Raw genomic sequence first — 57,671 nt, 5'->3', positions numbered from 1 at the left:
ATATGTTTGATAGACTTTACCTGACGCAATTGGATGATCTTACTTTCACTGAAGTAGTATCTGGTCTCTTTTTAGATATCAACCCGATTACATCTATCATGCTACTTCCTACATTTATTTTCATTTTAGGAGGTCAAAAAATAAAACATCATTACCGGCCCTTAGCGACTTCAATTTTATTTTCTGTTCTATTTTTAGCGTATTCTAAAGGCAAAGCCTATTACTTTTTCCCGATTGTTCTAACATTATTGCCATTTGTGGGTGTTTTTTTTGAGCGTATCATTATGCCTCGAAGAAGGTGGTTGTTATATCCATTAGGTTTTATTTTATTATTAGGAACTATGTTGATTCCTTTTGGTCTACCCATTTATTCTTATGCCCACTATATAGATACTATTCACAAATACCTTCCTAAAAACGTGAAAAATGGTAAGGAGGTTCTTCCTATGCAAGAATACATTACAAAGCAAAAGTGGGAAAGTACTATGCAGGAGTTACGATCCGTTTATGACAGTTTGCCTGCAAATGAACAGTCGAACTGTCTCATTTGGGGTAAACATTATTCTCAGGCTGGCGCTATCGAGCTGATGAAGAGTACATACAGGCTTCCGAATGCCTTTTGCTACCACGGTAGTTTCTACAGTTGGGCACCATTTGGACAAATGCCAAAAACTGTAATAGCCATTTGTTACAACGATACCAGCGAAGAGTTTTTTTATCCTTTTTTTGAAGAAATCATTCCTGTGAAAAAGTTATATAGTCCATATGCCAGTAACGAAGGATGGGTGCTACAGACGATTTATATCTGCAAAAAACCTAAACAAAACTTTGACAAATTGAAAGATCTTTTTACAACGAGAATATTTGAATAAGCAAACCTATAGATAGGGATGTTATATTTTTTCCAACAATCATTTGTTAATAAATTTAAATCCTCTTTAGTCTTCAAAACCGTATTGTCACAATCTCAAATAGCGATGGCCATTCTGCTATTTCTGATTATGATCACGTCACTGTTATTTTCTTATCCCAAAATAACACTAGAAAAAATTTTTTTTATTTAAATTTAGCTGAATCCAGGTAAGACAACTAATAATCTCGGGCAATGCATACTTCGTATCTACACCTTTTAACATCTAAAAAGAATATTAAGTGTTATTTTTTTATAGCTATTTTTCTTTTATGTACTAATTTGAATCAGCTTTTTGCGCAGAAAACAACTGCTCTATTAAAAGAGAAAATTGAACGAATAATTTCAACGAAGGATATGAGGGTAGGAGTTTCAATTTTAGCAAATGATGGTCAGGATAGCATTTCAATAAACGCTGAAGAGCATTATCCTTTACAAAGTGTTTTTAAACTGCATATTGCTCTCGCAGTGCTCTCAGAAGTAGACAAAGGTAAGTTGTCATTAAACAAAAAGATAAAAGTTACTGAAAGGGAACTTCTCCCTGACTTTTGGAGCCCGCTTAGAGACGAACATCCAAAAGGGGGTGATTTTACGATTAAAAAACTAATCCAATATTCTGTTTCTCAAAGTGATAATGTGGCTTGTGATGTGCTAATTCGCTTGTTAGGCAAACCGAAGACAGTGGAGGACTATTTCAAGAAAAACCATATTATTGATAATTTTGAAATTAACTATACCGAAGAGGATATGCAGTCTAAATGGGAAAATATGTTTCAAAATTGGACAACAGCTAACGCTGCAAGTGAGCTTTTGATGAAATTCTATGCCAATGGAAATAATCTACTATCCCAGCATAGTTATGATTTTGTTTGGAAAACTCTGAGAGAAACAAATACTGGTGAAGACAGGCTAAAGGGAGCTTTACCAAAAGGAACGGTAGTAGCACACAAGACAGGATATTCTGGCAAAAACAGCGAAGGAATTACGGCCGCTTTTAATGATATCGGTATAGTGTTTCTCCCTAATGGTAAGTATTTTATTATCAGTGTTTTTGTGGCGGATTCTAAAGAGAGCAATGAAGTTAATGCACAAATGATTTCAGCTATATCAAAGGCGACTTGGGATTTCTATTTGGAGAAATAAATTGGAGTGTACGAAATTAATGTTAGATTAAACCTGCTTTTAGGAGAATGATTAGGAGATAGATGGATGTTATTCTTGTGCAAAGAAATGAAAAAATCAGCTGTAAACCAATATGTTATCGATAAATTTTCTCATTTTAATTTGAATGAGGAGGAACTTTTTGAACTTAACAAGATTTTAATCTTTAAAAGATTTCGTCGAAAAGAAATTATTTTTTCATATGGCGAACGCGTCACTACAATCGCTTTAATTATTGAGGGCGCTGTATATTCAAGTATCCTACAGCCGGATGGTACCACCCGTATTACCAGTTTGCATTATCCTTCATCTCTGGGAGAAATAATTTTTAATTTTGAAGATTACCTTCAAGACCGACCATCTAAGAAAGATTATCGGGTACAGGATGACTGTTTGCTATTGATGCTGGATATTCCAGCAGTTAAACGTCTGTATGAGCAATTTCCAAGATTTTATCAATTGGAACTAATGATTATTCAACCAAATTTCGTCACGGCACTGAAAAATATCGAGATTCTACAATCAAAAAATGCAGCAGATAAAATAAAACTATTAAAATTTCATGCGCCCGAAGTATTTAAATTATTTCCTTATGGTCATATCGCATCATATCTTGGAATACATCGGAATACGTTCAACAATGTTATATCAATTTTATAACTATTATACGATAAAATGCACAATTTTGTGCATTTTTTTAACGCTATTGTGATGTTAATTTGCTTCATGATTTGTAAAATGACTGAAAACAGTATTGGTATCGCAGTGGCAGATGATTCGCCAATTCATAGAAAGCTCATTTCTATTATTTTAAAAAGGGATCCACGTTTCCATCTTCATGCCGTTTTTAACAATGGGAGCGATTTAATTTTGGCAATCGATCAAATGGATCTCAAGCCTAGTGTATATTTTCTTGATATTTTGATGCCTATTAAGAACGGACCTCAAACTACTATTTTGCTGAAAGAGCTGAATCCGAACGCTTTAATTTTTGGATACACTAGCCTGTTTTGCAGTCCAATGGTGGACCAGATGTATTATAATGGTGCGAAGAAGATATACCAAAAAGGGGAAAAATCTCTTCAGTTAATTTTCGATGAAATATACGAATGCTGTATCTTAGAGTGGGCAGAATGATACCTTCCTTACGGCAGTATCAATATATAAAAAAATACGATCATTATAATTAGATTAGAAAGAAGTATTCGCCGATTGGTTGTGTCCTACCAGATTATGTAACCGTCGAAGACGGGGAGGCTGAAATTAAATTTTGCAAAAAATGAATGTTGTTAAATATGTAAAGGTTTATATGAATTTAATGGATCCAAAAGCGTATATTCTTAACTTGACGAATGGGGCAGACCAAAATAATAGGGGTGGTTTCAATAAAAGCTTTTATCGTTTCATTGCATTTATTTTGATGTTAGTACCGTTAAATTTATTTTCTCAAAATATTGTTAGCAGAAAAAAATACACTTATCAGATTAGAGAAGAGATTGGGGATTTAAATAATGACGGTAAAATGGATAAAATTACCGTTAATATGGATACAACTGATGATTCACAACCGTTGAGATTACAAATATTTCTATCTGGAAATCAGGGGAAGTTAACCTTAGCATTAACTTCAGATCAAGCTATTGAACCGCAATATCCAGTCGAAAACCAAAGAAAGTACAATGGTTTTCAAGTGCCCGATTTTATTATTGAAAAAGGAATTTTAAAAATGTGGCAAGAAATTAAAGGTGGAAATATAACCTATCACTTCAAGTACAATAGAGGTAATTTCGAATTGATTTATGTTGAAAAACTTACTAGTGATATCGCCAAAAGCTATTTTGACGAAAACACGATCTTTACTGAAACTAAATTTGATCTCATACGCGGAATAAGAACCGAAACAGATGAGCACTTTGGATCAGGCAAAGTACTTAGTATACGAAAGAAGACAGTTTTGATAAGGCCTTTGCCAAGATTACAGGATTTCAAATTTTCCGATAAGAATCGATATTGAGGATTGCTCGTTATTTCCCAAATAATTCGACATGTGGAGTGGTTTTTCTTTTGTTTTAGCCGTGATCAGGTAGTTGCATGTTATTTTAAGATATACTGTAAATAATCGAAACTTTTGTGTGAAGGCCAGCGTTACATTAAGTAGCATTGAAATATTGATCATTGAAATATTACATATTCGAATAATCCAAGCGATTATTACAATGTCAATGTTACAAATTTAAAAGCAAAGCAAAATTAATTTTAGAAATTCAAAAAAATTGGAAAATAAAGATCCTTTACCACAGATAAACCATCGATTTGTGTCAAGAGTATGGATAGCCGCAGGCATCATATCGTTTATAGTCGTCGCCCTCCTGCTATCTTGGAAAGCCAATCAGGTGTTCTTGTATACTTTAGCTGGTGCCATCATTGCAATATACTTTCATGGATTTGCAGGTTTAATCGCCCGAAAAACAAAGATATCCCCAAAATGGTCACTTCCACTTTCTATCATTTTGTCGATCAGCTTTTTATTTGGAACTTTTTTTCTAATTGGAGCCCGCGTTACAGGTGAGGTGGTTCAGTTTACCAAAGAAGTTCCTAGCCTAGTAGAAGATGCTAAAAACTTCATCGAAGGCAATAGTAACATAAAACTGATTTATGAAAAAATAGCTTCTTCTAAAATAGTCGAGAAAGCTTCACTATTATTGGGTGGATTTTTTAATAGTACAGTCGGCGTTTTTGGAGATATCTATATCGTACTATTTATTGGAATTTTTTTCACGGCGGCTCCCGACCAATATAAGACTGGCATTGTAAAGCTTCTTCCAGCCGATATGCGTTTACAAGGTAATAATTTGATAGAAAAAATTGTAAAAAATCTCAGGTCTTGGTTAAAGGGAATGCTATTCTCAATGTTCGTTGTGTTTGTACTTACGAGCATTGGACTTGCTATTCTGGGTATAGATTTGTGGCTAGTATTAGCTCTTATTGCAGGGCTATTAAGTTTCATTCCCAACTTTGGTCCGATTATATCGATTATTCCAGCAGCTCTTGTTGCCCTTTCAAAATCCCCATCTACTGCTTTGTGGGTGATTGTGCTTTATTGTTTTGTTCAGCTGGTAGAGAGCAATTTTATTACACCCTTGGTGCAACAGGAATTGATCAAAACGCCCCCCGCGTTAATTATCATTTCGCAAGTATTTGTAGGGATCTGGCTTGGAGCCTGGGGGGTTATACTTGCTACACCAATTTTGGTCATTGTTATGGTGTTGGTACAAGAACTTTATATTAAAAAGCAGGATCAAAAGCAGTCACTTTCTAAATAATATTAAGTCCGTCTCTGCATACTTACAGCAGTACTATCGCTATCGACTAACTTCGGTATTCAGCAAGGTACGGGAGCAAAAAAAATCGCTCGTTAAGCTGAGGCGACGAGCGATTTGAGATTAAGATTGGAGAGTTTTAATCCAATAGACCATATACACGGACATAGTCTATTTCGAACGTTGCGGGGAATATTGTATCATCTACACCCTCTTTGCCGCCCCAGTTTCCGCCGACAGCGAGGTTAAGTAACCAATGGAACTTTTGGTCAAAAGGCCATTCTTTGAAGCTCCTATTTTGATTGACAAAGTGAAAGATCTCTTGTCCGTCAATGAAACCTTTTATATATGTCGGTGTCCAGTCTACACGATAGCTGTGAAATTCTTCAGAAACACCAGACACCTTTTTTTTACTCGTTTTCTGTGTGTTTATGCTATGATTATAAGCTTGGGTATGCACCGATATATGCACCATATCCTGATCGTATCCGACATGTTCAAGTATATCTATTTCGCCCGATTTAGGCCAATTACCATATTTCATATCAGTAGGAAGCATCCAGATCGCTGGCCAGGTACCAATCCCTCTTGGCAATTTTGCACGCGCCTCAAATCTGCCATACTTGAAGTCTCCTTTATTCTTGCTGGTCAGCCGTGCAGAGGTATAGGGTTTGTCCTTTTTATTTCCTTTTCTCGCCATAATCTTAAGGACACCGTTTTCCACGATGGAATTTGATGCTGAAGCCTCCATATAATACTGCTGTTCATTGTTGCCCCAGCCGTTGTACAAAGAACCGACATCATAAGACCATTTGGTTTTATCTGGCAATCCTGAGTAATTAAATTCATCAGCCCATATTGGTGTTGGCGAAAAATGATAGGTTATCTCATTTGCTTTACCTGAATTTGACTTGACAAAAAAGGGGATGTTGGCGGTCGCTACCTTGTTATTTCCATCGTTTGCATAGACGAAGAGCCGATAGGCGCCTTCTAGAGGAGGAGCCGTCAAGAGTGTCCTGTCAACTGCATTATTTTGTATAAAGCCACTTAATCCCTGCGGACGCTCTTCACGGTCGCCACCTTCTTTAAGGTCTGTGCTTTCTTTGAGAAGCTCCCAACGTATCTGTAATTTATCGCCGTCGGGATCATGTACAAAGGCTTCTATAGGGTAGGATTTACCGGATTCAAGGTAGATAAAATCTTTTGCATGCCTATGATTCAATAATAGAGAGTCTAACTGCGGGGCCCGATTACGGGGCCATTGGGCCGACCAAAGGTACTGCATAACATCGACAACCTCATTTTCCTCACCTTGCTCTGTGAATAATCCATACCATGTTGGTGTACGTTCCTGTTTTTGTCCCCACAAAAAAACATAAGATCCCAGACAGTTTTTATCTTGTCCGATAGTGGCTTCGTATCGGCTTTTGTAAACTTTCGCTTTTTCGTGGCTGGTCTCTTCAATCGGAGCTCCCCAAGGTGTTTGCAGGCCTTCCCAATGGCCAGTAGGTCCCCATTCTGTCACGATATAGGGTTTATTCCATCCCGTCTTTTTTAATTGCTCAGGAACAGCGGCAAGGCCACCATATACTTGTACAGCAATCAGGTCCAGTGCTGGGCACCTGGTTTCGATATAATCAATTTCCTTTTGATTCACACCGGCCAGCATGGTTGTGACTAAATGATTGGAATCTAGTCCATGGATCATCTCAGCGATCGAATTGACAGCATCCCATACTTTTGGGTTACTGTAATGTAGGTTAAGCTCATTGCCGATTCCCCAAGCAAGCAGTGCCGGATGGTCCTTATATTTAAGTACGATTGTGCGAATATATTCTTTTTGTTTGGCAACAGCTGCCGGATTATTGTAATCGAAGCCATGGCGTTCTGTTTTCACATCGAGCCCTAAGGTTACCGTGAGACCTAAAGTTTGTGCTTTATTTAGGATTTCATCAGCTTGCTGGGGGCTCCATGTGCGTATGGAGTTGCCTCCATACGCTTTTAATTTTTCCAGATTGCTTGTTCCGCCTGCTCCTTTAATGAAGTAAGGCTGTCCATTACGCATTATTGTAAAACTATTTTCAACTTTAACGATTGTCGATTTAACAGGTTTGCCTTGCTTGCCCCATCCGTAGGAAAGGAAAAGTATGTTTAGCAATAGGGATATTAGTAGTTTTGCTGCTGTCATCATCTATCTAAAGTTAGGGTTTGCATCTATCTGAGTTTGCGGTATAGGAATGTACTCGCTGACACCAGGGGTGAATTTTGCGCCGAAGATTTCTTGGGCGCGTTCTGTACGGACCAGGTCATTAAAACGCTCGCCCCACCATTCGCAGGCAAATTCCGCTCGGCGCTCATCCAAAATTTGATTTAAATTTACATTTGTAATCGGTGCTAGTTTTGCGCGTTCGCGAATCAGACGAAAAGGCTCATCTCCATTTTGTCCCTTTCTGACCTTCGCTTCGGCATTTAATAAAAGAACATCCGCGTAACGCAATATACGTACATTATTGTTTGCTCCATATTCCATTCGGCCTGCTGTCATCTGCGATTTTGGGAGATAGGCTTTACCATTGAAATATTTTACGCCAAAAGGATTGCCATAAACGACATCGCCACTTGGAGTTAACGATGTAGTCGCCGGATTGCCATCTACGCCACAATATAAAATTGTTGTTTTTAAGCGTTCCGTTTCACCTCTATTGGTTAAGAAATCAACGATGTTTTGCGAAGGTGGTACCCAGCCTGCTCCGGAGATTGGGCTTCCTTTTTGATCCCCAGAAGGGCCCTGCCATTTAAAAAAGGTACCCCAATCAACGCCCGGACGAACAATATCACCAGTTCCTAAGCCGAAATCAGAATATTGCAGCTCAAAGATAGACTCGTTCGACAATTTTCCCGGTATTTTAAAGAGCTCGTAGTAATTTGGGTATAGCGAAAAGCGACCGCTCGCAATAATTTTGTTTGTTGCATCCAGAACATCATTCCAGTGAGCACTACCGTTATCATTCCCGGCCAAATCAGCAGCTGCCTTCGCTTTCAAAAGAAGTGCAGAATATTTAGTTACCGCCCCAATGTGCTTCGATTGATTTGGACGAGCATCTTCAAGATCTTCCGAGCAGGCATTCATTTCATCAATGATAAACTGACGTACTTCTGCTACCGTACTTTTTTGGATCGTAGCCAAACGGCCAATGTTATCGCTGTCAATAAGGATAGGTACATTGCCAAACAGGCGTGAAACCATCAGGTGAGCATATGCTCTTAAAAACCTGACTTCGGCTTTGTACTGTCTATTCAGTTTTATATCCGCCGCATTGGAAACTGGAATTTTTTCAGCAAAATTATCCAATTCGATCAAAGCATTGTTTGCGGCAATGACGAGACTGTAATAACTGATCCAGGATTGATTTATTCCCCAGTAAGATTGAATAGTAACATCATTTTGAAAGTTTTTGATGCCCATTAATTCGGGATTATCATTTGGATTCGGTGCGGCCTGCTGGTAGTCGTCATCGCGCATACAGCGAATGGAAAGATCAATCCAATGGACTAGGTTATCGTCGGAAGCCGAACGATATACACCAGATACGGGGCCGTACATTAAGGCGGTGTTGCTATAGTCGATCTCTTCCGATCGCTGCTGGTTTTCTAAGGGTTTGTCCAAAAATTTATTACAGCTAGATAGGCTAGAAGAAAGACCTAAACAGCTTGCAATCAGGATATATTGAAAAGTTTTCATGCAGTTTGAATTAAAAGGTTAATAATTAGAACGATACTTTGACACCCAAACTATAAGAAGAAGCGATCGGATACACATTGGCGTCAAATCCCATTCCAGCTATTTCGGGTGTAAAACCATTATATTTTGTAAATATAAAAGGGCGGTCGGCAGTTGCGAACACACGCGCGGGTATTTTATTGAGTTCAAAATTATAACCCAATTGTATATTTTGTATCCGTAGGTATGCTCCACTTTCCACAAAAAATGAACTTGCCTGAAGATTCCAAGGGGCAACGGATCCTTTGGCAGATGGGTGCGTATTACTGCTTCCTTCTGCAGTCCAGAGGTTTTCGACGAATGCGGCATCAACATTCATCTGATTGTATTTTCGGCGCATTGCACGGTTTAGATTATGGATCTTGTTGCCGGCTACACCTTGAAAGGCAATACTTAGATCAAATTTTTTATAATCAAATGCCAGGTTAAATCCGTAGGCTATCGTAGGAAGATAATTGCCGAGGTTTACCCGATCCTTTTCATCAAGCTCACCATTATTGTTCTGATCCTTATATTGAAGATATCCAGGTAAAATTGGTGTGTTTGGATTCTGTTGGTTGTATCTTTTTGCTATGGGATCTGCATCAATTTGGGCTTGATTTTGATAGACACCGGCTACTTCATAGCCGTAGAAAAAGTTTATGGGTTGATTCAATTCTATACGTGCTGGGAATTCAGCAGACCATTCTGGATAACCATTCATTATGTTTTCTAGTCCACCGAGATTTGTAACTCTGTTTTTTAGGGTAGTCAGGTTTCCGCCGATCGCATAGCTCAATTCACCAATTTTGTCTTTCCATTGCAGACCAATTTCCCAACCACTGTTTGTCACACTTCCCCAATTGCCATATACACGATCCCACGAAAAGGGGATAGGTCGGCTAAAAGCAAGGTCATGTGTAGTGCGGTGATAATAATCTACCGCGCCAGTCAAACGATTATTCAGCAAGGCAAAGTCAATTCCGCCATCCCATTCTTCAACAACTTCCCAGCGTACTTGAGTGAAAAAACGGCCGACACGATATCCAGGTACGCGCGTTCCGTTGGTAGTCCCTTCGCTTCCAAATATACCAGAGTAGTTATTGCCTGAGTAAACTGTGGCATAGCCCGCATTAGGCTGAATACCATCGTTTCCCAATTTACCCCAGCTTCCGCGCAATTTCAGCTGGTTGAAAAGCTTTTGATTTTCCATAAACTTTTCCTTGGTCAATACCCAGCCTAGGCCCACCGATGGAAAATAGCCCCATTTTGTTTGGTATTTTGAGCTGCCGTCTGCGCGGAATGTTGCTGTTAGCAAATATTTGTTGTCATAATCGTAGGTACCTCTGGTAAAATAGGATATTCCGGCATTTCGGAATCCCTTTTCTCCATATCCTGTGGCCGAACCCGTACCTTGCGCATCTACGCCTACATACCAAAACTCCTCCGATTCTGGCACGTCATTGGCTTGTACCCAAGTTTCCCGCCAGCGTTCCTCACGTGATGATTGCCCGAGCAACAATGACCAGTGATGTTTACCCGCCTGATCTTTATACGTTAGGAGATTGTCCAAAATATAATTGGTGTTGCGTGCTTGTGCTGAACGTAAAAAGGAGCGGTCATTGCGCTGATCATTGTCAATGTAGTAAACAGGATTATAGTTTATAGTATGTGTGGATTGATACCTCTGGCTCAGCTGCGAACGAAAAGTGATCTTGTCCTTCCATAATGTTGCTTCGAGATAAATCGTCGGAAGAATCTGGAAGCCCTTTGTTTGATTCGTATTATAAAAAGCTGTCGCTACCGGATTGTTATACCAAAATCCGGATTGCATTCCGATGGCGGTACTTGATCCAAATTTTTCTGGTTTGGCCAATTCCAATGAGGGGTCATAAACAGGGTAGAGTGGCGATGCGAAATAGGCTTGTCTAAAAGCTGCATTATTAGGCGAGTAGGTCTTGAAGTTATTGATGTGTGCGCTAAAACCCGCTTTCAGCCAATCTGTTACTTTGGCATCTGCCTGCAAGCGGAGATTGTATTTTTGATTCATATTGCTGGCATCCATGATGCCCTCTTGTTTGACATAATTGAGTCCCATGGAATAGGTGATTTTATCAGACCCACCCATAATGTCCAGGTTATGATTGGTGATCAGCGCCTTAGAGCGCAGGAGCTCTTTGAACCAATCCGTATCCATCGCCGGGTTGGTCGCTGTCCCGCCATATTTTTCCACCGAACTTTTTACGAAGGCCTCATTGCCAATGGCTGTTGCATATTCCGCATATTGCTTTGCATTAGCCATTTTCAAAACATGTGTCGGTGCTTGCAAACCAGCGAAGCCATTATATGTAACTTTTCCTTTCATATTTAAGCTTCCTTTTTTTGTGGTCACCAAAATGACACCATTTGCGGCACGGACTCCATAGATTGCTGCACCAGAAGCATCTTTTAAAACCGAAATGTCGGCAATATCATTTGGATTGAGGAAATCAATATTGTCCATGAACATGCCATCCACAACATATAAAGGACTTTCATTATTAAAAGAGCCAACGCCACGTACACGAACAGAGGGAGAAGATCCGGGCGCGCCCGAACTTACGATTTGCACGCCAGCAACAGCGCCTTGTAGTGCATCCATTGGGTTGGAAACAGTACGTTTGGCCATTTCTTCCATATTTACCGTTCCTATGGGCGCTGTTAGGTCGCCCTTTCGTTGGGTACCGTAGCCTACAACTACAACTTCATCCAGGTTAAAGTCGCTGTTGTTTTGCATGAGCTGAATCGTTAAGATATCTCCATTTATGGGTACTGTCTTCGCCTCATATCCTAATGATGAGATAATGAGGTATTTGACGTTTGTAGGAATAGCGAGTGAAAATTCCCCATTTTCATTGCTGCTTGTCCCGATCGTTGCATTTCCTTGCACAGTAATGCTGGCCGAGATAGGAGAACCTTTTTCGTTTGTAATCCGTCCAGTCACTGTTTTAGTCTGTGCACTTACTATATTGGATAGGCAAGAGAACAGTACAGTACTGGCAATAATACTGATATTATTTTTCATGTGTAATGAATTGAAATTTAGGAATTGTTTATAATTATCAAGAATCAAAATTAGGCTTAAGCAGCTTATTGCCGAATTTTAGAGGTACAACAACACTACTTCATGTTGGTTTTTTCGGCTGCAATTCAATATATTTGGGGTACGTCAAGTTTACGTCAGCCAATTGAAGGGAATTATTATGAGGTGTTTTGCCATTCTGTTTTTTATACTATTTTCTATTTTTTCAAACACGCTATCTGCACAGGAGTTACTTGGCTTACCTTTGGTTTATAATTATGGTAAATCGGTCTATCAGGGGGGAAGTCGCACCTGGGATATAAAACAAGATAGCCATGGCATCATGTACTTTGGTAACAGTGAAGGGCTACTGACCTTTGATGGACGATATTGGAAAACATTTTCCCTCCCCAATCATACCAATATCCGTTCTGTCTGGATTGATGATGAGGATCGAATTTATGTTGGCGGACAGGGTGATTTTGGCTATTTTGAGCGTTCGCCGCAATTTGGACTCGTTTATCATTCCTTACACGATCTCGTTCCAGAAGGATATCGGAATTTTGCAGATATCTGGAATACGGTTGGCGTAGGGCAATCTGTTTTTTTTCGCGGTACCAATGCGATATTTGAACTGAAGGGACAAAAGATTCAAGTACATCCGGCGGCGGCTGAGTGGTATTATATGGGGCAGTCGGACGGCATACTTTATGCGCAGGATAAAAGCAATGGTTTGCTGGAGTTTCGCGATAATAAATGGAATCCCTACATAAAAGACTTACCCTTTAAAGATGTGAAGATCGCATCCATGCTCTCCCTTGGCAAGGGGCGTTTGTTGCTGTCTACTTTAAATAACGAAACCTACAGCTTACAGAACCGGAAGCTGACAATACTGCGTACCCAGGGGGGCGACGGCAGCTATACACCGTCCATAGGGAAAATAGATGACTCAACCTTCGTCGTCGGTAATGCCAAAGAAGGTTGCCAGATCCGTAGCCTCAATGGCAAAACAATGCAAAAGATTGGTGTCAGGGAAGGATTGCAAAATAAAAATGTCACTTCCGTATTTGTGGACAGACAGAAGAATATCTGGGTGGGTACAGACAATGTCATCTCTGTGATTAGCTATGGAAGTGCCATTCGCTATCTCCGGCCCAATATGGAGAATGATGTGACGGGATATTCTACACTTCTCTTCAATAATAGACTTTACCTTTCCTCCTCGAATGGTGTTTATTATGCTGGAATAAAAGAAGGATTGACCGATCAAAGCCGTTCACCAGCTTTTTTTTCCCTTCTTCCGGGCAGCGATGGTGGCGAAGCATGGCGCCTTGAACAACTTAATGGTCAATTATTACTTGGACACAACAAAGGTTTATTCCAGATTACGGATCATTCCCTAAAGCCAGTTCGGCAGGGGATAGGAACTTGGAAGTTGCTTCCGCTTAGTATGGTTTATCCGGTAAAAGAAAGTTTAATAGGAACCTATAATGGCCTCGAGTTGCTTGATTTTAATCAAGGCTTATTCTTGATAAAAGGCCCGCTGGATGGACCTTCTGACTCTTTCCGATTTCTCGAACAAGATGAAAAAGGGACCATATGGGCATCTCATCCCTATCGGGGTATTTACCGGATTACGCTTTCGGACGATAAGAAATCGTATCAGGCCAAACTCTGCAATCATAAAGACGGGCTACCTGCCGATTATCAGAATTACGTATTTAAAATAAAAAATCAGGTTGTATTTGCGACGGAGAAAGGGCTTTATCGCTACGATTATAAGATAAATCGCTTTTTGCCTGCAGAACAGTTCGTAGCGTTTAAAGACTTGACCATACGTTATCTAAAAGATGACCAGGAAGGAAATGTCTGGTTTTGTACAAGGAAAATGGTTGGGGTAGGGCGATTTGATTCCAAGCTTCGAACCTATCATCTTATTAATTTTCCTGAGATAGAAGGGATGAACACCACAGGATTTGAACATATTTATGCTATTGATCAACACAATATATATATAGGAGCAGAGAAAGGGGCAATTCATATCAATTATGATAAGTATTTGAAACATAGTGTAAGACCTGTAGCGATGTTATCTCAAACTATTGCAACAGGAAAAAGGGATAGTCTTATTTATGCAGGTTTTTTTTCAAATACCTTTGAGTCAAAGGAGCAGCCAGTCAATGCTAAAAAAGGCAACGTCCTAAGGTTACCTTCCATTTTTGACTCTTTCCGATTCAGCTTTTCCTCACCAAGTTATGGGATAAATCAGCATCTTGAATTCAGTTATAAATTATTGGGTTATGATGACGAATGGTCTTCATGGAGCCCGCAGTCTGAAAAGGCCTATACCAATCTGTCGGATGGACAGTATACATTCCTTGTGAAAGTAAGGAATAATTTAAACCAGCAATCCGATGTGGCCGAATACCGATTTATCGTTTTACCCCCATGGTATAAGACCCTATTGGCCAAAATGGTATATTTTCTATCGGCTATACTCGCTGTGTTCGGCTTGATTCATCTGCGTAAGATAGAGAGACACAAACAGCAGCTGAAACATGAGCAACAGTTAGCGCAACTCCGTTATATCCATCAGCTGGAAATTGAGAAAAATGAGAAAGAAATCGTGAAGTTGAATAACGAGAAATTAGCACATGAAGTGATGTCCAAAACGAAAGAACTAGCGAGTACTAGCATGCAGTTGCTTGAAAATTCGGGTGCATTAATCAAAGTTAAGGATGAAATCGCAAAGCTTGATACTGGCGATCACGGAGACTCTAATTTGAAACGTATTCACATGTTATTGAAGGATATTGAAAAGAATAGCGCAAACTGGAACCAATTTGCGAGTCATTTTGATGAGCTCAATGATGGATTTTTAAACAATTTGAAAGCAAAGCATCCAGCATTATCTCGAAATGATCTCAAAGTATGCGCGTATTTAAAATTACATTTTACATCCAAACAGATTGCTCAGCTGCAGAATATTACCGTTAGGGGAGTAGAAATTCACCGTTATAGACTGCGCAAAAAATTGCAGATCGAAACAGAATTATCTTTAAATGAGTATTTAAATACAATTTAATTTGAGACATTATATATTCCAAAGCGCGATTATATCTTATTAATCAATACGTATCTGTCTTGTTGTCTTTATCAACTTCATGTGTGGTGGCAAAATTAGGAAGGAAAGTTACGGTATCAACTGAATGTAACAATGAAAAATGAATTACAACATCAAGTAGTAAAACCTAACAGCCCATTAACGGAATTTGTTGAAAGTTTTTACTTTTGGAAATGAACAATCCATCATTGTAAGTGCAAAGGGAGAGGGCAGTTTAACATTTTATACCGGTTGCAAAGTGTCAGAAAATTTAGTGCAGGACAGCGGTATTGAATTTAATGACAAAAACCAGGTTTTTGTGTGGTTTAAGGTTGCTTTCGCATCGTAGCGTGAGCAATGGCAAGAACTTTTTTCAGGTAATACCATTTGGTGTATCCCGTGTCCACAATTTCATTTTCCATTGCACCAGACTTGGCCGACATTACTTCACTTGACAATGCTTGGCGATGCAGCACATCGCATGCCACCATATGCCGGTGAGTGAGTAAACCAGGCAATGCAGGACGCTTTTGAGTTAGCACAAGCGATAACTTTCCGGACATTCAAACTGCCATCGCACATTATGAAAAAAAATGCAGGCAAGAGCTTCATTGGTAACTTGCGATACTTTGAAAAATACTGAAATATTACACAGCGAAAATGGGCTTATTAAATTGCTTGGAATGTTTAAATAGTTTCTATTCCGTTAGACTGGCCACAATTTCTTGTTTTGATGGTTCACGAAGAATGATAATCTGATTATTTTTAAAAATTATAAGGCCGCTTTCGTTAAATTTATTTAGCCACCCCATCATGGGCCAGACTCCCCACTTTTGAAAAAATTGAGTAGCGTTGGTGACAATGGATTTGAAGTGGTTTAAAGGTGGATTATAACTTGGGTGATATTGGTGATACGCCAATGCATCAATTGTGAAGTGAGCTATACTGTTTTTCCTTGCGCTGAAGCCAAAATCCGTATCTTCAGCGCCATATCCAATATAGTTTTGATCGAATCCACCAATTTTATTGAAAGTCTCTTTGCTACACCCAAAATTGAGTGACCAGAAGAGTTCGTAACTAAATTGATCTAACTCGTTCCTGACAGGATCGGGCCTACTGTTTTCCATTAATTGCGACATCCAGTCAGGTTTATCTGCAAACCCTTTTTTTAAATACCTAACCCGGCCACTTAATAAAGCATTCTTTTTATTCGAGTAGGGCAGATACTGCTCGATTAAATTTTGTGCAGGAATGCAGTCTACGTCTAAGAAGATATTAAATGAAGAACTGGAATTTTTTATAGCCATATTTCTTGCTTCGCCCAAATTTAAATGCCCTTCTGTTTCCATTTCTACAGTATTTACTCTAAAGGGATATTCATCATCTTCAAACGGGTAAGCACGTTCATTAATAAACACGATCACTATTTCTACCGGTAAGATAGAATTTTTAGCGAGCCCGTTAACCAGGTTTATTAGTGCATGATGGCGTTTATGTACAATTGTCAATACGGAGACCGGAGCAGTAGAGTACATATTTCTAATTTGATAATGTTTTAAATAGTTGTGAGTGCAGTTTCTTAAGCTGCGTTGCAATTTCAAAAGTCGCTTTTGGGTTCATCAATTTTTCCCAGGCTTCAATCTTCAACTTTTTTGTGTTTTCAATGATATGTAACCAGTTTGCCTGAAGTAAATCTTTCTCTTCTACTACCTTGGCTACTCCTGCATTTTCCAAAAGTTTGACCTTTATTTTTTGTTCTTCAAAAGGCCTTTCTGCAGGTATACAAATAATTTTTTTTCTTAAATCACCCAATTCCATTATGCAGTTATGGCCCGCATTGCTTATTACGATCCCGCAATTTTTAAGTATATGGTATGCATCCTTTGAATTCCCATAATAACTGACTCCATCAATAGCTTTATAATTTTGTATGGTACCCAGTATATGTAAATTGGATGTTTGAGGTAGATCCCTCCTAATTTGAGCAATGAGCGGCCAATCAAAACATGTGCCACCCTGGCCAAAGAAAATAGCGATCTGATTTTCCGAGCTCGAATTCTCTTCAATTGACATTCCGCTATATTTAGAGAACCCACCTGAATAAAATGTCTTTGGCATAAACTCCTTTTCGATATCCTGCGCCATTGATTTTGCGTAGGGTGCCAGCAAAAGAGATGCGCTTTCATAAGCCAGGGAGTGCGGAGTGTCAGAACGGTCACCGTGTTGTCTCACCACTACGGTTGGTATCCCACAGAGACGTGCAAGTAATGCGATCTCGACAGATACATCAACGATAAGTAAGCAAAGGCTATTTTTTGCGAAAAAATTTATTATAAGATAGTTTCTATCCACTATGCCCTTCACATTAAGAGGAGCATAATGTAAAAAATTTAGCTCACTACTTGTCCAATCCCAATCGCTATCAATAGGCGTATCAAATGGCAATTCGATTGTTAAGATATCTTCCGGTATTAGATCTTTATGAGTTGCTAATGAACTACCGAAAAAGACCACTTCGTTATGGGGAAGTTGCGCTGCTATGGCTAAGGCTCTAGTCAAATGACCTGCCCCGTGATGGTGGATATAAAAGGCGTACTTATAAGGCATATTTACTTTCGCAATTTTCGATGACTTCTGCAAATATGTTTTCATAGGAAGATACCATCTCATTAATATCCAATGCTGATTCAGCATGCGCTCGACATGCTTTTCGACTAAGCTGCGCCGCATCGTTTATGCATTTTGCCAATTCAATCACCGAACAAGACGCGGTAAGACATCCAGTTTCGTTATTTACAATCTTTGGTAGCGCTCCTCTAGCGAAACCCGCAACTGGCGTTCCGCATGCTAAACTTTCAGCGACAACCAAACCGAAAGGTTCTTCCCAACAAGGCGTAATAACACTTACTGCTGCATTTCCGATGAGTTTATTAAGTTCTTCGTGTGTACAGTGCTCTACCCATTCCGCGCCTTCATCTAGAAGCGGCTTAACAAAAGTTTCAAAATAATGTTTGTCAGCAACCGAACCTGCTATCTTAATACGCCTTCCGGCCAATTTTGCTGCTGCAATTGCAAAATGGGTTCCTTTATCCGGATGGATTCTACCAAACCATAATACATAATTCCCGGCATTTTTAGCTGTAAATATCCATTTATCCAGATTAATACCATTCTGTATGACCTTGCATTCGGCTATATAGGGCTTCCACGAAGACGCATTCGTTTCTGACACAGATATATACGTTAGTTTTTTGTAGCGGTTTGCTGCTAAAATAGCCCTTTTCATCTCAAAAATGGGAGGAGTATGCAATACGGTTACCATCGGCGTTTGTGTAAGAGTAGCCATTGTAATGGGTACATAATTTAAGCTATTATTAAACACCACATCAAAATCATATTGGTCTATCTCTTGCATCAGTTCCAAATAAGCGTGATGCGTAGAGATAAAATCCTCACTTAATTCGTGAGAGCGAAATCTGCTTAATGTTTCCATATCGTAATCTACATCGCTAAGAATAGAATGTACATTTAGATTAGGATCCGAATGCTCACTAGCAAACAAGGTAACCTCATGTCCCCTTTGCAATAAAAGTTTAGTTACTTCGTATGTAAAGGCTTCCAGCCCGCCCATAAATGGTTTGCGGATGGGATGTTTTAAATGAGCAAGCACTGCTATTTTCATAATATATTGAATGTATATATGCTGGCAACGTAACCATGCTGATTAGAACACAGCCAAGTGAAATTCGTTCACCACTATCTACAATTATTTTTCTGGACTATTCGGGGCCAGCTGCTTATATAGTCAATACTGCGATGCGATATAGATTTGTCCAAAATATAGTTTAGTCGAGTTGTCAGGTCACTATTTTTTATTTCGAAAAGTAAAAACGAAAACTGTTAGCCGTTGTTATATCCTTAAGTTTTTAAAGTAGCTTAAACATTTAACAATTAAGCCTTGAGTCCCCATCTCGAGGCTTTTTTTACTCTTAAGGTATTTTACATTAATTTTATAACATGTGAGATTGTCATATCTATTGCCGTTAATAAATATCGCCTTTAGACTTCTTGTAGACATTTATTTTTAAATTTGTGTTTAACAATAGTTTAAAATCTATGCGCAAACGGACAGTATCTTTATTTACACGGCTATTGGTTAGAAGATAAAAGGGATTATAGCATTAGCACTTTAGCATTGCTTTCGGTATGATCCTTATTTACATATTGAGAGCAGATTCCAATTTTCTATGCAACAAAAATGTAATTCCGAATATGGAAGGATTGTTTGGCAGCATAGCACCATTTAACCCCAAGAAAAGGATACCGATATAGTGAAGATGTTATAAAATTAGCTTACAATTTAGGGGCAATGCAAAAGTATAGTTGTTATGAAACTTTTATAAACTCACCATTTTCACTTACTACTTCGTTACCCCATTTTGTAATGGCTTCCAAAACTGGAAGAAGGCTTTTTCCTAAATCGGATAGGCTGTAAATTGTCATTAAAGGAGGCTTTTCTCCATATATCCTCTTTGTGACTAAACCATCTTTTTCCAATTTCTTTAATTGCAGACTCAATGTCATTTCCGTAATTGTAGGCATTTCTTTCCGAAGCTCATTATACCTTTTTGGCATATCTTTTAAATGATACAGGATAACGGCTTTCCATTTTCCACCCATCAAATCCATTGTTAGACTGACTGTACAAGGGTAACTTTTCCCTTTAAGTGTCACGTAATCGCTGGTACATTCTGTTTTCATGCTACATTTATTTCGACCTATCTATCTTGATAGTTATTGCAAATGCAATTTACTTAAAATAGTTTTGCTACTAAAATAATTATAGTATGTCATTAGTGATTTTAGCACACCCCAATTATGATAAATCTTTTGCTAACAAAACGATTATCGACGAGCTAAAGAGCAATAACATGAATATTGAAATCAGGAATATCTATGAGTTATATCCTGATTATGATATTGATGTAAAAGAAGAACAGAAAGCTCTTTTACGCCATAGGAACATTATTTTTCAATATCCTTTTTATTGGTACAATATGCCGGCCATTTTAAAGCACTGGTTTGATAGGGTATTTGAGTATCAATTTGCTTATGGTTCAAAAGGAGATAAACTAAAGGACAAAAATTTTATCCCGAGTTTTACAGTAGGTTCATCACAAAGAAGCTACACCGCTTTGGGCTTTCAGCATTTTCGTGTGTATGAATTTTGTAAAAACCTTGAGCAGACAGCTTACCATACCCAAATGAATTACATTGAGCCGATTTATTTTCATGGTACTTCGCTAGCTGCGGGCTACACTGAGGAAGAAATAAGAGCCAATGCAAGACTGCACGCAAAAAAATTGATTCAAACGTTGGCAGAGTTGGAACGATAGTGATGCGTTATTGACTCTTTTACGCGGGCAGTTTTTTTAACCATCTGGATTCTTTATCAAGAGTTGACCATTTTTCGATCTTAGATGGTGTATATTATGGTAATAATGTTGTAAATTTCTGACCTTGTAAATAAACACTAAAAGTAATCGAATGGGGAAATTATCGGATTTAAGAGAACAGTTAAATCTCACACGGGAAGAACTTTCGTAAAAATCAGGCATTTCCATAAGAACCATACAACGCATTTAATCGGGACAGAAACCAAAAGGCTTTACACTGAAAGCTCTTGCTACTACATTGGGCGTAGAGAGAAGTTTTTTTGATGAAAGCAATGCAGCGGAATCCCTAGATCCAGATGAGCTCAAATGGAATAAAATAGTGAATATGTTGGCATTGCCCGGCAGTTTTTTGCCTCCGCTCAATGTGCTGTTACCCTGGGCCATTATGTATCTTAAAAAGCAAAATAATCGTGTCAATAAGAAACTGGTTTCGATCCAAATTTGCTGGACTTTAGTCGCGCTGTTTCTATTTGTTATTGTCCTGATTTTAAACGACTGGTTGGACGTAAAAAGCCAATTCACTATGTTGATTCCTATCCTATGGTTAATGCTAAATACCGTTGTTATTACCCGTAACGCAATGATCAAGATTTTACCTCTTTAGATGGGCGTTGGGATCGATTACAACCCCTGACTATTATCAATGGGCGAAAGATCATCCGTCTGAATGCAGTCATAGCTGAAACGGAATTTCGCGACATACTGACTAATGCCGCGGACCCTTCAAAGCCCGATGGAAGATCTAGCCTGTTTGGGAACCAAATTTTAAACCACTTCAACTGTATCCTGGATAACCGAAATGGAATGTTGTATTTACAGCCCAATGGTAAGATAGCCGAGCCTTTTTTCAATTTTAAAAGCTATCAGGAAGAAATGATAAAGAAGAATAAAAAGTGGTCTGCTGCCAAAAAAGAAATAAAATAGCAAAATCAACAATCCTCTTATAATCAAACGCAGGCTTGGGGCTAAACTCACTTCATAGCAAATAATCTGGAGGGACTATAAAATTTTATTTAGTTTACCAATGATTTTGATTTAGTAAATTTATCACTATATTGAGTTCTTCGTTCGTACCAATTATAAGAATTTGCCAAATGAAATCTCCTAAAGAACATGCTGCACTGGAAAAACTTAAAAATGGAGACCTAAATTCGTTTAATGAAATCTATTTCCATTATTCGCCAAAGATCTATATTAGATTGATCAAATTGGTGAAAAATCAAACTATTGCAGAAGAAATCTTACAGGAAGTATTTACTAAAATATGGCTCCAACGTGAAAAGATTGACCCTAATAAGGGGTTTGTCTCATTTCTCAATCATATTTCGGATAATTTGGCCATGGATTTTTTTCGAAAAGTGCAAAGAGACAAGGCGCTTCAATTGGAAATATGGGCTTCGGCAATAGAACTCTATTATCATACCGAGGAAAAACTGTTTTTCAAAGATAAACAGCAAATGTTGACCAATGCAATCGACTCTCTGAGCCCCAAACGAAAGGAGATTCTGTTGCTCAATAAATTTGAAGACAAAAGTTATAAGGAAATTGCCGATTTATTGGGGATTTCAGTCTCTACAGTGAGTAATCAACTCGTGAGCGCACTCAAAGATATCAAAGAATATATTCAAAAAAATTACCGAGATGAGTATATAATCAGTCTTTTTGCCGCCTTTTTATTTAAGCTATAAAAAAAAATCAAAATGCAATAGTGTGATTCTCTTTGCCAAACGTATAGAGTAACAAATACAGCAATGTATTGAACTAATTATAGAAAATTTTGAAAGAGCAATCCTTTAAAGATCAATTGTTGGCGTATATCCACAACCGTTTGGATGCGCAGTATTATGAGTCATTTTTTGACGAAATGGCGGAGATAGATACTGCAATACTGGAATTGTGGATCACTGAGATACTGGATCAGGATGAAGAACAAGTATTGCAACATATTCCCTTACCAGATCTAAGCCTAGTTCATCGGAAAGTGCTCGATCATATCTATGCCGTAGATCCACCCAAGCCTAAGCTAATCCTGAGAGTAAGCCCGTGGTCCTGGGCTTCATGTGCAGCCGTGTTAATCTGTGTACTGTCGGTTCTCTTTTTGAAAAATTTTTCAACCTCAACAAAAGAACAGGTCATCTGGTATGAAAATAAAAATGCTTACACGATCAATGTTCAGCTTCCTGATAGCACTACTGTTATACTCTATCCACATTCAAAAATCGGATTTGAATATAATGGACAAGGCCACCGGGATGTAAGGCAAGTGCAAGGGCGAGTTATTTATAACGTACACAAAAACAAAAATGCGCCTTTTCAAGTCAATTACAGCGGATATTTGACCACCGCCTTAGGGACAATATTTAGCGTAGACCCCAAGGATGCCGATCATGTACTGATAAAACTAATGGAGGGCAAAATCTCTGTCGGATCAGTTACAGCGGATAGCCGCAATCTAATATACCTCAAACCAAAAGAGGAAGTATTAGTTAACTTAAAACTGCAGCAGATGATTAAGTATTCGGAGCCTGAATTGACAAAATCTCAGCCTGCTCGTGTAGATAAGGAGTTAAGAAAACTCATTCGACATTTAACCGCCAATGTCGAATGGACCAATCAGTCTGTCAAATTTAACCAAACCAAAAACGTTCAACTCTTAAGAGTAATCGAAAGCCTTTATGATGTTTCGATTGTATGCGATAATCCTGATTTGCTCAATAGTTCATTTACAGGAAGTTTAAATAGCAAAGAATCGCTAGCCAATTTTTTGACCAGCTTCTGTCAATTGAACGGTTGTACATTCCAAGTGAACAATGGTATTGTCAACATCAGTAATTCGGGAAGAAAGGAGGACGTACAGTAGGAGAGAGTCAACCCAACGCGGAAAAATAAACCAATATATAAATCAGAATAACCAACTGTAAACAATTATGAAGCATATTCTAATCAAATTAATGCTCGTGGGATTGCTATTTCCATACTTTTCTGTAGGATTTGCGCAATCAAACCTGAAAGTAAATGGTAAAGTAGTAGACAACGAAGGTAATACATTACCCGGTGCAACTATTGATCTTGTCCACGAGAGGAGCAGTAAAAAGCTCCATTTTGTGGCCGATAACAATGGATTGTTTGTTTTAACGCCACTTGTAGCTGGCGAAAATTATACGATCTATGCACACCATCTCGGCTACGATACCGATTCTGTTAAGCATTTTGTCGCAACGGCAACCAGCAAAAACACCGTGCTTATCCGTCTGAAATCACGCACCGGAATAATAGACGAAGTTGTTGTCGTCGGTTATGGCGTTCAGAAAAAGGTCAATTTGACGGGCGCTGTTTCCGCCGTATCGGGTGAAGATCTGAATAATAGACCCGCTGGGCAAACCTCGTCGGCCCTTCAGGGCATGGCCTCGGGAGTAACCGTGACGCAGCGTTCTGGTAAGCCAGGGTCGGACGGTGCGGATATCCGTATTCGCGGTATCGGTACACTTGGCAACGCCGCGCCTTTAGTACTTATTGATGGGATTGAAGGCTCCATCAATAATATCGACCCCAATTTAATTGAGAATATCTCCATATTAAAAGATGCCGCATCTGCATCGATTTATGGCTCGAGAGCTGCCAATGGTGTCATCTTGGTCACGACAAAAAGGGGAAGTTCTGATAAGGTCGCTATTGCCTACAATAATTATTTCGGCTGGCAGTCTGCAACCAATATGCCCAAAATCGTCAATGCCCTCGATCATATGCTGCTGACTAATGAAGCTTATACCAATGTTGGTGCGAGCCCATTATATCCAGAGGATATCATTGCCGCTTATCGTAGTCAGGGCAATGGCAGTTCGGACGAGTATCCCAATACTGATTGGCAAAAGGAATCCTTGCAGGGGAATGGATTTCAGCAAAGCCATTTTCTGACAGTCAATGCTGGCACAAACAAAGTAAAAATGCTGACTTCGGTCGGTTATTTCGACCAGAAAGGTTTGACACTAAATAGTTCGTTTAAGCGCTATACCATCCGCAACAATGTAGATGTTAAATTCTCAGATCAGCTCGCTGTTAAATTTGACTTTCAATACGTCAATCCGATCGTCACCTCACCGGCAGCGAGCATCGAGGAACTTTTTCAGTGGATGAGCAGTATTCCTGCCAATCAATCCTTCAGAAATTCCAATGGTACCTGGGGACTGGGCTGGAATGGTAACAATCCCGTCTCGGCCGCGGCTGATGGTGGTGTTGCTACCAACAAAAGTCCATTTGGCAGTATCAACGCATCATTGATCTACAGACCTAAAGAATGGTTGACCGCCGAGGTCAATTATGCACCTAAATATGCGACGCAGGTAAATAAGAATTTCCGAAAAGCAGTACAGTCCTATTTTCCAGATGGTACGCCGAGTTTCTCGGTCCCTGTGCGGACAGCACTTACGCAATACAATAGCCAAGAACTTTTTAATAATATGCGTGCGACCCTTACGCTAAACAAAGATTTTGGTCTACATCAGTTGAAAGCATTGATTGGTGGTTCGCGGGAAGACTACAAGATCGATTACTCCCAGGGTTTTAGAGACACCTATGTTCTCCCTGACTATGAAGTGCTCAATGCAGGGTCGGCACTGAATCAATCAGCTACAGGCAGTGCCTCCGAGTGGGCGTTACAATCTTTATTTTCTCGGATCAATTACGTTTTCAAAGATCGTTATCTTTTGGAACTCAATGCACGCTACGATGGTTCGTCTAGGTTTGCCAAAGGTAATCGCTATGGCTTTTTTCCGTCGGCGTCTGCAGGATGGCGTTTTTCTGAGGAGCAGTTTCTAACAGCATCCAAGGGCTGGCTTACGGAGGGAAAAATCAGGGCATCATGGGGTAAACTAGGAAATCAGAATATCGGTACCTATCCAGCCGTGGCATCTCTAAACCTGGGTTCTTATACATTGGGCAATGGAATCGTCAATACGGCAGCGCTAAATGATATGTCCAATCCTAATATTACATGGGAGTCTACCGAGGAGAAAAATATAGGAATTGATCTTACCTTATTTAAGCGATGGACTATTACCGCAGATCTATACAACAGAAAAACCAGTGATATATTATTACAGCTGGACATCCCGCTCATCATCGGTTTGAATAAGCCTTATCAAAATGCAGGCGTCGTCGAGAATAAAGGGTGGGAGCTTTCCATGGGCTATCGAAGCGATCCAGCCAAGGACTTTAAATATAATTTTACATTCAACCTCTCTGATGTCAAAAACAAAGTGCTGGATATGCGGGGAATCAATCAGACTGGTCTAACGGTCAATAGGGAAGGCTATCCTATTAATTCGATCTTTGGCTATGTTTCGGAAGGCTTTTTCCAGACTGCCGACGAAGTGAAAGCACATGCCACACAGTTTGGTACCTTGGCACCGGGTGATCTCAAATACCGTGATCAAAATGACGACGGCGTGATTAATGAGTCCGATAAGGTCATCATTGGTAGTACCATTCCACGATATACCTATTCGCTCAACTCCAATTTTAGTTTCAAGGGATTCGATCTCAGTTTTCTGTTGCAGGGTGTGGGGAAAGCCGATGGCTACCTCTACGGGGCCGGTATACAGCCTTTTACAACAACGGGAGCAATTGGCGGAACAATCCGTGAGGACAATAAAGACCGATGGACGCCTGACCATACTACGGCTAAATATCCGCGGCTCGCTTTTGGACAGAATAACAACCAGCAGTCCTCCCAATTCTGGATGAAAAATGCCGCCTATCTTCGCCTGAAAAATTTACAGTTCGGTTATACCTTTCAGGCTGAGCTGCTAAAGTCCATCGGACTGAATAAACTTCGGGTATTTGTTAATGGTTCAAACTTATTCAGCGTAGATAAATTTTGGGACGGTTATGACGTCGAAGCACCAGTAGGTTATGGTAACTTTTACCCACAGGTAAAGGTCTATTCTTTTGGATTGGATATTACATTATAAACTTGGCTTGTATGAAAACTCTAAATAAACTCGCGTTATATATGCTGTCGGTTGCAGTTCTCCTATTGATGGGAGCATGCGAAAAATACCTGGACAGATCTCCCTTGGATGGCCCTTCGGACGAAAATTATTTCAAAAATCAGGATGAGCTGACATTGGTTGTCAATGGTTTGTACAGCGCCCTGGCATTTCACCCTACGGACGATATGCCCATCAACCTCACACTTGATGATGCCACTGATATTGGGTGGGACCGTAATACTTCTGATTTACAGGCTGTGGGAAGAGGAGACCACGATAGCAACAATGGCTACATCCGGAATATCTGGACCAATTCTTATAAGGTCATTGGCAAATGTAATTTTATCCTGGATAATATCCAGAAGTTGGATGGAAAGATGGATACCAATCTCCAAAAGCGTTATAAAGCCGAGACACAGTTTATCCGGGCTTATGTCTACCAATATCTGATCGATTACTTTGGCGGAGTGCCCCTGGTAACGAGCGGATTAAGCCTTGCTGATGCGAATGTTCCGAAAACATCTCAGGCTGAAATTGCTAGCTTCATACTCAAAGAACTTGATGAAGCTGCAGCTATTTTACCGGTTAGCTATGGTTCGGCAGACGTTGGACGTGCGACCAAAGGGGCGGCATTGGCCATAAGGGCGCGGGCAGCACTTAATAATGGACTTTGGGAAGAAGCAGCACGTTCGGCCAAAGAAGTCATGGACCTGAAAGTATATGCCCTACACAATGATTTCGGCCAATTATTTACTTACGACGGGCAGGCTTCCAAGGAGATTATCTTTGCTTTTCAATATCTACGATTACAAAAAACAAAGACCCACAGTGCTACGCGCGGATTTCTATCGCGCAACGCACAAGGGACTTCCAACAAAATTCCATCGCAATCCATTGTTGATAGCTACCTCTGTACGGACGGATTGGCCATTGACAAATCTTCCAGATTTGATCCTAAAAAACCATTCGTGAATCGCGATCCGCGTTTGGGATACACCATTGCGCTCCCGGGTACCACATTTTTTGGTTTTCAGTTTGAGACGCATAAGGATAGCATAACCTGCTGGAACTACACATACAATACGTCAACGGCAGTACGTATCCAAAATCAGGATGCGATCAATGCTTATGCGACCTTTTCTGGTTATTGCTGGAAAAAATATGTCGATATGAAGGACAAGGACTTTACTATGGAGTCGGAGTTAAATATTATTCAGAGCCGATATGCCGAAGTGTTGTTGATTTACGCCGAGGCGATGATCGAAAACAATAAGATCGACCAAACTGTCTATGACGCAATCAACAACATCAGGCAGCGCCCTAGCGTCGATATGCCCGCAATCGCAGGTAATAAAACACAAGCAGAACTGCGCGAGATCATACGGAAAGAAAGACTTTACGAATTAGCCAATGAAGGCTTTCGTCTAGTCGATTTGAGACGTTGGAAACTGGCCGATAAATTTATGAATTCGACGCTCTATGGCCGCATTCCAAAAGGCTTGCTGGCCAATGCGCCAACGATCGATTCGGATAATTACGTGAGCTATAAAAATGTCGCTAATCAGAAAGACATGCGGGTTATCGAGCTCCGAAAGTTTGATCCCAGCAAGAATTACGTTTGGCCGATCCCGAATATTGAAATTGTAACCAATAAAAACCTGGAACAAAATCCAGGCTATTAAATCCTAAGATGATGAAAAAGATACGCGTAATAACCCTTGGACTTTTGACCATGTTTTGGCATTTAGTCAACGGGCAAACCGACAGACAAGTAGATCTATGTATTTATGGCACCACCTCAGCCGGCGTAATAGCCGCCTACACCGCTTCACAGGCCGGAAAATCAGTGCTACTGATCGATCCTGGCACAAGGGTAGGCGGGCTCAGCTCCGGTGGATTAGGGCAGACGGATATTGGAAACAAATATGTCGTCACAGGGCTCGCTCTTGATTTTTATCGCAAAATGGGCAAGCACTATGGCAGTTTCGAACAATGGATTTTTGAACCCAAGGTAGCCGAATCTATTTTTAAGGACTATCTGGCACATGCTAACACACCAATGTTAATGGGACATCGTTTGGTAGCCGTTAAGACTGACAATCGATCAATTAAAACCATTTCGCTGCTTCCGAGTGAGCACAGGGATGGCAAAATGACAACTGTCAGTGCCAAAGTGTTTATGGACTGCAGCTACGAGGGTGACCTCATGGCCAAAGCTGGTGTGTCCTATCACGTTGGGCGAGAGTCAAATAGTACCTATGGAGAGACAATTAATGGTGTTCAATTGCTTGATGGCCATCAGTTTCCCGATGGTGTAGATCCCTATAAGATAAAAGGTGATCCTCAGAGTGGTATTTTATGGGGGATCAATACGGAGCCTTTAAAAGAAAATGGAACGGGAGACACCAAGGTTCAAGCCTATAATTATCGGATCACATTGACCAATGTCCCTGAAAACAGAAACGCAATCACCAAACCCCAAAATTACGACGCAACCAAATATGAACTCTTAAAGAGGCAAAAGGAGATACAGCCTTGGAAGAGTATCGAGGACGTATTTATCTGGAGTCTGATGCCCAATGGAAAGACTGATATCAACAACAGGAATGGATTTTCAACAGATATGATTGGCATGAACTGGCGTTATCCCGAAGCCGATTATTTCGAACGCAAAGAGATTATCAAGGCCCATGAAGATTACACCAAAGGTTTATTATATTTTGTTGCCAACGATCCTTCGGTACCAGAGGCGATCCGAAGCGAATTCAAAAAATGGGGATACCCCAAAGACGAATATCTCGAAAATAGCCATTGGTCTCCACAATTATATATTCGCGAAGCCCGAAGGATGATTGCTGATGTCGTCATGACACAACACCACTGTCAGGGGCGTGCGCGAGTATCCGATGGCGTAGGCTATGCTGCATACACCATGGACTCGCACAATTGTGACCGTGTGATCGTCAATGGCATGGTCAAAAATGAAGGTAACGTTGAGGTTGGCGGATTTTCTCCCTTCCCGATTTCCTATAGGGCTATTGTGCCCAAAAAAGAGGAAATCGACAATCTTGTGGTTCCCGTATGCCTGTCGGCAAGTCACATTGCTTTTGGTTCCATCCGCATGGAGCCAGTATTTATGGTGTTGGGGCAATCTGGTGCTGTGGCCGCTTGCGAAGCAATCGACAACAAAATAGCCGTTCAAGATGTTGATATAAAACGCTTAACGAAAATATTGCGCGACAATCCGAAAGCAGATGGCCGGATGGCCGATTATATTATTCACGTCGAAAATAAAGATCAAGTGATGTTGAAAGGACCTTGGCACGTCTCTTCAAAAAAGGGATATGGTATGAGTTATCAGGAAGTGGATAGTGATCTCGCTGCTGTCGCACGTTTTACGCCTGGAAAAGATTTTGCCGCAGGGAAGTATAAACTCTACAGCTATTTTCCAAAAACTGCCGAAAGCACGGCAGCCGGGAAGTTCATTATTCATACCGGAAAGACAAGGATCGAAAAAAAAATAAATTTCAAGGAGGTCCATATTCTCGGACAGACAACCAGTACTTGGGTAGCACTCGGCGAATATGAATTTGAAAACGGAGGTAACAAACCTTATGTTGAGATGATGCCAGCCGCGAAAGGCGTTCTGGCTGCAAATGCACTATTGTGGGTTCCGGTTACCGATCAAAATTAGACGTATGAAAAAGATTAAAGTGGCTTTAAAATTAGTGCTTGTTTTCGCTTTTCTACAGGCTCAAGCGCAGCATTTAACCAAAAAGGTAGATGTTTTGGTTTATGGGGGAACTCCTGCGGCGATTACTGCCGCATTGCAAGTGAAGCAGGCCGGTAAGTCTGTAGTCATCTTATCGCCCGATCAACATTTGGGAGGTCTGAGTTCGGGCGGACTTGGTTTTACCGATACCGGCAATAAAGCAGTTATTGGTGGCCTCGCCAAAAAATTCTATCAGGATGTATTCGATCATTATTCGAAAGAATCGAGCTGGAAATGGCAGTCCCGGGCCTCGTTTGGCAATCGGGGGCAGGGCACCGTCGCGATGGACAGTGCGCATGCAACGATGTGGATCTTTGAGCCTCATGTCGCCGAGCGTATTTTTGATGCCTGGGTGCGGGATCATCAGATTGATGTGGTCCGTGGAGCTTATTTAGATCGGCAGGAAAGTGCCATTCAAAAAGAATCCACATCCATCAAATCGATTAAGACCTTAGACGGAACAGTCTACGAAGCGAAGATATTTATTGATGCCACATATGAAGGCGATCTGATGGCGCTGGCCAAGGTAAGCTATACGATCGGGAGGGAGGCCAACCAGACTTATGGGGAGCAGTGGAATGGTGTACAGACCGGAGTTTTTCAGCACCGGCATCATTTTATTGCGAAAATTAGCCCCTATAAATGTGAAGGCGATCCGGGAAGCGGCCTGGTATTCGGTGTTTCTGCAGAAGATCCCGGGCAATATGGCGCAGCAGACCAAAAGCTGCAGGCCTATTGCTTCCGCATGTGCCTGACCAATGATGCCCGCAATCGAAAGCCCTTTGTTAAGCCTGTTGGCTACGATCCACATCACTATATTCTTCTGCAACGTCTATTCCGTGCCGGCTGGGACGAAGCCTTTCAAAAATTTGATCTGGTGCCCAACCATAAGACCGACGCCAATAACCACGGTCCATTCAGCACCGATTTTATAGGGATGAACTACAATTATCCCGAAGCGAGTTACGCCGAACGAAAATCCATTATCGAAGCTCATCAACGCTATCAGCAAGGTTTATATTACTTTATGGCAAATGATCCCGCTGTTCCCATCGCAATCCGAACAAGTATGGCAGAATGGGGGCTAGCAAAAGATGAATTTAGCGATAATGATAACTGGCCTTTTCAGCTGTATATCCGCGAAGCAAGGCGTATGATAGGGCAGTACGTGACCACCGAGCATAACATTCTAGGAAAGAGGAGGGTCGAAGATCCGGTCGGGATGGGGTCTTACACGTTGGATTCCCATAATGTACAGCGCTACGTGACCAAAGAAGGATATGTTCAAAACGAAGGTGATATCGGTGTTCACGTACCCCAGCCTTATGCAATTTCTTATGGGTCAATTATCCCTAAGAGCGATGATTGTACAAATTTGCTCGTGCCTGTCTGCGTATCCAGTTCACATATTGCGTTTGGTTCTATTCGTATGGAGCCCGTATTTATGGTGTTGGGGCAGAGTGCGGGTGTTGCTGCGGTTTTAGCACTTGAGGGTGATCATGTTGTACAGCATGTCGACTACAAATTACTAAAAAAGCAACTATTGAAAGCAGGACAAATATTGGAACAAAAATAATATATTGTCCTGGAAGTGCATATCCAATGGTGATTAAGAAACTTAATATAGCCCTTTTATTGAGCAAAGAAAGCTGATATCCTCAGACGAAAAAGTAAAATTTGACGAATTCAGAATAAATGCTTAAAATAGGTCCCTATGATAGTTTATCATCTAAAAGATATCCAATATAAGGCTGAGAGGGCTATTACCCCATTTCATATTTTTGATTTGGACAGGGGTGCCCTCGCCGCCTACAAAGAACCGCATACAAAAGACCATTTTTGCCTTTTGTTTGTAAAAAAAGGTCGGCTCAATCTTCAGGTGGAAGACCGCCGTTATACCGTTAGTGCGCCTCATGTATGCGTTATCTTTCCTGGTCAGCTCTCCTCTAAAGAGTTGCTCAGCGATGATTTTGAAGGCAAGTTGATCCTGTTTGACGAAGTACTATTTTGTTCGGATATCCTCAAAAACGAATTGAGTATCTACAATTATAATATTTCCGTTAAGCTCAATCATATTGAATTGCGCCAGACAGAAATTACAGAAATAGAGCTGCTGCTGGAGCAGGTCGAAAAATCTTATCAGGATCTAACATCGATCAAAAAGGAGCAAGCGCGGTTCTACATCAAGATCATCTTACTTAAGCTGGTAGAATTTGTACACACCAAATGGGAAAATAGCAAGCTCAGCAATGAAAACGCAAAGATTTATGGTAAATTTCTCGAACTGCTGGAAAGGCATTACAAAACAGAGCGAACCGTGGGCTGGTATGCTGAAAAATTGGAACTATCGCCAAAAAAGTTAAATGAAATTACCCGCAAGATTGCAGGACTCACCTCTATCGAAACTATTCATGCGCGGATCATGAATGAAATCAAACAATTACTGCTTCTATCCAACTACTCGCATAAGGAAATTGCGTTTGAACTTGGATTCAATTCACCTGCGGCACTGAACAAGTTTGTGCGGGCCAAACTGGATGAAACGCCAACCAATTTGCAACGGCAACTGTCACAAATGTATAAGACTTAAGCCTGTTATGCGGTTATTTATTATTAAACACTATGGTTGCATTGGATTAAATGTATATCATATCGTAAGTAAAGTATAACATTTGCTTTCTCTTGAAGAGTAACTTTGCAGCAGAAATTTAATATAAAATATATGAGCAAGTTGTTTGTTGCCAGTGAAGTATTCCACGGTGCTGGTACGTTGTCAGAATTGAAAACCCTAACTGGAAAGAAAGCTATCGTCGTAACTGGTGGTCAATCTATGAAAAAAAGCGGAACTTTGGATCGTGCCATAAGCTATTTAACTGAAGCAGGATTGGAAACTGCAGTTTTTGACGGTGTCGAAGAAGATCCGTCGTCAGCGACAAGTCTTCGAGGTGCTGCAGTGATGTCTGATTTTCAGCCGGATTGGATTATTGGTTTAGGAGGCTGCTCGGCAATTGATGCTGCAAAGATGATGTGGGTATTTTATGAATATCCGGATGCAAATTTCGAAGCGATGACTCAACCCTTTAACGTGCCAACATTGCGTCAAAAGGCTAAATTCATTGCTATTCCATCAACGAGCGGTACAGGTACAGAAACTACAGGTTTAGCTGTAATCACTGATCGGGAAAAAGGGGTGAAGTACCCAATCGTATCGTATGAATTGACACCGGATATCGCTATTGTTGACGGTGAAATTTGTGCTACGATGCCCGCACATATTACCTCCAATACAGGTCTAGATGCGCTTACACATTGTGTGGAAGCTTATGTATCGAATATTGAAAATAACTATGCTGATGCCCTTTCAAAAGGGGGACTTGAAATTGTTTTCGAGAATCTCGAAGAAGCAGTCAATAACCCGACAAACATTAAAGCACGACAGAATATGCACGATGCATCTTTTATGGGGGGGCTGGCCTTCAACAATGCCTGGTTAGGTATAGTACATTCCCTATCCCATCAGGTAGGTGCACTCTATGGCGTTCCCCATGGAGCTTCCAATGCGATCTTCCTGCCCAATGTGATCCGTTTTAATCAGACAGCTACAACGAGATACCCTGATTTGGCTAAACTTGTCGGTAGAGATTCGGCAGAAGGGCTAGCACAGGAAATTGAAAAACTAAGATCTTCGGTAAACAATATTAGCTCCCTGAAAGCATTTGGCATTACGAAGGAAGACTGGCAAAAAAATCTGGATTATATGGCTCAAAATGCTTTGCAAGATCCGTGTACGGGCTTTAACCCACGTAAGCCAACTCTACAGGACTTAAAAGATCTTTACAGCGCTTGCTACGAAGGCTTAATTTACGAAAATTAAACGAACAGATCGGCGAAAGCGGTTGTTGTGAAGGTGTACAACCGCTTTCTTCTATATATTTTTCACCCAAACTTCTCCATCTTTCCTTAAGTTACTGTTTTTGATTTTTATGCAGATTGCTCATTGATCCTCCTTCAAATTCCAAATTATATACGTTTTCAAGAAATCAATTGATTTCCAAATTTCTTTAAATACAATGGGAGTGATTCCTCAGCCATTGGCACCCTCAACGAAAAGTAATAAAAAAAATATTAAAGTTCCTATAATAAAAAAAGGTTGATCACACTGACCAACCTTTAAAATAAAACATTACAATAAAACGTATTAATCCTAATCGTGCCCTTCGGTTTTAACAATCTTGTTGTAAATACCCAATAGTAAAAACGGTGCAGCCCATTGACCAACGAATAGTGCTGTATTATCATCTTTAGTTTTGCAACATTTTAAAGCCGCTGAAATTCCCATCGCTGCTAACGAAGCTGCTAAAAATACAATAGAGGGAATTTTAGATGTTTGTGTTTCGACCTCTTTCGTTACTTTGTCTTCATTTCCTGTTGTAAGTGCCATAGTTTTTATAGTTTAGTTTATTAGTGAACTACTTTCAAAATAAAATAGTTTGAAAATATCTATTATTTTTCTTTCTCACTTCATTCCCGGTCTGATCTTTATAAGAATCCACATTGCTTTGAAATTGCTTTATTAACCGAATTAAGGATTTTTATTCTTTATGACAAATAGTTTGTAAATTGAAATGCATCCCGGTATCATTGGTAAAATTGCTGTCCACATTCCAGGAAAATAATAGTTACCGGTTGTTTTAAAATAGTAGTTGGGCATATTTTCAATAACGGCTCCCGATACTGAATCAGTAATAATATGGGGGTCATTAGGTAGAATCTCAGGTCTTATTAGCGGAAAAATGAAGTGTGTAAATTCAGCTACACCTGGACCGATAAAAATAAACCACGCAACAAATCCTGCCATAGGAATTCTGTAATATAAGCCCAATGTAGTTAGTGTATAGATTGTTGGCCCAACGAGCGCAAATATGAGGAGGAATTTCTTTTCACTCCAGGGAATCCCAAATAGTCTGCTCATGGAAGGCGCAAATCCTGTCTGATATTCTTCAATAATATGTACCTGCAGGGCAGCTACAGTAAGAACAAAAAGAGGCAATATCAATGATGGATCAGTAGGATGGCTCAAGTAGGTTTTATACCAGCAGATAAAAGCAATGAAGGCCGAGCCGCCCACGATAACTACCGGTGGTAAACCGATTGAAAAATAGCCTAATAAGGTTGTAAGAATCGTAGTAATGAGTACGATAGTAACGTTGAGCTTTCGACTGAAAAATAATGTTTGCATCATAACAGAATGAATTTTTTACTAAATTACATATGTGTTTACAGGCAGTATTTATCAAATGATAAAATCGCTAATTCTTGCCACGGATTCTGCTCAAAGAAACTTGCGTGATACCGAGATATGATGCTAAATCTGCCAAACTGATCCGTTGAAGGAGATATCCCTGATTTTTTAGGAATTTGTTGTATGCGACGATTCCCGTTTCCTCAAGCGAGCGGCCTATGCGGGTCATCATGTCGATAACGGCCGTCGAAAGAAGTTTACGGTAGAAAGTTTCTATCTCATGATATCTGACACATAATAATTGTAGGTCTTTATAAGATATGTAACTTACTACGGTATGTTCGAGTGCAACAATTTCGTAATTAGAAGGCTTTTGTTCTATAAAACTATCCAAAACTGAAAAGATATTTGTTTCCGAGAAAAAACGCATGATATACTCCCTGCTGTCTGAAGTAAACAGAGTTTTTACAAGACCAGATTCCAGAAAGAATATTTTATCGCAAATTCTTCCTCTTTTGACAATTTTGTCTCCTTTTTTAAAGGATTTTGAGGCGATTTTTGATTTAAAATCAAGCAATGCGTCATTATTCATATTAAAGTGAAATTGTACGAATTGTACAAAATCCGGTGGATTATGATTGGAAAAGTTAGTCATCATACTATATAGCTCAATGCCATTGTTTTATTTAATTTACGATTGTTTTTCCGAAATGATGTAAACATCGATAAATGGTTCAATAAGGCTCCCTTTACTTTCTTAATGGCGGATTTGTATTGTGTTTTCAGTGAGGTTTTCAAATATTACTAGTGAGGTTGGTCATTCTATTTTGTAATTTATCATTTTTTTCTATAAAAGCAATTTTTATGCACTAATAACTTTAATTGCCTAAAGACAGTTCATAAATGAAGGATATCTATCGCGTAAATTATCTCATTTGTTACAAAAGTATTTTGCACAAACGATTGCATTGTGTATTTTTTGTTTTATTTAATTGTATTTATAAAATTAGAAAGAACAATTAAATTTAAATTATGAGATATCCCAAAGTTACACTACTGCTCAGTGCAGTATTGGCAAGCTTTCTTTCTTGCCAAAAAAGCGATTTACAAACCAATTTAGAAGAGAAATTATCGCTACGTGCTGCTTCCCCGGGTTTAAGCGGATACGAAGTTCCCTTAGGTGGCAATGCCTTCGTCACTTCGGCACCTTCCGGTGCAGCAGAAGTCATCAATAGCAACGGATTGGCAAACTGGAACAATGTCAATAGCGTGATTAGTACCTACGCTAAGGTTTCCCAAGCTGGCGCTCTACGGGTTAAAATAAGAGCTAAAGTGCTACCTTCAGGCGATAGTAGTACGGTGAAATTAACAATTAATGGTATAAGCAAACAAGTCAAACTTAAAGGTGGAGCATTAAAAGATTACACGATCGGTACCTATTCGCTAAATGCCGCGGGATATGTAAAAATGGATCTTCAAGGCGTAACCAAGTCCGGCGGTTATTTTGCAGATGTATCACACTTGATTTTAGATAGTTCGGCAACAAATGGCACGGTAATTTATAGTGACAACAATGTCGATAACACCTACTATTGGTCGCGGCGGGGTCCATCCGGCCATTTGAATTATACCATTCCAACGAATCAGCAAGTATCCTATTATTATAGCGAGTTGAAAGTGCCTGTTGGAGAGGATAAAATAGGATCTTACTTTATGGCAAATGGATTCGATCAAGGGTATTTTGGTATGCAGGTCAATTCAGCGACAGAACGCAGAATACTATTTTCTGTTTGGAGTCAATATAGCACCGATAATCCATCCCAAATACCAGTAGAGGATCGCATCACGTTAAATAGAAAAGGGACAAATACCACAACAGGTGAGTTTGGTGGCGAAGGTTCGGGTGGACAAAGCTACCTCAAGTATAATTGGACTGCTGCCACAACCTATAAATTTTTATTAAAGGGTGAACCTGATAACAATGGAAGCACTGATTTTACGGCATGGTTTAATGATCCGTCGACCAATAATTGGATACTTATTGCTAGCTGGAAACGTCCCAAAACAAGTACACATTTAACAGGTTTTCATAGCTTCATCGAAAATTTCAATGCCAACAACGGCTTCCTTGGGCGTTCAGCAGAATATAGTAATCAATGGGTTCGTACAGCTACAGGAATTTGGCTGAAAGTTGTGGAAAGTACCTTTAATGTTGATTCGACCTATATAAACAGCCAGCGTATAGACGCTATTGGCGGAATATCAGGAAATAGCTTCTTCCTCAGAAATGGCGGTTTCTTCAATACTGTCGTCAATCCCGGAACGAAGTTTACACTACCAAGTTATGGAACAGCACCTTCAATAAATTTAACAACACTACCTTAACACACAAATTTACAGTATTATTCATACTTTACATCCATTAAAAGGGACAATACTTCCTTAAGCAGTATCGTTCCTTTTAATTTTTGTGCATGCTAAGCCGTCCCTTTGCCATAAATCCTATCTTAGTCTTATCCTGTACCACCTTGATGGAATGCTCCGTTACTAAGCTTTCTGTTAGGAAATATTGTGGCCATTGGTTAGTGCTACGGTGCAGAATTCATTGTTTTTAAATCAACATTTAATGGTAAGTTTAACGAAAGTTGTATCAAACGATAGACTAGAATTCACGGTATATTCGAAGATGATGATAAGGTATGCTATGCATACTTAGGGAAGAAAAACAGTACAGTTGGCAATATACGGTTATACAATACCGTCCGTCCTTACTCCAAGCGAACCTGAATGGCATAAAAGTAAAATGTCTTCACTAAATGGACTTTCCACTTATTTACGGAAGCCTATTTTTAAAAAATTATTTCATTTAGCAGGGTATAGCAAACTAAAACAGGAGAAACGAGCGATGTACAACGCAAGTTTAAGGAATAAATGGGATGAGGAGAGCATCCGAAGTAGTCAGGAGGAGCTCCTTAAACGAGTGCGCGAAAAAGCAATGGCAGAGCCGAAGGAGAGGCTAAGGGAAAGGCGGAAGTAATAAAAAATCTTTTGTGTCTGAATAAGTTTTTGATTTCGGAAATTGCAGAATTGGCGGACGTCAATGTAGAGTTTTTAAAGCAGATCCAGGCACAAAGAGCCAAAGGAAAATAAAAACAAATTGCCCGATGAAAGAGTCTAACATAAACATATCGACCGATACTCTGATTTTAGTTGTTAACTATGCTGAATAGATCTTTCTGAGGACGCTCGACAGAATTATAGTGGATAAGCTTTTGATCACCGTTATTCTACGCAACCAACCTGCGTACTTTTATATTTCTATATAAACTTCATTTTTTTAAAGAAAATTATCTATCTGATAATAAGTGATATACTTTATTTCTTATGCTCTTTTTCTAATGCGTAAGAGGGCTTCAGTATTGCAGTCGACCTTTGTGTTAATAAAAATAAAAAGCACGGAGAAATGAAAGCACTTATCATTAAGAAGCTCATGGAGATAGAGGCGAACGAAGGAGTACGAATAGTTTTTGCCTGTGAATCAGGAAGTCGAGGTTGGGGATTTCCGTCAATGGACAGTGATTACGATGTTCGGTTTATTTATGTGAGAAAAGAGGAGGACTATATCCGTTTGTTTCAGCTGCCTACCGAAATGCGTTTTCCGATAACCGATGACCTTGATATCGCAGGCTGGGATCTGTTCAAAGTGTTGACATTACTGTATAAGAGTAATGTCAGTCCATTCGAATGGATCCAGTCACCAGTGGTCTATCACGAGTTCACCGGATTCAAAACAAGTTTTATGACAATGATGGAAAGTTATTTTGACGCACGGAGGCATGCCCATCATTATTTGGGGATTGTCCGTAGTAGGATAGAAGATCTGCAAAGCGCAACAATAAAGCTCAAAAGCTTATTTTACATCCTAAGATCTTTACTTGCCGCAGATTGGAGTGTGACCTATCGTAATTATGCACCCATGACATTGGCCGAACTATCCGTATTATTGCCTGATGATCTTAAAGTCGAAGTAATGGGATTGCAGGAATTGAAAAGCCAAGTCGATGAAGCGTTTATATATAGCTGTTCAGCGAACATAAGGAGTTGTATCAACACAAAGTTAATACATTTAGAGCATCAGGTAAAGCAGCTTCCGATATCCGTATTGGATAAGGAAGGATTGGAGAATTACTTTAAAACTATATTAAGATGACTATAGACGAACTTCGAAAGAACGGGCTGATCCTGTTTGAAGCTGTTGTCGGCAGCCGGGCATATGGATTGGCCACAGCATCTTCCGATACCGATATCAGGGGTATATTTTATCTGCCACTGGAATATTACTTGAGCGGTACATACATTGCCCAAGTGGCTAATGCTAGCAATGATGAGGTTTACTATGAGCTAGGGCGCTTTGTAGAGCTCCTGTCAAAGAGCAACCCGACTGTATTGGAGCTATTGGCTAGTCCGGCCGACTGCATCGTATACCAAGATCCAATAATGGATAAATTTAAAATGCAGGATTTTATTACGCGAGAGGCCGCTATGACTTTTGCGCAATACGCCATGGTACAGGTGAGAAAGGCAAAAGGATTGAATAAAAAAATCAACAATGCAATGGATCGTGAACGTAAAAGTTTACTGGATTTCTGCTTTATCATAGCTGGTCATAGTAGTTTACCGTTAAGAGATTGGTTAAGTAAGCGGCATTGGAGAGAGGAAAACTGTGGTTTAACAAAGATCGAACATACAAAGGGTATGTATGCTCTGTATTATGATCAGGCCCAGAATTTGGATTACAAAGGTATCGTTGCTACAATGGAGAGTAATGAGGTTTCCTACAGTTCTATCCCCAGAGAAGAAATACTTTGTGCGTACCTATTTGTTAATCACGAAGCTTATTCATCTTATTGCAAGGCCTATAACGAATATTTTAGCTGGGTGTCGGCACGCAATGAGGCGCGCTTTGAAGGAACAATGACCCACGGTAATGGCTATGATGCCAAAAATATGATGCACACCATCCGTCTATTGCAACAGGCAAAAGAGATTTTTTCCAAAAGTGAACTACAGATACAACGTCCTAATAGGGAAGAGCTCCTGCGTATCAAGGAGGGGGCTCATAGCTATGATGATCTTTTTGTCTGGTCGCAAAAGCTCTTTCAGGAAGTTCAAGAACTTTGCTTGCGCAGTTCACTTCCGGCAGTGCCAGATCAGATTAAGCTACGTCAGCAATTGGTAGACATGCGTAAGGGTCTGTATCAGATTAAACTTTAATCATCATGCCCAAGGATCTACTCTGTTATGCCAAACAAGCTTACAAAATTTGAATTAGATCGAAGCTCAAAGCCAATTAACAATATGATCTTGTAATTTCCTCTATAAGTCCATCGCTTTAAGTGGTCCGATACTTTTTAAAATCGAAGCAATTGAGCTCAGGTAGGACTTATTTTTCGAAAAGTCACTGTGCGCTTCATTTTGCAGTGTGATAAATCGATCTGAGGCTTTTAATAGCTTGGAGAGTTTAACAGACGAGCCGTAATAAACAGCTGTGTCTTTGTTTCCATGAAATACAATCACAGGGCATTTTACCTTCATCAAAAAGGAAGCGTTGTCGAAACTATACGGGATATTGGAAGTATCCAATTCAGGCGCGATATTGTTTGTCCAGTCTTTAAAGTTGTAATATGGAGCTTGAAGGATTAGTAGAGCTGGATGGTTACTGGCGGCTGTATAGGAAGCAAGCGCCGTGCCCATTGATTGGCCTAAAACTATGATCCTATTTTCAGGGTAAATATCCTTTAAATTATCATAAACAATTTGAATGTCTTGGTAAAGAGTATTCTCATCTATTACTTTACCTTGACTCTTCCCATAACCCCGATAGTCAAGCATAAAGATATCATATCCATTTTCCGTGTATATAGATGCAATTTTACCCCATGTATCCAAAGCATTATTACTTCCATGTAGATAGAATATAAGTCCCTTGGCCTTCTTTGCTTTAAATATTAAGCCATTTAAAGCTGTGCTATCATTTACAAAGATGAACTTTTCTTCAAATGGAATATCAAAATGAAACATTAAACTATCAGTCTTTTTACCAGGGAATAATTGATCAGCCAGTAGATTTTTCCAATCTTGGTTTGATAACACGACCTTATTTTGTGCGCTGCTAAAGGTTTGCAAAAGCATTAAATTAAAAAATAGACATATACTCTTAAAAGCTACTTTCCTTACAATTCGTGTTATAACCATCTTATCGATTTTACGATTCTTATATTTAAATTACAAAAAGTTACTAAATTATCATACACTGATATTCAGCTTTATCGTTAATAATCGCATTTCAAATACAAAAGATTAGAAATAAGGCATTGATGCCATTGAATATATGGTTTTTAAGCTTGTTGCATTAGCAATTTAATTTTCCTCTCCAAAATAAGATGATAGAAGTTCTCGAAACAATCCTGATAGATATATCGATATCGAGTTTCTCTTTGATTTCTCTACTTAGGCATTCTTCTTTCGATCTTGCCATCTTGGAACTCCCATTTCAATGGAAGTTTCATCGAAGCCGATCGTTGGCATATCGGCTTGAAGGCTCAATGACAGACTCCTGGACAATTTTTTAAACGTATGATGCAAAAATATCAATAGTTTTGTCAATAGTAATTACGCAGTGTTTGAACCATAAAAGTGGCATGAAGCTAATGCTGTGGTAGCTCCTTACATTTTAGGGCCGGACAATGCCTCAGTAATTATAATTGCTTATGTATTATTTCCAAAAATCTACAAAAAAGCTTTGTGAAATAGCAATTGTCTTACTATCGAAACCTGGTGGCTAATTATCACTTATATTGATTTTCGTTGCGATATGCACATGGTTACCTAAATTTGCCTCTTCCTGATCCTGTTGACGGATAAAATCAATTAGTCGCTCCAATTCTCCGTTGGCATCATCCCACCATTTAATGGACCATATCCTATGGAATATAAATCCATATCTTTCAAGTTGCTCCTGGCGGAAGTTGTCCCAGGCGTAAGCTTCCGGACTGTTATGGTATTTTGCGCCGTCACACTCTATTGCGATTCGTGGTTTGTTGATTATTTTAGATTTTACAACGATATCAATCCTAAAACCGCCTACTGAATGCTGCTGTTCTAAGCGATCTGCGCCAATATGCTGTGCAAGTTGTTCAAATATTTCGTCTTCAAACGGAGACTCAGACCCTAAGCTAAATTCCGCGGGTTCATACAGTTTATCTGAACAGTACTGACTTAATAATTCAAGAATGCCCTTCCGCAAGTTGTCATTCCCTTCACTTACCGCTTTCGCATAAGTAAAGTAAGCGTACATAATACCACGTCCTTTATTGCCATTCTGCTGGATAAGATTTGGGTACTGACCAACATACTCCTGCGGGAAAGAAGTACATACATATACTTTAAACCGCGCTCGAGTAATGATTACATTCAACATGCGATGTCCCTTGCCCTGTATAATCGGACCAAAGTTTTGACTAAAGGAGCCGTCGGCTTTTCGCCCAAATGTCGTTGAGAGAATGATAATATCCCGTTCGTCTCCCTGAATGTTTTCGAGATTTTTAACAAAAAATGAATCTCCCGCCTGCGCCATTAAACTGTCGAATACAGGGTCATGCTGACGAACTGCACTCAGTTCCTCAAGGATTAAGTTGCGTTGATAAATATTGAACGTAGCAACACCCACGCTTGGAATACTATCTTTGGCATCCTTCATGATCTGTTGTAACAATTCGACCACTTTCAGCGCCTCTTGCTTATTTACTTGCCCCTCATACAATCCATCAATCTGTAAGTATTCGATAGGAGTGTAGTGCTCCTTTGCCGGAACCGGCATTAATCTATTTCCGTAAAACGCATGGTTGGAGAAGTCGATAAGATAAGGGTGTTTAGAGCGGTAATGAACTTTTAGATAAGATTCAACGAACCCCTTGTCTACAGCATAAGCGAGTAAGGATTCGCTATCCGCAAGGTTAAGCTGAGCAGCTTGTAGCGCAGTCCGATCTGAAAATTCATCTTCGGAGTCTTCTGTCTCATCATCAATCGGGTCAAGCAGCGCTCCACTTCCCTCGAAGTAAGAGGAGGGAGCCATCTGGTGCTTATCACCGGATACAATTTTAGCCTTCCCTCGGATCAGAGCCGCGTACGTATCTTCGAGACGCAGCTGACTGGCCTCATCAAATATGACCACATCAAAAATTCCTTCCTGTAGCGGCAGTATCGAGCTGCAGACCGAAGGATTGACCAATAGTACAGGAAAGAAATCAGTAAATAGTTCAAATTCTCTATTCACAATGGTGCGGAGTGAATTGCGACGCATTCCCTTAGCTCCCTTTTTGTTAAACAAACTATTTATGTTTTGTCCTCTGGATTTGAACTTTCCTACAGCGTCAGCCTGTTTTTCCGTCCACAAAGCAATAATGCTATTCAGCTGCGCATTATTAAACTCTTGTTTTTGCTGCTGATATTGTTGTAGTTGATAATCGCTTTTTGGCAATTCCTGTGGTTCATTTGTGGTGAGTATCCAATACAAATACCAGCATTCAAAAGCATCAGCCCAATGGTCTTTAAGATGAATGCTGATTCGGGTAACAAGCTTTTGTTGCACTTCGTCCACTGAAAGAAAAAATGATTTCCACTCATGATAGCTACGGAAATCACTCATATGTTCATTGAACATTGTAAAGGTATGCTTAATCGTATGACATAGGTCCTGTGCAGCCTGAAGACTCGTATACGGCAGAAATACTCCATTTGTTATATTTCCCGTTAACTGGTTACTCTCAATATCGTCAATCGAGTTTTGTAGACTCCGATAGGCATCAGCGCGTGCCGCGTAATAGTCACGAAAATGATTAAAATGCCTTAATTGAAAAGTAACTCTCTCAATTAGATAGGGTACGGCCTCAATCAAGCCGTTGATATCAGTAACTGGAGTCGTTGGAACGATATTGTAATCAGCGATTAGCATTTGCTCTATACTATCCAATTTTTGAAGTAGGGGAGCTACTTGCGCTTTTAGTTCACTCAGTTCAGCATGAAAACGATGATCATTAATATTAGCCAAATAGCTATCTATCGTATAAGGATATTCTTCTTTCCAATTCGCTGCCTTTTGTCGTAGTTCCTCAATATTGTTGAGATAAATGGATAAATCAGTCGTTTCCAAATGGTCGTTATATTGATGTTCAATATAATTTTTTTGAACATGGAATGATCTTACCTGCGCGATGCGATTCTTTAATTCAATTCTTGTTTGTTTTATCTGCTTGTGCTTTCCCGAGAATATACTCAACAAACTTGTTTTAAATTTCGCGCCGCTACTATTATTTAATAAGTTATTACCATATTGCGCAATGCTTGACTCAGCGTAGCCAAGATAAGTTGATAGTGCATGGCTTAGCGATGAATAATAGCTGCTGTAATGTTGTTGTAAAGCATCATCATATTGCTTGAAAAATTGTATTGCTTTAATCCGGACAGATTGTAATCCTACGACAATTTCATTGATTCGCTGTTCCTGAGGAAAAGTAGATGGTAATTCCTTTTCCTTCACTGAATCTCCAATACAAAATGCTAAAAAGGGCTTAAAATCCTGCTGTATTATTGCGGGGATGCCGCTCAAAAAATCATCAGCCCACTGCTTTCCAATTACTTGAAGTTCAGTAATAACCTGCTCAATAGTTGGTAGCTGTTTATGAGCGTATGCAATAAAATCTTCAATTCTTACACGCGATGGTCCAACCTGTTGGTCTAAAAATAGAGCGTCTGATAGTGGTCTAAATATGGAATGGAATTGATGCGATTGCTTAAATAAATTATGGCTATGCTTTAAAACAGTAAGTGTCCTTTCCAGTTCTGTGTGATCCTGAACAAAATTAAAATCCTCTTTCGGTATGATGTTCTTGAGTGGTACATCCTTAAAGTTTTTTAATAAAGCCAAATACCGGGCAACGATCTGCGGCCAACTCTTATCGCCGTAGACCGTTTCAGCTAAGGCAGCATGCTGTGCGTTGATACGTTCAGCTGATTCCTTGAGTTTTGACTTTATCGTATCATATTGGTTTTGGGCTTGCCTTACTGAGATGTGAAACGGAACTGCGATCTGACGGTCTCTGACAGAATCCACGATTGCTTCACGGGCATCATTTACATCATCAATTACACCTACAAGAGCGCCGATCTGAGTATTCGTACGTTCGATATTTGCTTTAATCACATCAAGCGCTGTTTTCTTTTCGCAGACGACCAGACACTTTAGTCCATTGGCAAGTGCATTTGTAATCAGTGCAGTTAATGATTGACTTTTTCCAGTCCCCGGAGGGCCTTGTATTATTTGATTCGGTTCATTTCCGAGAGCACTTATTATTGCCTGTTGGCTTGGGTCGGTCTCTACGGCACTGAAAGGTGTTGTCGATAGATTTTCTACTTTAAGCTCATCAAATTCAAAGGCATCGAAGCGATCCAATAAGCGGGAAATGTCGGTAATAATACTTTCTTTTTGTGCTCTGAACAAACCAAAAATACCACCAAAATGAATGTAAGCTTTGTTGTTGGCGATAGCGTCTATCTGGGATGCTTCGGGTAATACGTTTATAGCTGTTTCAAAGTTTTTGCTGAGCACCTCGAGTATCTGCTCTTTACTATTCGCATTGAGTGCTTCCAGTACTTCAGCACAAGCGTTCACTAATTCGTTGCTATCAATCAGTGCGTCTTCTAAGGCTTCATTAGCAAGATTGGGGAGTGTAATGTCATCTTCACTTTTGATAAAAGAAAGGAGGACCTCATTGATACTAATCGGGTGAATATCTGAATCCACTATTTTCCCATTTGCTTGAACCACTTTATTTCGCAAAAACGACCATTCATTGACTTTGTTTTTAGATTTAACGGCCTCTAGTTGCCAAATGAATAATGGGGCTTTTATGATTTTCGAGGGGTCTTTTGAAGATCTTTTTATAAGAATAGGATAGCCGAACCCGAGGGTCTTCATCCCATGTTCTTTAAAATAATCTTCATTTTCTATGATAATCGAGTTCAGTCGTTTAGAAATTAAGGTCAGTTTCTTTTGAGTTTCCGCATCTTTTTCATTAAGGTCTATTGTATCAAATGAAATCTTAAATTCAACGTGTGCTTTGGTCAACAACGTATCCAAAAATAATTTGGCGAGGCCATCCTCGATGAGGTCAAGCTGCTGGAGGTCTAACCGGGTGGCCAACCGCCCTGGCAATGCATTTAAATGAATAGAGCGCGCGTTGCCGCCTTTTAATTTACTCTGTAATGATTGCAGGAAAATCTTGGATGACATAACTGTAATATTTGTATTTATCCTAATATACAAATATTCGGTATAATCAGCAATGGAATCAAATTACATAAGCATAATCTTCCCATCGATTTCTTAAACGAACTCTCTAGAGGACGCAAGGCCATTGCTGATTTGTATTATAACAAAAATGAGCATTTAGAAGATACAGAGGATATCGGTACCGTTATTTTTCATCTGACTTGTACTGCAGACAATGGCTAGCGCTTTAATATTGAAGTGCAGCGCACGTCACAGTTCGATTTGAAAAAGCGCATGCTTTACTACAGTAGTAAATGGATTGCGGATCAAGCACCCAAAGGCAACCGAAGGGCTTGTAAGTATGCAATTAATAAAGTCTATATCATTGTGTTGATGTTTAATCGCACAGGTGATTTGCAGCGTAGTGGTACAAAGTTAGGGATTTAGAATAATATTAACGAATCCTGTGTGGACCCTCAAATAATCAATGCTGTGGTAGCTTTTGACATTTTAGGGCGGGACAGTTCAACGGTAATTGTAGCGTAGTAGATAGGTTAAAAACAGCATTTGATGAAAGTATAAAATCTGTTTCATTTTCTTCTGCAGGTAATCTATGCTTCTTTCGGATCGAAAATTTTGTATCAGATTTCAACTTTAAGTTACTGCAGTTATATGTCAATTAAATGAGTGTCTGAACTCAAGTGGCGTTTGATTGGTTTTACTCTTAAAAAGGCGAGTAAAAGACTGTGGATAATCAAAACCTAACTGATAGGCTATTTCAGAAATAGAAAGATCTGTAGTAGATAAAATTTCTTTTGCATTCTCAATAATTCTATGCTGGATGTGCTGTTGGGTATTGAGACCCGTTAATGATCGCAGGATATCGCTCAAATAATTTGCAGAAACATGTAGATTCTCTGCAAAATACTGAACTGTTGGAATACCCGTTTGCACCAAATTTTCATTTGTAAAATAGGCCTCCATTGCATCTTCAAATCGTTGAATGAGGTTTTGATTTAATATCTTATGAGTTACAAATTGCCTCTTGTAGAAACGACTGCTGTAGTTTAACAGTAGTTCAATCTGCGATATGATAACATCGTGACTGAAATCATCAATCCTACTTTTAAGTTCCTCCTCGAGAATGCTAAAGACAGATAGTAGAGTTGTTTTCTCTTTTTCGGAGACTTGCAATGCTTCGTCAGTATTGTAGGAAAAGAAACCATACTGCTTAATTTTCTTTGAGAGTGGATAAGATAAAAAAAAGTCGGGATGCACAAGTAATATGCATCCGTTATTTTTTTTATTCGCAGGTTTTTCAAATAATTGCCCAGGAGCAGTAAAAACCAATCCTCCTTCACCAAAATCATAGTGATGTTGCCCATATTTTGCCTTACCGATCGTATTTTTATAAGCGATTTTATAAAAATCTAAAACAAGGAAATCAGCTAATGGCTCGTCTGGTAGTATCATTTCTTCTATCCGGATAAAACTCACAAGAGGGTGTTCGGGTTTTGGTAAACCAAAGATCCGGTGGAATTCAGATAAGGTGCTGAATTTATGCAATTTGTTTTCTTTGCTTTTCATCTCTAATAAAAAAGATTTTATAAAACTTTGAACAATATTTAACAACGTTGTCGTCAGCAAAAATACTGAATTAACTACCAAGGTGTTTCGCCTGTATCTGGATTATGTTCTTCGCTGATGAATTTTCCCGTCACTCCGTCCTCTTCAACCATTGCATATTTAGCAATTCTAAAATCGGCTTCTTCAACAGTGCTAGCACCTCTTTGTCTGTTAAAATCGGTTGTCAACAAAATCAGTTCATACAGCATTCACTTTGAAGACAGTTTTTCGAAGCTCACCATTACTTTCTTGAAGGCATTAGCAGGGGCCTCTAAAGCTGCCTGGGGAAGTGCGCCGTTGATACCTGCGTCGTTGATGAAAACATCCAAAGTTTCCATTTTACTCTCAAGTGCCTTTCTCGCGTTAATGACCGATTCGATATCCGTCACGTCCAACTGTGTGGCTTCAGCAGTTTTGCTGTCTCTATTCCAATATCTATATTGACGTCTGTTATAAGTGCTTGTTCATCGGTCTAATTATTTTGTCTGTCATATTCCGCTGCGAATTCAGTTGCAAAATCACTGAGCTTGACTTTCCCCAAATTCGGTTTGTTACGATAAAAATCTTCATAGAGACTGCCGTCAGCCTGTGCTTTCTGCATGGCAACTAAACCATGGGCAATCCATTCGTTGATCCCAGCTGAAAGCATTTGGTTTAATAATTCCTCAGCGGTAATTACTTTCCATTCTAAAGATGCATATCCGATGGCTTTACCTAATGTCTGTGCAATTTCGTTAGGTGAAACCTCATCACTGGCAATATACTGAACTGTCTTACCCGTAAAAGGCTTTGCCATTTCTTCAGCTATAGTATGTGCAATGTCATAAGGGGACACCCAAGGTTCCTTTCGGTCACCGCCATAACTTTGTACGATTGCGCCCGCCGATTTAATCGTGGGCAGCCAGCGATATATATTGCTAAAAAAGCCAACCGGTCGCATGAACTTGATACCAACATCCTGAGGCAGGGTGCGTAAAATTTGTTCAACTGCATGATGAACCAAAAGGCTGCCTGTTCCGTTTTCTGAGTGCGCCCCCACGCTACTCAAATGGACAATCCTTTTAAGGTTGGAGTCTTTAACTGCTTTTACATAGTTGTGTGCAATTTTTTCGAACTCTAGTCTATAGTCAATACTCTTGTCGAAGAGGCTACCTATTCCTTCCCAAGCTTCCATTAAATACACAATATCCGCGCCGTTGAACACTGTTGTTAAAAAATCCACATCCTGAATATTTCCTATCGCAGGAGTTGCTTCCAAAGCTTCGATTGCAGATGCTCTTTCAGGCTTACTGCTGATTACCGTTACTTGGTATCCCTTAGAAACCAACAATTTCGTCAGTGGTTTTCCGATGTTCCCTAGGGAACCAGTTATTACTATATTCATATCGTTATTTTATATAGGCAAATTTCCGTCAACCAATGAGAAGAAAATTAACAAAATCACGGTAATGATAAACTAAAACGTGGGTGCGCGGTAGAGGTTGCCTACAAATGATAAATACCCGATCCGACGAGCGAGTAACCTGCCGTTTAATCTAGTACCGCAGTGAGGCTAGTATTAATTGCAAATTTACCTTCTGCCGTCTCTTGGATGAAATCTGACAGATTGATATGAAGCATTAGTGTATGGTTTTCATTTGGTAAAAGCATACTGTCGGCTGCGATATTCACGGCGATAATTGATCCTTGTGGCATCTCTAAAGCATGGGGAAGGTTATCTATAGTTAACTCCCCTAAAAATAGCTACGATTATTAAAGTAGCTTTATAAATTAGTCCAAATGCTCTACTTCTAAATGCTCCAGTTTTTTTTCAAACTTTTTTCTTACTGATATAGGAAGTGTTCTATGTTTAAATTATTGATAATGAGATGAACTACCTCATATTGATGATTTAGTACCTTATTAATTTAATATATGATTTCAATTTTTAGATATTTGCAAATGGCTCTATTGATAACTTTGGATAATGTCTATAAATTGTACAATCTTGATTCTTCAAAAAAGACGGAAGGAATAGTTATTCTCAATCAGCAAAATGATCCTAAAAAGGAATATACAAATAATAGCCGTCTATTTGATGGTTTATTACTAGGATTTCTGATACAAGGATCCATGAAAGCACAGATTCATTTTTTAGAATATGAAATGAGCGCAGGGGATATTGCTGTTTTACAGCCGCAATTGATGATGGATACAAAATCATTGAGTGACGATGCCCAAATTGTAACCATTGGTCTTTCGTTAGATTTTATTACAGCATTTCCAATTTTACGTGAGTTTGTAATGAACAACCAAATGAGATGGCAGCCAGTTATCAGACTTCAACCTGAAGAAATTAAGTTGCAAAATGATTTATTGACGCTTATACAAAATTTCTATAATAAAAAACCTAGCCATAATAAAACGGAAATGCTTCGACATCTTGTTATGGTTCTCATAAGTATGATTTCTGAAGTATATTCTTCTTTACCGAGTAACAAAAGCTTGGTTAAAAACCGCACACATGAGATTATAGACGATTTTTATCTACTCATTTCAAAACATGCAAACCAACAAAGAAGCGTTGCGTTTTATGCTAATAAGCTACATTTAACACCACAATATCTTTCCACCTTCCTGAAACAGAGAACTGGAAAATCTGTATTACAGTGGATTGATCATATCACCATTCTACATGCTAAAACACTATTGAAATCTTCTAATTTATCAATTAAAGAAATTAGCAGCGAGCTTCATTTCGAAGAAACGAGTGTCTTTTGCCGATACTTTAAAAGAATAGTGGGGGTGTCGCCAAAAACCTATAGAAACGAATAATAATTTATGTCCTTTTTATCTGAACTATTTACAGCATATGATTAGCTTTCAGATTGTACGTAAACACCATTAAATTGTCAATACCTGCTATTTATCGCTGTTTAATTTTACAGGATGAAAAAAACAGGTAAAAAAGCAGCTATTGGATTTATATTTATAACGTTGTTGATTGATATTACAGGTTGGGGAATTATACTTCCCGTAGTTCCTAAACTCATTGGAGAACTTATCAATAATGACCTAAGTGAAGCTGCGAGATATGGAGGTTGGCTTGGTTTTGCGTATGCCATTACGCAATTTATATTTGCACCTATAGTGGGTAATCTTAGTGATAAGTATGGGAGACGCCCAATTATTTTAATTTCTCTTTTTGGATTTGCTATTGATTACGTACTCTTAGCACTAGCGCCTTCTATTGGGTGGTTGTTTTTTGGAAGAATCATTGCCGGTCTTACTGGGGCTAGTATTTCAACAGCTAGTGCATATATAGCTGACATATCGACCGATGAAGACAGAACTAAAAATTTCGGCTTAATCGGCGCAGCTTTTGGATTAGGGTTTATTATAGGTCCTGTAATAGGTGGTTTGCTTGGCCATTATGGCGCGAGAGTTCCTTTTTATTTCGCTGCTATATTATGCATGGTCAATTTTCTTTACGGCCTGCTTATACTACCGGAAAGTTTAGAAAAAGATAAACGTCGGTCATTTAGCTGGAAACGTGCAAACCCCATTGGAACAGTTAATTTTTTGAGAAAACAGTCAAAAATATCAAATCTCGTCATCGCTTTAATTTTGGTCTATGTTGCCCTCCACGCTGTACAAAGCAATTGGCATTTTTTTACTATGTATAAATTTAATTGGACGGAAAGAACTGTAGGTCTATCGCTTGGTTTGCTCGGCTTATTGCTTGGCTTTGTACAAGGCATTCTAATGAGGTGGACAACGCCAAAATTAGGGGAACATAAAAGTGTATATTTTGGGTTGCTATTTTATGCATTAGGTTTAATGCTTTTTGCATTTACTAATCAAGGGTGGATGATGTTTGTTTTTCTCGTTCCTTATTCCTTAGGTGGAATCTGCGGACCCGCACTTCAATCAATAATCAGTAAAAATGTTCCTGCAAATGAACAAGGTGAACTGCAGGGGGCATTATCAAGTTTAGTGAGTGTTACGGCTATTTTGGGACCTCCAATTATGACAAACTTATTCTATTATTTCACTCATGATAAAGCACCATTTCAATTTTCAGGAGCTCCGTTTTTTCTAGCATCCATTTTAATGTTTATTAGTGTAATTATTATATATTTTGCTTTTCGACAAAAACGTTAAAAAGAAGCTAAAGACTAAATCCCTCACCCTTCAAGTAGCTGCGTGTATTTTCGTTCATAGGTTCTGTTTCATGATAAACAGAAAAGCCGCCAACGTGCTTAAGCTGACATCGGGTTACAAAATATATCGCTGACAATGACTGTGATAAAAATTAAACCATTGTGCCCTCTTGGTTGTTTGCTAATAATATTAGTAATTTTGAATACAGCAACTACCAAAAATCAAAACGCACAATGCAGTGCTTTTGGCACAATTGAAAAACATGGAGAGGAGTATAGTACATTGTGATCTTGATACATTTTTTGTATCTGTCGAGCGCTTGCAGAACAGCAAGCTCATCGGAGTACCTGTGCTCATAGGAGGAAGCAGTGACCGCGGTGTAGTTGCCTCTTGTTCCTATGAAGCCCGTAAGTTTGGCGTGCATTCCGCTATGCCGATGCGGCTGGCCCTGCGCATGTGTCCCGAAGCAGTAGTCGTACGGGGCGATCACGATCGCTATAGTCACTATTCCGGCATCGTCACGCAAATCATTGAAGAAGACACGCCCATTGTCGAAAAAGCCAGTATAGACGAGCATTATCTAGATGTCTCCGGTATGGACCGTTTTTTTGGTTGTTGGAAATGGACACAGGAGCTCCGCCAGCGCATTATCAAGGAAACTGGACTTCCCATCAGTTTTGGCCTGTCGGTCAACAAAACAGTTTCTAAGATTGCTACAGGCACGGCCAAACCCTGCGGCGAAAAGCAGGTGCAGCATGGTACCGAAAAAGGCTTCCTCGCACCGCTATCCATCCGCAAAATCCCAATGGTAGGCGAGAAGTCCTTTACCTTACTCCGGAATATGGGAATTTCTAAGATCGGTACCTTGCAGCAGATGGAGGTGTTCACCATGCAAAAGGTCCTCGGGGAAAACGGGATCAATATCTGGCGCAAAGCCAATGGTCTCGATGATTCCCTGGTGGTACCTTTTCGGGAGCAAAAGTCCATGTCCAAAGAAAATACCTTTCAGCAGGATACGATCGATATGGATGTACTCCGCCGCACCCTGATCGGTATGGTCGATACACTGGCCTTTGATCTGCGCAAAGAGCAGAAGCTGACCAGCTGTGTCACCCTCAAGATCCGTTACAGCAACTTTGATACCCATACGCAGCAGTTGCAGATCGGTTATACCAATTCGGATCGAAAGCTTACCGATGTGGTGCTTTCACTCTTCAAGAAACTGTATAGCCGCAGGATGCTGATACGCCTTATCGGGATTAAGTTCTCGGGTTTAATTTACGGATCCTATCAGACCGACCTCTTCGACGATAGCGCCGAGGAGGTCAATCTGATGCAGGCCATGGACAAGATCCGAAAACGCTATGGCGCCGAATTTCTGATGAAGGCCATCTGTGCGCCGCTGCCGGAGAAAGGAGGGGATCATGCTCTTAAATCTACATAGTTACTATAGCCTGCGCTTTGGCACGCTCAGCCTGCAGGATCTTATCTCGGGCATGCTTGCTGGCGGTTATGATACCGCCGTACTTACCGATATCAATAACAGTTCCGGTTCGCTTGACTTTATTAAGCTGGGGCGGGCCGCAGGATTGAACCTGCTCGCCGGCATGGAGTTTCGCCACGACGATCAACTTTGTTTCGTCGCCATCGCCAAGAACGAAAAGGGCTTTCGGGAGATCAATGACTATCGGACCAAGCTTAATATGGAAAACCGTGCTGTACCCGAGCGTGCACCCGAATTCGAACAGGTCTTTGTCATCTATCCCCTTAGCAAACTCAATGCTTTTCCGCTAAAGGACTACGAATACATTGGCATCAGACCCATTGAGCGTACACGTGTCCAGTTGATGGACCGAAAGGTGCTTGACCGCTGTGTTATCCTGGCACCAGTGAGTTTTCGTAAGGCCGACTATACCTTACATCGGCAATTAAGGGCCATTGACAACAACCTGCTGATTTCGCAACTGAGCCCGGATCAGACTGCAGCCGAGGACGAGGTATTTATCCCCCGGGTTAAGCTGATGCGGTTATTTTCGGATCTGCCGCAGCTGCTCGCCAATACAAACCGCATACTGGGCCAGTGTTCTTTCAGTTTTGATTTTACCAGCGTCAAGAATAAAGAAACCTTTACGGGCAATCGCTACAACGATAAGCAACTCCTGCACAAATACTGCATAGACGGCTTCTCCAGGCGCTATGGTCGTCAGGACCGGGTGGCCACCGAACGCATTCAGCGCGAGCTTGAGATTATCGAAAACTTGCGTTTCTCCAGTTACTTTCTCATTACCGACGAGATCTGCCGCTATGCTCGAGGGCGCAATTTTCACTATGTAGGGCGGGGCTCGGGAGCCAATTCTGCAGTAGCTTATTGCTTGGGTATCACCGATGTTGATCCCATTGCGCTCAACCTACCTTTTGAGCGTTTTCTTAACCCCAAGCGCAAGAGTCCGCCAGACTTTGATATCGATTTCAGCTGGAACGAACGTGACGAGATTTATGATTTTATTTTTAATCGTTATCAGACAGGTCATACCGCACTTATGGGCGCTATGAGTACGTTTCGTTCGCGGAGTATCTTGCGCGAGCTGGGTAAAGTGTATGGACTACCCAAGGCCGAGATCGACCGCTTGGTGCATGAGCCCGAGCATATGCTCAACAAGAATGAGGTGACCAATACCATTCTGAGCGTCTACAACCGCATGGCCGACTTTCCCAACCAGCGCACCATCCATGCCAGCGGCGTGCTCATCTCCGAGGAACCATTGACCTTTTATTCGGCGATGGACAATCCGCCAAAAGGGTTGCCGACCATGCAATTTGATATGTATGTGGCCGAAGATATCGGCTTCGAGAAATTTGATATTCTTTCGCAGCGCGGCATCGGCCATATCAAAGATTGCCGTACCATTGTGCGGGAAAACTTGGGGGTGGTCATCGATACCGACAATCCCAAGCGTTTCTTTCACGATGCCCATATTGCAGCGCAATTAAAATCTGCTAATACCATCGGCTGTTTCTATATCGAGAGCCCGGCCATGCGGCAGCTGCTCACCAAGCTGCGTTGCGATGATTACCTGACTTTGGTGGCTGCCTCATCCATTATTCGGCCAGGTGTGGCCAGTTCGGGCATGATGAGCGAGTACATCCGTCGGCATCACGATCCCGCGACGGTCGTCTATCCACACCCCGTGTTTAAAGAGCAGCTCGAAGAGACCTACGGCGTGATGGTCTATCAGGAAGATGTGATGAAAATTGCTAATGCCTATGGCGGACTCGATATGGCCGATGCCGATGTGCTGCGACGGATGATGTCGGGCAAATACCGGAGCAAAGACCACCTGATCGAAATTGAGGATAAATTCTTTTCCAACTGCAAGGCCAAGGGCTACGACGAAAAGATCAGCCGCGAGATCTGGCGGCAGATGGAAAGCTTTGCGGGCTATTCCTTCAACAAGGCGCATTCAGCATCCTTTGCGGTAGAGAGTTATCAGAGTCTTTTCCTAAAGACTTACTATCCTTTGGAGTTTATGGTTGCGGTGCTCAATAATTATGGAGGGTTTTACAGCCGTAAGGTGTATGTCAATGAGGCCCGAATTTCAGGTGGCAATATCTGCCTGCCCTGTGCCAATCAGTCGGTCTTTAATACTTCCATTCAGGGTAAAGATATTTACCTCGGTTTTGACTGCCTGCTCAATCTGGAGGGTAAACTGGCCAATCGCATTATTGAGGAGCGCGAAGCCAATGGCAAGTATACGAGTCTGGAGAACTTTGTTAAACGGACACAGACCGGTATTGAGCAGGTCGTTATCCTGATCCGCGTTGGAGCCTTGCGCTTTACGGGGACTGGCAAAAAGCAACTGCTGTGGGCGGCACATCTGATGATGAGCAAGCATAAGCCTGTGGCAGCGGGTATAGCACTGTTTGAGACCGAGAGTCGCAAGCCTATACTGCCACCTTTGGAAGAAGATATCCTGGAGGATTATTACGACGAGATGGAGCTGATCGGCTTTTGCGTCACAGGAACCCTTTTTGATCTTGCCAAAAGCGATTACCGTGGCGATATGCCGGCCCGGGAACTCTATCTGCATGAAGGTAAAATAATTCGGATAGTGGGGGACTTTGTCTGTGAAAAATTTGTCAAGACCAAGCGCGGCGACCTAATGAAATTCGGCACTTTCCTCGATGCCGAGGGACGCTTTTTTGATACGGTACACTTTCCACAAACACTGGTGAAATATCCGCTCCTTGGTGCAGGAATCTATTTGATCGAAGGTAAAGTTGTTGTCGAATATGGCTGTCCATCTATCGAGGTGATACGCTGTGCCAAGATGCCGCTAAAGCCCGATCCGCGGAGTGAATAATGAACTTCTGAGTCATATCATTAAAGAATTTTTATGTGTAGCTGTAAGTGTGTAATCAATTTTGATTACATTTGTATTATGGAAAAAAGTATGGAACGTTTTAAAGGAATTCATCCAGGGCTTATCTTAGAAAGAGAGCTTAAAAGGCGTGCGATTAAGCCAAGTCCATTTGCCCGCTCTATAGATACACAAAGACAAATATTCAATGCAATCATAAAAGGTAAACGCGGCATTCCAGTACCTTTATCATTGAAAGTTGACCAGGCACTAGGAATTGAAGAAGGGACTTTTGCGTTGTTACAAACTTTTTATGAAATAAAAAATGCTAAAACAAACATTGGAAGTATAAATAAGCCAGATTTGACTACTTTGCGAAAAGTTCTTTTTTGGGACACTGATGTCAATAAAATAGATTGGGAAAAACAGGCTAAAGCCGT

At 40.2% G+C, this 57,671-nt stretch carries 45 protein-coding genes (2 of these 45 running past the window's edge); 27 read left to right on the top strand and 18 right to left on the bottom strand.

Annotated elements, in window-relative coordinates:
- From B3139_RS05875 to B3139_RS05850, 6 genes are all read left to right on the top strand, one after another.
- Positions 1-872, top strand: the 3' portion of a protein-coding gene (locus tag B3139_RS05875) for a hypothetical protein (RefSeq protein ID WP_293880747.1). The gene continues 37 nt to the left of window position 1, outside the view; the window shows 872 of its 909 coding nt (coding positions 38-909); its start codon lies off the left edge, out of view; it ends in the stop codon at positions 870-872.
- A gap of 233 nt (positions 873-1,105) precedes the next feature.
- Positions 1,106-2,053: a class A beta-lactamase, subclass A2 gene (gene bla / locus B3139_RS05870; protein WP_293880745.1), complete on the top strand. Its 948-nt coding sequence runs from the start codon at positions 1,106-1,108 to the stop codon at positions 2,051-2,053.
- A gap of 87 nt (positions 2,054-2,140) precedes the next feature.
- Positions 2,141-2,731, top strand: a complete 591-nt coding sequence (locus B3139_RS05865; RefSeq protein WP_293880743.1) for a Crp/Fnr family transcriptional regulator — start codon at positions 2,141-2,143, stop codon at positions 2,729-2,731.
- Between the two features lie 78 nt (positions 2,732-2,809).
- Positions 2,810-3,208, top strand: a complete 399-nt coding sequence (locus B3139_RS05860) for a response regulator (RefSeq protein ID WP_293880741.1) — start codon at positions 2,810-2,812, stop codon at positions 3,206-3,208.
- Between the two features lie 142 nt (positions 3,209-3,350).
- Positions 3,351-4,085, top strand: coding sequence for a hypothetical protein (locus B3139_RS05855; protein ID WP_293880739.1), 735 nt, complete (start codon positions 3,351-3,353; stop codon positions 4,083-4,085).
- 259 nt (positions 4,086-4,344) lie between these two features.
- Positions 4,345-5,394: an AI-2E family transporter gene (locus tag B3139_RS05850; protein WP_293880737.1), complete on the top strand. Its 1,050-nt coding sequence runs from the start codon at positions 4,345-4,347 to the stop codon at positions 5,392-5,394.
- A gap of 136 nt (positions 5,395-5,530) precedes the next feature.
- Here B3139_RS05850 and B3139_RS05845 read toward each other — a convergent pair whose 3' ends face one another.
- From B3139_RS05845 to B3139_RS05835, 3 genes are read right to left on the bottom strand one after another with little or no spacing between them, the layout of a single operon-like run.
- Positions 5,531-7,582: a family 16 glycosylhydrolase gene (locus B3139_RS05845; RefSeq protein WP_293880735.1), complete on the bottom strand. Its 2,052-nt coding sequence runs from the start codon at positions 7,580-7,582 to the stop codon at positions 5,531-5,533.
- Positions 7,583-9,133, bottom strand: coding sequence for a RagB/SusD family nutrient uptake outer membrane protein (locus tag B3139_RS05840; RefSeq protein WP_293880733.1), 1,551 nt, complete (start codon positions 9,131-9,133; stop codon positions 7,583-7,585). It lies immediately after the preceding gene.
- 25 nt (positions 9,134-9,158) lie between these two features.
- Positions 9,159-12,215 carry a SusC/RagA family TonB-linked outer membrane protein gene (locus B3139_RS05835; RefSeq protein ID WP_293880731.1) on the bottom strand — a complete coding sequence of 1,019 codons (3,057 nt, stop codon included), beginning with the start codon at positions 12,213-12,215 and terminating at the stop codon, positions 9,159-9,161.
- A 178-nt stretch (positions 12,216-12,393) separates the two neighbouring features.
- Between B3139_RS05835 and B3139_RS05830 the strand changes: the two genes are divergently transcribed.
- Positions 12,394-15,297 carry a triple tyrosine motif-containing protein gene (locus tag B3139_RS05830; RefSeq protein ID WP_293880729.1) on the top strand — a complete coding sequence of 968 codons (2,904 nt, stop codon included), beginning with the start codon at positions 12,394-12,396 and terminating at the stop codon, positions 15,295-15,297.
- A 344-nt stretch (positions 15,298-15,641) separates the two neighbouring features.
- On the opposite strand, the gene B3139_RS05825 is transcribed toward B3139_RS05830, so the two are convergent.
- The 5 genes from B3139_RS05825 to B3139_RS05805 all read right to left on the bottom strand — a co-directional run bounded on the left by B3139_RS05825 (position 15,642) and on the right by B3139_RS05805 (position 20,076).
- Positions 15,642-15,806 carry a hypothetical protein gene (locus B3139_RS05825; protein ID WP_293880727.1) on the bottom strand — a complete coding sequence of 55 codons (165 nt, stop codon included), beginning with the start codon at positions 15,804-15,806 and terminating at the stop codon, positions 15,642-15,644.
- A gap of 207 nt (positions 15,807-16,013) precedes the next feature.
- Entirely contained in the window at positions 16,014-16,850 is an 837-nt protein-coding gene (locus B3139_RS05820; protein WP_293880725.1) for a glycosyltransferase family 2 protein, read from the bottom strand.
- Between the two features lie 4 nt (positions 16,851-16,854).
- Positions 16,855-17,967 carry a glycosyltransferase gene (locus B3139_RS05815; RefSeq protein WP_293880723.1) on the bottom strand — a complete coding sequence of 371 codons (1,113 nt, stop codon included), beginning with the start codon at positions 17,965-17,967 and terminating at the stop codon, positions 16,855-16,857.
- Positions 17,912-18,997: a glycosyltransferase family 4 protein gene (locus tag B3139_RS05810; protein WP_293880721.1), complete on the bottom strand. Its 1,086-nt coding sequence runs from the start codon at positions 18,995-18,997 to the stop codon at positions 17,912-17,914. The genes B3139_RS05815 and B3139_RS05810 overlap by 56 nt, the downstream gene beginning before the upstream one ends.
- 704 nt (positions 18,998-19,701) lie before the next feature.
- Entirely contained in the window at positions 19,702-20,076 is a 375-nt protein-coding gene (locus tag B3139_RS05805) for a winged helix-turn-helix transcriptional regulator (protein WP_293880719.1), read from the bottom strand.
- A gap of 86 nt (positions 20,077-20,162) precedes the next feature.
- On the opposite strand from B3139_RS05805, the gene B3139_RS05800 reads away from it, so the two are divergent.
- The 10 genes from B3139_RS05800 to B3139_RS05755 all read left to right on the top strand — a co-directional run bounded on the left by B3139_RS05800 (position 20,163) and on the right by B3139_RS05755 (position 34,407).
- Positions 20,163-20,711: an NAD(P)H-dependent oxidoreductase gene (locus B3139_RS05800; RefSeq protein WP_293880717.1), complete on the top strand. Its 549-nt coding sequence runs from the start codon at positions 20,163-20,165 to the stop codon at positions 20,709-20,711.
- 298 nt (positions 20,712-21,009) lie between these two features.
- The gene (locus tag B3139_RS05795; protein WP_293880715.1) at positions 21,010-21,375 is read left to right on the top strand and encodes a hypothetical protein; all 366 of its coding nucleotides are present in this window, start codon (positions 21,010-21,012) and stop codon (positions 21,373-21,375) included.
- 490 nt (positions 21,376-21,865) lie between these two features.
- Positions 21,866-22,459 (top strand): RNA polymerase sigma factor, encoded by a 594-nt coding sequence (locus B3139_RS05790; RefSeq protein WP_293880713.1) that lies wholly within the window; start codon positions 21,866-21,868, stop codon positions 22,457-22,459.
- Positions 22,460-22,548: 89 nt separating this feature from the next.
- Positions 22,549-23,631: a FecR family protein gene (locus B3139_RS05785; protein ID WP_293880711.1), complete on the top strand. Its 1,083-nt coding sequence runs from the start codon at positions 22,549-22,551 to the stop codon at positions 23,629-23,631.
- A gap of 67 nt (positions 23,632-23,698) precedes the next feature.
- Positions 23,699-26,740 carry a SusC/RagA family TonB-linked outer membrane protein gene (locus B3139_RS05780; protein ID WP_293880709.1) on the top strand — a complete coding sequence of 1,014 codons (3,042 nt, stop codon included), beginning with the start codon at positions 23,699-23,701 and terminating at the stop codon, positions 26,738-26,740.
- Positions 26,741-26,751: 11 nt separating this feature from the next.
- Positions 26,752-28,443 carry a RagB/SusD family nutrient uptake outer membrane protein gene (locus B3139_RS05775; RefSeq protein ID WP_293880707.1) on the top strand — a complete coding sequence of 564 codons (1,692 nt, stop codon included), beginning with the start codon at positions 26,752-26,754 and terminating at the stop codon, positions 28,441-28,443.
- A gap of 8 nt (positions 28,444-28,451) precedes the next feature.
- Complete coding sequence (locus B3139_RS05770) at positions 28,452-30,455, top strand: FAD-dependent oxidoreductase (RefSeq protein ID WP_293880705.1); 2,004 nt, start codon at positions 28,452-28,454, stop codon at positions 30,453-30,455.
- A 4-nt stretch (positions 30,456-30,459) separates the two neighbouring features.
- A complete protein-coding gene (locus B3139_RS05765) occupies positions 30,460-32,109 on the top strand; it encodes an FAD-dependent oxidoreductase (RefSeq protein ID WP_293880703.1) in 1,650 nt (549 codons plus the stop codon).
- A 138-nt stretch (positions 32,110-32,247) separates the two neighbouring features.
- A complete protein-coding gene (locus B3139_RS05760) occupies positions 32,248-33,123 on the top strand; it encodes an AraC family transcriptional regulator (protein ID WP_293880701.1) in 876 nt (291 codons plus the stop codon).
- A 132-nt stretch (positions 33,124-33,255) separates the two neighbouring features.
- A complete protein-coding gene (locus tag B3139_RS05755) occupies positions 33,256-34,407 on the top strand; it encodes an iron-containing alcohol dehydrogenase (RefSeq protein ID WP_293880699.1) in 1,152 nt (383 codons plus the stop codon).
- 330 nt (positions 34,408-34,737) lie between these two features.
- Here B3139_RS05755 and B3139_RS05750 read toward each other — a convergent pair whose 3' ends face one another.
- From B3139_RS05750 to B3139_RS05740, 3 genes are all read right to left on the bottom strand, one after another.
- Positions 34,738-34,974 carry a hypothetical protein gene (locus B3139_RS05750; protein ID WP_209575353.1) on the bottom strand — a complete coding sequence of 79 codons (237 nt, stop codon included), beginning with the start codon at positions 34,972-34,974 and terminating at the stop codon, positions 34,738-34,740.
- Between the two features lie 141 nt (positions 34,975-35,115).
- Positions 35,116-35,775 carry a hypothetical protein gene (locus B3139_RS05745; protein ID WP_293880695.1) on the bottom strand — a complete coding sequence of 220 codons (660 nt, stop codon included), beginning with the start codon at positions 35,773-35,775 and terminating at the stop codon, positions 35,116-35,118.
- 67 nt (positions 35,776-35,842) lie between these two features.
- Complete coding sequence (locus B3139_RS05740) at positions 35,843-36,433, bottom strand: Crp/Fnr family transcriptional regulator (protein ID WP_293880693.1); 591 nt, start codon at positions 36,431-36,433, stop codon at positions 35,843-35,845.
- A 374-nt stretch (positions 36,434-36,807) separates the two neighbouring features.
- On the opposite strand from B3139_RS05740, the gene B3139_RS05735 reads away from it, so the two are divergent.
- The 4 genes from B3139_RS05735 to B3139_RS05720 all read left to right on the top strand — a co-directional run bounded on the left by B3139_RS05735 (position 36,808) and on the right by B3139_RS05720 (position 41,049).
- On the top strand, positions 36,808-38,160 hold the full coding sequence (locus tag B3139_RS05735) for a DUF3472 domain-containing protein (RefSeq protein ID WP_293880691.1): 1,353 nt from the start codon (positions 36,808-36,810) through the stop codon (positions 38,158-38,160).
- A gap of 418 nt (positions 38,161-38,578) precedes the next feature.
- Entirely contained in the window at positions 38,579-38,812 is a 234-nt protein-coding gene (locus B3139_RS05730; protein ID WP_293880689.1) for a hypothetical protein, read from the top strand.
- A gap of 426 nt (positions 38,813-39,238) precedes the next feature.
- Entirely contained in the window at positions 39,239-39,985 is a 747-nt protein-coding gene (locus B3139_RS05725; RefSeq protein WP_293880687.1) for a nucleotidyltransferase domain-containing protein, read from the top strand.
- On the top strand, positions 39,982-41,049 hold the full coding sequence (locus B3139_RS05720) for a DNA polymerase beta superfamily protein (RefSeq protein WP_293880685.1): 1,068 nt from the start codon (positions 39,982-39,984) through the stop codon (positions 41,047-41,049). Before B3139_RS05725 ends, B3139_RS05720 begins: the two co-directional genes overlap by 4 nt.
- A 102-nt stretch (positions 41,050-41,151) precedes the next feature.
- On the opposite strand, the gene B3139_RS05715 is transcribed toward B3139_RS05720, so the two are convergent.
- Both B3139_RS05715 and B3139_RS05710 read right to left on the bottom strand, forming a co-directional pair.
- Positions 41,152-42,030 carry an alpha/beta hydrolase gene (locus tag B3139_RS05715; RefSeq protein WP_293880683.1) on the bottom strand — a complete coding sequence of 293 codons (879 nt, stop codon included), beginning with the start codon at positions 42,028-42,030 and terminating at the stop codon, positions 41,152-41,154.
- Between the two features lie 586 nt (positions 42,031-42,616).
- Positions 42,617-47,125, bottom strand: a complete 4,509-nt coding sequence (locus B3139_RS05710) for an AAA domain-containing protein (RefSeq protein ID WP_293880681.1) — start codon at positions 47,123-47,125, stop codon at positions 42,617-42,619.
- Between the two features lie 231 nt (positions 47,126-47,356).
- On the opposite strand from B3139_RS05710, the gene B3139_RS21530 reads away from it, so the two are divergent.
- Positions 47,357-47,551 (top strand): PD-(D/E)XK nuclease family transposase, encoded by a 195-nt coding sequence (locus B3139_RS21530; RefSeq protein WP_414711825.1) that lies wholly within the window; start codon positions 47,357-47,359, stop codon positions 47,549-47,551.
- 228 nt (positions 47,552-47,779) lie between these two features.
- Here the strand turns inward: B3139_RS21530 and B3139_RS05705 are convergent, their stop codons facing one another.
- The 5 genes from B3139_RS05705 to B3139_RS05690 form a co-directional block, all read right to left on the bottom strand.
- Positions 47,780-48,691, bottom strand: a complete 912-nt coding sequence (locus B3139_RS05705) for a helix-turn-helix domain-containing protein (RefSeq protein WP_293880679.1) — start codon at positions 48,689-48,691, stop codon at positions 47,780-47,782.
- Positions 48,692-48,765: 74 nt separating this feature from the next.
- Positions 48,766-48,939 carry a hypothetical protein gene (locus B3139_RS21525; RefSeq protein ID WP_414711824.1) on the bottom strand — a complete coding sequence of 58 codons (174 nt, stop codon included), beginning with the start codon at positions 48,937-48,939 and terminating at the stop codon, positions 48,766-48,768.
- Entirely contained in the window at positions 48,940-49,119 is a 180-nt protein-coding gene (locus tag B3139_RS21520) for a hypothetical protein (RefSeq protein WP_414711823.1), read from the bottom strand.
- An 83-nt stretch (positions 49,120-49,202) separates the two neighbouring features.
- Positions 49,203-50,114, bottom strand: a complete 912-nt coding sequence (locus B3139_RS05695; protein WP_293880675.1) for an NAD(P)H-binding protein — start codon at positions 50,112-50,114, stop codon at positions 49,203-49,205.
- 146 nt (positions 50,115-50,260) lie between these two features.
- Entirely contained in the window at positions 50,261-50,425 is a 165-nt protein-coding gene (locus B3139_RS05690; RefSeq protein WP_293880673.1) for a hypothetical protein, read from the bottom strand.
- A 246-nt stretch (positions 50,426-50,671) separates the two neighbouring features.
- Between B3139_RS05690 and B3139_RS05685 the strand changes: the two genes are divergently transcribed.
- From B3139_RS05685 to B3139_RS05665, 5 genes are all read left to right on the top strand, one after another.
- Positions 50,672-51,544 (top strand): helix-turn-helix domain-containing protein, encoded by an 873-nt coding sequence (locus tag B3139_RS05685; protein WP_209576069.1) that lies wholly within the window; start codon positions 50,672-50,674, stop codon positions 51,542-51,544.
- 114 nt (positions 51,545-51,658) lie between these two features.
- Positions 51,659-52,873 (top strand): TCR/Tet family MFS transporter, encoded by a 1,215-nt coding sequence (locus B3139_RS05680; protein WP_293880669.1) that lies wholly within the window; start codon positions 51,659-51,661, stop codon positions 52,871-52,873.
- 262 nt (positions 52,874-53,135) lie between these two features.
- Positions 53,136-54,317, top strand: coding sequence for a DNA polymerase IV (gene dinB / locus B3139_RS05675; RefSeq protein WP_293880667.1), 1,182 nt, complete (start codon positions 53,136-53,138; stop codon positions 54,315-54,317).
- Positions 54,298-57,234: a DNA polymerase III subunit alpha gene (locus tag B3139_RS05670; protein ID WP_293880665.1), complete on the top strand. Its 2,937-nt coding sequence runs from the start codon at positions 54,298-54,300 to the stop codon at positions 57,232-57,234. Before dinB ends, B3139_RS05670 begins: the two co-directional genes overlap by 20 nt.
- Before the next feature lie 78 nt (positions 57,235-57,312).
- On the top strand, positions 57,313-57,671 hold the 5' portion of the coding sequence (locus tag B3139_RS05665; RefSeq protein WP_293880663.1) for a helix-turn-helix transcriptional regulator. The gene runs 130 nt beyond the window's last position; only the first 359 of its 489 coding nucleotides appear in the window; the start codon lies at positions 57,313-57,315; its stop codon lies off the right edge, out of view.

It is taken from the genome of Sphingobacterium sp. UBA1498 (assembly GCF_002325125.1).
GTDB lineage: Bacteria > Bacteroidota > Bacteroidia > Sphingobacteriales > Sphingobacteriaceae > Sphingobacterium.
The sequence above is the reverse complement of the archived record's forward strand: the minus strand, read 5'-3'. Positions and strand labels throughout refer to the sequence as shown.

What these genes read in the sequence shown, in the direction of transcription:
- B3139_RS05690 (WP_293880673.1), bottom strand. Translation starts at nt 50,425, where the DNA reads ATGCCACAAGGATCAATTATCGCCGTGAATATCGCAGCCGACAGTATG.
- B3139_RS05750 (WP_209575353.1), bottom strand. Translation starts at nt 34,974, where the DNA reads ATGGCACTTACAACAGGAAATGAAGACAAAGTAACGAAAGAGGTCGAA.
- B3139_RS05725 (WP_293880687.1), top strand. Translation starts at nt 39,239, where the DNA reads ATGAAAGCACTTATCATTAAGAAGCTCATGGAGATAGAGGCGAACGAA.
- B3139_RS05670 (WP_293880665.1), top strand. Translation starts at nt 54,298, where the DNA reads ATGCTCTTAAATCTACATAGTTACTATAGCCTGCGCTTTGGCACGCTC.
- B3139_RS05825 (WP_293880727.1), bottom strand. Translation starts at nt 15,806, where the DNA reads ATGGTGGCATGCGATGTGCTGCATCGCCAAGCATTGTCAAGTGAAGTA.
- bla (WP_293880745.1), top strand. Translation starts at nt 1,106, where the DNA reads ATGCATACTTCGTATCTACACCTTTTAACATCTAAAAAGAATATTAAG.
- B3139_RS05710 (WP_293880681.1), bottom strand. Translation starts at nt 47,125, where the DNA reads ATGTCATCCAAGATTTTCCTGCAATCATTACAGAGTAAATTAAAAGGC.
- B3139_RS05680 (WP_293880669.1), top strand. Translation starts at nt 51,659, where the DNA reads ATGAAAAAAACAGGTAAAAAAGCAGCTATTGGATTTATATTTATAACG.
- B3139_RS05695 (WP_293880675.1), bottom strand. Translation starts at nt 50,114, where the DNA reads ATGAATATAGTAATAACTGGTTCCCTAGGGAACATCGGAAAACCACTG.
- B3139_RS05755 (WP_293880699.1), top strand. Translation starts at nt 33,256, where the DNA reads ATGAGCAAGTTGTTTGTTGCCAGTGAAGTATTCCACGGTGCTGGTACG.
- B3139_RS05835 (WP_293880731.1), bottom strand. Translation starts at nt 12,215, where the DNA reads ATGAAAAATAATATCAGTATTATTGCCAGTACTGTACTGTTCTCTTGC.
- B3139_RS05775 (WP_293880707.1), top strand. Translation starts at nt 26,752, where the DNA reads ATGAAAACTCTAAATAAACTCGCGTTATATATGCTGTCGGTTGCAGTT.
- B3139_RS05705 (WP_293880679.1), bottom strand. Translation starts at nt 48,691, where the DNA reads ATGAAAAGCAAAGAAAACAAATTGCATAAATTCAGCACCTTATCTGAA.
- dinB (WP_293880667.1), top strand. Translation starts at nt 53,136, where the DNA reads ATGGAGAGGAGTATAGTACATTGTGATCTTGATACATTTTTTGTATCT.
- B3139_RS05745 (WP_293880695.1), bottom strand. Translation starts at nt 35,775, where the DNA reads ATGATGCAAACATTATTTTTCAGTCGAAAGCTCAACGTTACTATCGTA.
- B3139_RS05805 (WP_293880719.1), bottom strand. Translation starts at nt 20,076, where the DNA reads ATGAAAACAGAATGTACCAGCGATTACGTGACACTTAAAGGGAAAAGT.
- B3139_RS05800 (WP_293880717.1), top strand. Translation starts at nt 20,163, where the DNA reads ATGTCATTAGTGATTTTAGCACACCCCAATTATGATAAATCTTTTGCT.
- B3139_RS21525 (WP_414711824.1), bottom strand. Translation starts at nt 48,939, where the DNA reads ATGCTGTATGAACTGATTTTGTTGACAACCGATTTTAACAGACAAAGA.
- B3139_RS05840 (WP_293880733.1), bottom strand. Translation starts at nt 9,133, where the DNA reads ATGAAAACTTTTCAATATATCCTGATTGCAAGCTGTTTAGGTCTTTCT.
- B3139_RS05760 (WP_293880701.1), top strand. Translation starts at nt 32,248, where the DNA reads ATGATAGTTTATCATCTAAAAGATATCCAATATAAGGCTGAGAGGGCT.
- B3139_RS05770 (WP_293880705.1), top strand. Translation starts at nt 28,452, where the DNA reads ATGATGAAAAAGATACGCGTAATAACCCTTGGACTTTTGACCATGTTT.
- B3139_RS05820 (WP_293880725.1), bottom strand. Translation starts at nt 16,850, where the DNA reads ATGTACTCTACTGCTCCGGTCTCCGTATTGACAATTGTACATAAACGC.
- B3139_RS05740 (WP_293880693.1), bottom strand. Translation starts at nt 36,433, where the DNA reads ATGATGACTAACTTTTCCAATCATAATCCACCGGATTTTGTACAATTC.
- B3139_RS05735 (WP_293880691.1), top strand. Translation starts at nt 36,808, where the DNA reads ATGAGATATCCCAAAGTTACACTACTGCTCAGTGCAGTATTGGCAAGC.
- B3139_RS05845 (WP_293880735.1), bottom strand. Translation starts at nt 7,582, where the DNA reads ATGATGACAGCAGCAAAACTACTAATATCCCTATTGCTAAACATACTT.
- B3139_RS05720 (WP_293880685.1), top strand. Translation starts at nt 39,982, where the DNA reads ATGACTATAGACGAACTTCGAAAGAACGGGCTGATCCTGTTTGAAGCT.
- B3139_RS05810 (WP_293880721.1), bottom strand. Translation starts at nt 18,997, where the DNA reads ATGAAAATAGCAGTGCTTGCTCATTTAAAACATCCCATCCGCAAACCA.
- B3139_RS05830 (WP_293880729.1), top strand. Translation starts at nt 12,394, where the DNA reads ATGAGGTGTTTTGCCATTCTGTTTTTTATACTATTTTCTATTTTTTCA.
- B3139_RS05815 (WP_293880723.1), bottom strand. Translation starts at nt 17,967, where the DNA reads ATGAAAACATATTTGCAGAAGTCATCGAAAATTGCGAAAGTAAATATG.
- B3139_RS05860 (WP_293880741.1), top strand. Translation starts at nt 2,810, where the DNA reads ATGACTGAAAACAGTATTGGTATCGCAGTGGCAGATGATTCGCCAATT.
- B3139_RS05780 (WP_293880709.1), top strand. Translation starts at nt 23,699, where the DNA reads ATGAAGCATATTCTAATCAAATTAATGCTCGTGGGATTGCTATTTCCA.
- B3139_RS05865 (WP_293880743.1), top strand. Translation starts at nt 2,141, where the DNA reads ATGAAAAAATCAGCTGTAAACCAATATGTTATCGATAAATTTTCTCAT.
- B3139_RS05730 (WP_293880689.1), top strand. Translation starts at nt 38,579, where the DNA reads ATGTCTTCACTAAATGGACTTTCCACTTATTTACGGAAGCCTATTTTT.
- B3139_RS05685 (WP_209576069.1), top strand. Translation starts at nt 50,672, where the DNA reads ATGGCTCTATTGATAACTTTGGATAATGTCTATAAATTGTACAATCTT.
- B3139_RS05715 (WP_293880683.1), bottom strand. Translation starts at nt 42,030, where the DNA reads ATGGTTATAACACGAATTGTAAGGAAAGTAGCTTTTAAGAGTATATGT.
- B3139_RS05765 (WP_293880703.1), top strand. Translation starts at nt 30,460, where the DNA reads ATGAAAAAGATTAAAGTGGCTTTAAAATTAGTGCTTGTTTTCGCTTTT.
- B3139_RS05855 (WP_293880739.1), top strand. Translation starts at nt 3,351, where the DNA reads ATGAATGTTGTTAAATATGTAAAGGTTTATATGAATTTAATGGATCCA.
- B3139_RS05790 (WP_293880713.1), top strand. Translation starts at nt 21,866, where the DNA reads ATGAAATCTCCTAAAGAACATGCTGCACTGGAAAAACTTAAAAATGGA.